Raw genomic sequence first — 57,671 nt, forward strand, 5'->3', positions numbered from 1 at the left:
TGGCAAGGCCACGGTTTTCCCGGCGGTATCAGTCGTGTTGCGAGAGGGAGCTTATGGGGTGTATCCTAATCCAGTGGTGAATGATCAGCAGTTTCGTCTGAGTCTGGATGAGCCCGAGACGGCCCTGGTGAATTTCTACGGGGTAGATGGTCGTTCGATGCCGGTTCAGAAGTTGGGCGTTGAGTCGGGCAATCTGTTGCTGAAAGTAACGGGCAAGCTCTCGAGTGGGGTGTACATTCTGACGGTAGACGAGCGTGGCCAAACCCGCAAGCATCGCTTGGTGGTTGAATAGGATCTAATCCACTCCTGATTTCACAACATTTAATTCCTTGACAGATGAACACAAAGTCTAACCATATATTGCCAAGTTCGCCTAAAAAGGCGTACCAAAGCCCACGCGTGAAGTCGCTGGGTAATGTCCAGAAACTGACACTGAAGACAGGGTCGAACACGGACACATTTGGCGGCCACTTATAAATACTGGCGAAGTCACTTTATGCTAGCGTAGCTTGCCAACAGGCAAGCTACGCTTTTTTATTCCCTGTCCCTTACCAGCGAACTGACTGAAACGTCCACCCCGGTTGCACTTTCTGCATTTCGATTTCATCATCCCGCTTCGTTAAACCACAATCCAGGTAATTTTGATGTAGTTTTGCCAGCGTGACCCGATCTAATTCAACTCCCAGTCCAGGTTCAGAAGGAACCAGTACAGAACCCTCTTCAAACTTGAAGCGGCCAGCTGTGATGACTTCATCAGACTGCCAGGGGTAGTGGGTATCCAATGCATAAGGTACTTCCGGAAGAGCCGCTCCCAGATGCACCATAGCCGCTAGCGAAATACCCAAGTGACTGTTGGAGTGCATCGACAATCCTCGTTTGAAAGTAGCGCAGATACCTGCCAGCGTTATGGATGAACGTAGCCCCCCCCAAAAATGATGATCACTCAGAATAATATCCTCCGAGCCAAGGGCAATACTACCAGGAATATCGTCAAATGACGTGGTACACATATTAGTAGCCAGGGGCGTCTTCACAGCCTGCCGTACCTTTGCCATGTTTTCCTGTCCTCGGACAGGGTCCTCCAGATATTCGAGGATAGACTCCATCTTTTTGCCATACTTTATAGCTGTTTCAACCGTCCACAGCGCATTAGGATCAACACGAAGTGGTACATCAGGGCCGAATGCGTCATATAAAGCAACCATTGCGTCAACTTCCTGCTGTGGTTCGAACACTCCGCCCTTCAACTTAATTGACTGAAAGCCAAACTCGGCGCACATTGCCTTCGCCTGTGCTACAATGCCTACGGGATCTAAAGCCGCGGCCTGGCGGGCAGCAGCCCAACCCACTGCATTTGGGTCAGAATTGAAGCCTAGCTCCCCTCCTGCCCCTTCATATTTATAGAATAGATAAGCCGCAAAAGGTACACGATCACGCAGTTTACCACCCAGTAAATCGACAACTGGGCGATTAGTCACTTTACCGATAATGTCCATACAGGCCACTTCAATAGCGCTGAAAATGTGAACGAGCTTTCGCTGATCCCAGGGAGCCTCCCCCCGTTGCGAGGCTGTTTCTGTCCCAAATCGGTTGACGAGTACTTGCCTAATTTCATTGAGTTGAAAGACGTCCTTTCCAATAAGCAACTCTCTGGAATCATGGAGGGCAGCATCGATAGCGCTGTTACCAGGAATTTCGCTAATACCTGAAATGCCATCGTCAGTAACTAACTCGACAATGGTGCGAAGTGCATAAGGCGCGTGCAAACCAGCCGCATTTAACAGGGGTGGATCGACAATGGCAATGGGCGTAATACTGATTTCTTTAATTCGAGGACCCGGTTTGTTGCGCATAGAGTATAGTATATCAACTTAATTTAGATCATGTTACAACCTGTTCTGCCTTATACTAATGGAAACAATTGAGCAGCAACCAGTATGATAACCAGACCGGTTAAGCCCATGACCACAAGCAATGGTGAAATGGTTTTTAACGCTTCCTGCTCAGTTAAGTTGCTCAACTTGCAAATAATCCAAAAACCTGCGTCATTCATCCAGGGAACCAATTTTGAACCACAGCCAATTGCCAATCCCAGATATAAGGGATGAAACGCCAGATTAGCATTTCCCGCCATTCCTGATAGAATTCCCGAAGCCGTAATCAAGGCTACCGTAGCAGATCCCTGGGCCGTACGAACAACAGAGGCAATGAGAAACGCCAGTGGAATTAACGCCATCTGATAATCTTTGGTCATGTCGGCAATTTTCGCGCTAATGCCCGTCTGTTGCAGCATACCACCAAACGCTCCGCCTGCTGCGGTTATTAATATAATACCTCCTCCGCTCATGAGAGCTGCCTGCACAAAAGGCGTTAGCCCTTCTTTGCTGCCTCGTTTTTGCCAGGTTAGTATCAATAAGGCGACAATACCTCCCATAATTATAGCGATGTTCTTATCACCAAAGAATTTGATCAAGCTCAGTAGTTTCACTAAAAAAGGTGACTGACTGAGAGGTACGCCCGGCGTCGCCAGGGCATTGAGAGCAGTATCAGCGCAAATAAACACAAGCGGTAGTAACACTGGCAGTAATGACACCCCTAGCGAAGGCAGGTGCCGGTCTTCTTTAGCCGCGACCAATTTGAGATCTTCCAGTCGGGCATCCAGCGAGTCCCTCAACGGTATAGGCCATTTACGGTTAGCCCAAAGGGCAAAAAAATAGCCTGCCGTAATTGTAAAAAGGCCTACGATGGTTCCTCCAATCATCATCATCCCAATTGGAATCTTCATTTCGCCGACCAGAAATAAGGGCCCTGGCGCAGGAGGAACCAGTGAGTTGGCCATAGCAGCGCCGGCCATAATGCAAAGTACCAGTAACAGATAATTTTTACCGATTCGCAGCGTCATGGCTTTGGCCAGGGGCATCATCAGAAAAATAACTGTATCAAAAAACACGGGTATCCCCAGAAAAAAGCTACTAACCAAAAAGGCAATAGGTGCCTTCTCAATACCAGTTAGCCGCAGCATAGATCGGATAATTCGTTCAGCGGCTCCACTCTCGAGCATGCTTTTCCCAATAATGGCAGCCATAGCAATCAGGATGCCTATTTTGCCACAGGTGTTCCCAAATTCGGTGGCAATCCGTTCGCCAATGCCTTTTTTGGCTAATGCTAATGCTGCTGCTGGTGCAGTTCCCTTCGACAAAGCAAATTGTTCGATAGCCGAAGCTGGTGTCAGTAAAGCCACAGCGAATGCACCTAGCAAAAGCGCCAGAAACGGATGTAGTTTCAATCCAATGATTCCCCCCACAACGATTAATACACCTACGGCTAAAATAAAAAGCGGGTCAGTCATTTGAGAGAGGATACGGTTGAGGTTTATAGTTGTGGGTTGGCGTTTTATTGAGTGATTCGGTTGTACCCATGGGTGCAGCCGAATCACTCAATAAAACCATAAACTCATTTATATGCGGCTCTGAAACCAGACAGCTTCTGCGCCAGATTGCGAGCGCCATCGGCAACAAAGGTGGCGTCGGCTCCGCAGGCAATTAGACGAATTCCCAGGTCGTGATAGGTTTGGTAATCATTGGGGTTAAAAAACAGAATGCCCGTTGATTTACCAGCTTTCTGTGCTGCGTTGACTGTTTCTTGCAGTGCTTCCTTAAACCGAGGATGATCGAACTGCCCAAATATGCCTAACTCCATCGACAGATCGGCTGGGCCGATGAACAGCACATCAACGCCATCAATAGCTGCCACGGCATCCAGATGATTTAGCACCTCCACGGTTTCAATTTGTACTACGCCCAAAATGGTCTCTCTGGCTTCTTCATAGTACTGGGTAAAATTCTGGGCAAAACCAGTAGCACGAACCATCTTAGCGACTCCACGATTGCCGTAAGGGGGATAATGCAAGCCGTTGACTACTTTTTGAGCCTCTTCTGGGTTGCTGATTTTAGGACACATAACTCCTTCAGCACCCATATCCAACACGCGATGAATACGCTGGCCTTCAGCACTTTCTACCCGCACAATGGCACCTGCTCCTGTATGCTCAAGTGCCTGTAACTGACCTAGTACATCACTTTCAGAACCAGCTCCGTGTTCAAGATCGATCAATACCCAGTCGAATCCAGCCTGACCAACAATTTCAGCAGTTAGTGAACTGCCCAGATTTAACCAACACCCGTTGAGTGTCTCGCCCTGCTTAAGTCGTTGCTTCAGGTTTTTCATGTACGATAAAGGAGAGAATAGGGTGGCTTTACTTCTTAGCGTACCAGATTTGGGATGAGACCGCCCGGATAAGTCAATTTGGCTCAAATTCACCTTACTTACCAATCAAGCGTACTATGAATAACCTGAAAAGAGAACTCAACTCTGTAACTCGGCGGGACTTTATAACCTATGCCGGCTCGTCGATGGTAGCTTTGGGAACGGCAGGATTTACCCCTGGTTCGAGCGAGTCCATCAACCAGAAGCAGTCATTTGCCAAAATCCGGATCAGGAATGTCAACGCTAATTTTGAGCGAGAGCCACTGAATCCATATCGGTTTAAAGGAAGTGCAATTACTGATAGTTGGCAAGCCATTGCCTGGCTTGAATCTGAATCAGGTATTCATAAAATAGGACTGGGAACTCAAGGCGTTCTCTGGTCAGATTCAACCGTCTTCGCGGCCCATTCTGAAAGTGCGGGAAATGCCCTTATGTATGCCATGAGTGAATATGCGCTCCAATTGCTAAAAGGAACTTCCTTCACGAATCCGGTCGAATTAGTTGATACGCTCCTGCCCGAGGTACTGGCTTACGGAAAAAAAATAACGGGCAACCCAGACCTCCGAAAAACCTTTGCCCTGAATTCTCTCGTGTGTGTCGATAACGCAGCCTGGCTCTTATACGCCCAGGAGAACAACATGGCTAACTTCGACCAGATGATTCCCGGTGCTTATAAACCGGGCTTGTCATACCATCATAATCAGGTGGCCTGTATTCCATCGTTTAGCGTGGGAACAACAGCGGAAACGATTAAGAAAGCTGCCGACGAAGGGTATTTTATCCTGAAATTGAAAACCGGTTCGGCAGGTACGCAACAGGAAATGATTGAGAAAGACATCGCTTTTCTATCGGCTGTTCATAAAGCAATTGGGCATTACGAAACCCCTTATACGAAGAGTGGCAAAATACCTTATTACTTCGACGCCAACGGCCGGTATGAAAAGAAAGAAACATTACTTCGTTTTCTGGATCATGCCCGAAAGATTGGCGCTTTCGACCAGATTGCCGTGATCGAAGAGCCTTTTGCCGAAAATAACGAGGTTTTTGTAGGCGACATGGGTGTCCGCGTTGCGGCTGATGAAAGTGCGCATACGGTGGAGGATGCAGCTCGGCGAATTGAGCAGGGATATTCAGCTATTGCCGTGAAGGCCATCGCCAAAACCTTAAGCATGACGATGAAAATTACTCAATTGGCCTTCGAAAAAAAGATCCCCTGCTTCTGCGCCGACCTGACTGTCAATCCTATTCTGGTCGACTGGAACAAATGTGTTGCCGCTCGTCTACCTTCCTTTCCAGGTATGACCGTGGGTTTACAGGAAACTAACGGGCGTCAATATTTTAAGAACTGGGATACACTCATGAGTTACCACCCCAAAGCAGGTGCCTCCTGGACCCAACCCCAGAAAGGCGTGTACCTCACCGATCAATCCTTTTATGAGCAAAGTGGCGGCATTTTTGCACCATCAACGCATTATGAAAAGCTCTTCAGTTAATCATCTCCCTTTAGTTTTGATGATTTTCTGCAAACACTTCCCCCATTTTATTGGTAGTTACTGTATATGCCTCTCTTCGTCATCGTCCGACACGGACAATCTCAGTGGAATTTAGAAAATCGCTTTACGGGTACTACTGACACGCCCCTTACCGACCTTGGGCGACATGAGGCTCGTGAAGCAGGTGCGCTATTAAAGGCTCATCAGCCTCCAAACTTCGGGATCGGTTTTACATCCGTATTGCAGCGCGCTATTGAAACAATGGCAATTATCCTGGACGAGATTGGTCAGACCAATCTGCCTATTGAACGTAGTGAAGCCTTAAATGAGCGCATGTATGGCGACTTACAGGGCATGAATAAGCTCGAAGCCGAAGCACAATTCGGAGCTGAGCAGGTGTTTCGGTGGCGACGTGGTTATGAAGACCAGCCTCCCAATGGGGAGCGATTATCGGATACGCATGCACGAGTAGTCCCGTATTTTAAAACAACGATTTTACCACATCTCCAGGCCGGACAAGCGGTACTTGTGGTTGCTCATGGAAACAGTCTGCGAGCGTTACTTATGGAGTTAGAGCACATCAGCCCCGCCGACATTGAAAAGATTGAACTGGCCACAGGCATTCCCCGTCAGTACGAATACGACCAAACAACGGGCGAGTTTCACTTGCTACCGAAGTAATAAAGAATGGCCCGCCAATGAACTAGACGGGTCACCAATCATTTTACAGCAATAACTTCTACTTCAATCAGCACATCATCGCGAACGGTTTGTGTGACGTTTTTCATTTCAACGATTTTTGGTGCTGTTGTAAAGTAAGACGCCTGAACAGATGTCAATAGTTGGGTAGCATTCTCACCCACCAGTGTGGTTCCTGTTCCATCTTTAACCGCATATTTTATCTGCGTTACATCCTTTAGACTCATACTCACTGTAGCCAGCGAAGTCTTTATATTTTCAAGTATCTGCTTGGTCTGGGCACTCAGATCACCAGGGCCTACCAAATCACCGTTGGCATTAAATGGGCGCTCCCCACATACATACACGGTCTGGCCTGGAATGCCTGTATCCACTTTGTATAGATAACCACTTGGTACTTTGGCCGGAGCCGGTGGCTGAGCCTGACTACACGACGCCAGAGCAAGCCAGAACAGAAAATTACGAAGGTATTTCATTAGTTTATTGGATAAAGTCGTCTAGTAACGTGCTATAAAATCGCTCATTCAGGTATGGGATAATCAGTATGGACAAGCCCATTAATACGCCGGCTAGCCAGCCGTTCGCAGGTAGTTGCTGGCCTGATCGTCCTCACCATTCGTGTAACCGTTCCCCGGTATTGAATCGGCATCAGTCTGGTCGATAGTCATAATCTGAGCCTGATTCGTGAAGACTCCATTGCTAGTTGCCTGAACGACGAATGTCAGACTAACCGATTGACCGACTGGTATCTGACTAATCGTACCCTTAACAACCGATCCATTTACCGTCATTCCAGATGACGAACTCACGAACTGCAAACCCGACGGCAATAAATTGTTTAGCACTACATTGGTAGCTGCCAAACCTCCCTGATTCGTCACGATGAGTGTAATACTAACGGGTTGTCCTACTTTTATTGACTGGCTGCTGGCTTGCATTAGTAAGCTTAAATCAACTTTCGTGGGGTCAGGTGTTGGCTGACTCGACTGAACCGATGGCAACGGCCCCTGCTTCGGGTTAGGAGATACGTATATCGTAGATGACGATTCAGTGGTTCGTAAATCGATCTGGGCTTCATCTTTCTCCCCATTGGCTGTTCCGTTGTTCAGAGTCACGCCCATTATTGGGTTGGTAGAGTCTATTATTTCGGCAGCGGCAATATAGGTGCCCGGCGCAGTCAGACGGGCAACATACCGCCGACCCGTTGTTAAACCTGCGGTTATATTACTAATCGTACCACCGACTACATTACTGGATGCACTTAGATTATCTGTAGATGAAACAAACGATAAGTTAGGTGGAAGGCGGGTTTGAATAGATACGCTCCCCGCATCACAAACTCCTCTATTTTGCACGATGAACCATAAACTGAGTGTATCGTTAAGTGCTACTGTCCGTCGGGAAGTCTGTATCGCCAGGTCAAGGTCTGCCGAGGCAAGGCTGATCGTTTGAGAAGCAGCATTGGACAAACAGCCATAAACCGCATTCCGAGCCTGCACACTGTACACGCCGGGTGTACTGGCGACAACAGAAGGTGAGGTGGCACTCGTACTCCATCGATTCGGACCCGTATACGATGATGTTAGTTTTAGTCCAGTACTTCGACAGATCGTGAGCGTTCCATTATCGGACGTTATGGTTGGAGTCGTTGGCTGAACGTTGGCTGGCACAACGACCGCTGGTGGGAAGTACACTTTGTTTTGACCATTCAGTAATCGCGCCGTGTAGATGCCGTCACCAACAGTCAAACTATTGCTGGTGCTCCCCGTACTCCAGGTATATTGATAACCGTCTGGTTGGGTAAGTTTAAGCTGATTTGAAGTCGCACAGGCTATGGTGGCTACTGGCTGAGATTCTGCGCTATAGGGCGAAATTGTTGACAGATACGAGTCTGTAATGGCATTAGCCCAGGAATCACCCGCTTTATTCTGGCCCGAGGGCGAAAAATGAATCCCGTCGGGTCGGTCGGCCTGTGTATTTATATTATCCAGATCTGGTCCCTGAAAAGCGAAGTAACCCGGTGTATTGATGACCTGAAACTGGGCTGCCCGAACATTGTCGAAGCGGGCTCCAACGAAAGACGATAAAGCGACAATGCAGGCCAGGTTAGGCTTATTAAATTCAGCTCGTACCTTATCAATAACTTTGTAATAATACTTCGATGTAGAATCCGTTGGATTATCCCGATCATTTTCACCATGTTGTACCAATACGGCCCGCAATCCGGTGGTGGGTACGTAAAGATTCATCAGGTTACGCAGGTTAGCGTAAGGCATTCGCAGGTCATAGCGTACAAAGGAATGCTGAAAAGGTATATTGTAGGCTGCCCAATAGGTTTGTTGCATCGTCGTTCCGCCAAACCCAGCATTATAAAGCATTATCGGGACATTGATTCGTTGAACTAGTACATCGCCCATATGTCCCCACAGCCAGGGAATACTAGCAAAAGGAGAAAAACCACTGTTAATAAGCAACTGACTGAAGGCCAGCCCTGGCAGGTATCGGGTATCTGCCGTAGTCAGATATTGCTGAAAATTGCTACCGTTTTGATCGAGCGAAACGACAGTTACTCGATCATCATTGGCCCCATTAATAGAGGGACATTGGTTTACCCCATTTACGGTACAGCCCGATCCCTGCGCATTGGAATGCCCCATAATGGCAAACACCTCTCCTACCCCAAAACGATCTAATGAATCATTGACCACGATTGCTCCGCCACTACGGCCTCGTACCAGCAACTTATACCATCCTCCCTTTACGGGCAATGTACCCATAAACTGGCCATTGGTAGGATTTGTCTGCAAGGTAGTCCAGTCGGTGGTAGTACCCTGACCAGCTGAGCGAGCTACTGCACGAACCTCCACCGCATCCAGGGTTTGGCTATAGCTGCCGGCGATCTGCACAGTTGCCTGGTTGTTGTTGTCTCGCTGAAAAACCAATCGGCTGACGGGAAATGTAATTTTGATTTGAGCCTCTGCCTGACCTAACCCCAATAGCAAAGAGAAAAGCGTTACAAACACCACCACATTCGATTTCACATTCATCTTGTACACGCGTTTATCATTTACTAAAATTCAAGTTTACCGACACAATCCAAAGTATATTTATTTGAACAATTTTTCATTTATCAAGATAAAGACATGACTAGTTTACACTTATTCAGGGTTGTGAATAAGTATAATTAGCTCAGCAACAGGTGTGGGAGTAGCCAACTAGTAATTAATGGCCTTTCAAAAATAGAAGTAAACTACCGTTTACACAATTTTTATTTTACATATTTTCAATTACATACACTTAATTTCCACAAAAAGCAGAAAAAGTTCACATCAAAGAAAGGGATTGGAGGTAAAGCCAATACTGTTCTTAAGAAATGTAGGTAGCCTCTTAGCAGGCGAATTTTGCTTTTTTCGATACTTACAACAAAGCATCCTTGTTCTGACTCGTCCAATCGTTATACCGTTTTCGAAGTCAATTTTTGAATTTGTTTCGACGGCAGAATTCCAGTTAAATTTACCCCCGAAACCTCCCCTATAACCAACGTTTCTCTTCACCGTAGTTTAGCCATCAATTCGCTGACGATCGACCGGAGAAACAACGAATCAATTGACACCGACCCCATGAAAAAAACACTGTATTTGCTTTTTTTGGTAGTACTATCTATTAACGTATATGCTCAACCGGTAGCTACATTATCCGATCTGGTTGCGATGGTGAATCCCTTAATTGGAACAGATTCAAAGCCCAGTTTATCGAATGGAAATACCTACCCAGCTATCGCGTTGCCGTGGGGGATGAATTTCTGGATGCCGCAGACGGGTAAAATGGGTGACGGTTGGGCGTATACTTACGCGGCTGACAAGATTCGGGGGTTTAAACAAACGCATCAGCCATCGCCCTGGATGAACGACTACGGCCAGTTTTCGCTAATGCCCATAACCGGGAAACTCCGAATCGATGAAACCGAACGTGCCAGTTGGTACTCGCATAAATCGGAAATAGCAACTCCTTATTACTACAGCGTCTATCTGGCCGATCATGACATTACAACCGAACTGGCTCCTACCGAACGAGCGGCTACGTTTCGGTTTACTTTCCCCAAAACCGATCATTCGTTTGTCGTACTTGATGCCTTTGACAAAGGATCGTACGTAAAAATCATCCCGAAAGAGCGCAAGATTATTGGCTATACAACCCGAAACAATGGCGGTGTACCAGCCAATTTTAAAAACTATTTTGTCATTTATTTCGACAAGCCTTTCGCAACGGCGCAGGTCTGGCACGAGAAAACGATAACGACCGATTCGCTGGAAACTAAATCGGATCACGCTGGGGCCGTTGTCGGATTTAAAACAACCAAAGGTGAGCAGGTTCTTGCCAGAGTAGCCTCGTCATTTATTAGTGTTGAGCAGGCAGAACTGAATCTAAAAGAATTGGGCAACGATCCGCTCGATACGATTAAACAGAAAGCAAAGCTGGCCTGGAATAAAGAGCTCGGACGAATCCGAGTTGAAGGTGGCTCTGTGGCTCAAAAGCAAACGTTTTATTCCTGCCTGTATCGGTCGCTCCTATTCCCCCGGAAGTTTTATGAACTGGATGCTACGAAGAAAGTGGTGCATTACAGTCCTTATAATGGTCAGGTGATGCCCGGCTATCTATTCACAGACACTGGTTTCTGGGATACTTTCCGCTCGTTATTTCCCTTCCTGAACCTAATGTACCCATCGCTGAATGCACAGATTCAGGAAGGTTTAGTCAATGCGTATAAAGAAGGTGGTTGGTTGCCAGAATGGGCGAGTCCGGGTCTGCGCAACACCATGATCGGTTCCAATTCGGCGTCCATTATTGCCGATGCGTACCTGAAAGGGAGCCGTGGTTACGACATCAATACGTTATATGAAGCCATATTGAAAAATTCGGAACAGGAAGGCCCAATGGATGCGGTTGGCCGTCGGGGCGCCAGTTATTACAACACGTTAGGGTATGTGCCTTACGATGTTAAAATCAATGAAAATGCAGCCCGAACGCTGGAATACGCCTATGATGATTTCACAATTTATCAGTTGGCAAAAGCCCTGAAACGCCCTCAGGCCGAGATTGATCGGTTTGCCAAACGGAGTCAGAATTACCGGAACCTGTTCGATAAACAGACAGGTTTAATGCGCGGCAGAAATAAAGATGGATCTTTTCAGTCACCATTTAACCCGTTCAAATGGGGCGACGCTTTTACGGAGGGTAACAGCTGGCACTATACCTGGTCGGTCTTTCACGATGTGCAGGGTTTGATAAATCTGATGGGGGGCCGGCAACAGTTTGTTACGAAACTCGACTCCGTTTTCACCATTCCACCCGTGTACGACGAGACCTATTATGGCAGTGTCATTCACGAAATTCGGGAAATGCAGATTGCCAACATGGGCCAGTATGCGCATGGCAACCAGCCGATTCAGCATATGATTTACCTGTATAATTACGCTGGTGAGCCCTGGAAAGCCCAATACTGGCTCCGAGAAGTCATGAATCGGCTCTATCTGCCAACGGCCGATGGGTATTGTGGCGATGAAGACAATGGGCAGACATCAGCCTGGTATGTATTTACGGCTATGGGATTTTATCCCGTTTGTCCAGCAACAGACCAATATGTTATTGGCGCTCCCTTATTTAAAAAGATAACGGCGAAACTAGAAAACGGCAAAGAGCTGGTGATCAAGGCGCCAACCAACAGCGAACAGCATCGCTATATCAACGCAATGCGGCTGAACGGTAAGCCCTATACGAAAAATTGGCTTAGCCATCAGGCATTAGCGCAGGGAGCCGTTCTCGACTTCGATATGTCGGCGACGCCTAACCGACAACGAGGTATCAAGCCAGATGAATTTCCCTATTCATTTTCAACCGGGAATACGAAGTAAGCGAGTATAGATATCGATAGAATCCACAAAATCAGTTTAACGAAATGCAGCTAAATAAGGGAATTTCATAGCCCATTTCGTGTGTTCTCCAGGCATTATAAATAGTACAGTTCACCATTTTTAACTACTCAAATGAAAACAAGTATTGGCATTTCAGCCGAAAACAGAGAAGTAGTCGCGCATCAGCTGGCGAAGTTATTGGCCGATGAATTTGTGCTCTACACAAAAACCCTTAACGCACACTGGAATCTGGAGGGAATGGACTTTCATTCGGTTCACCTCTACTTTGAGGAATTGTACAATCAGTCGGCGGAGATCGTCGATAGTGTAGCGGAGCGTATCCGTCAGTTGGGTCACTACGCACCCGCTACTCTGAAAAATTTCCTGCAATTAACCCAGCTTACAGAACAGGAGGAAGAAGGCAATGATAGTCGGAGCTTAATCAAAAAACTGTTGAGCGACCACGAAAGCATTATTGAATCGATTCGTGGAAACATTAACGAGTTTGCCGATGCCCATAAGGATGCCGGAACGAGCGATTACATCACCGGGCTAATGGAAAAACATGAAAAAATTGCCTGGATGCTTCGGGCACACATTAAATAAACAGAATTGATACTAGGCCGTTCACGTAAAGAACGGCCTAGCTTATTTAAGATGTCATTGATTCTTTGTGCAATTGCTACCAACGATCAATGACAAGGCATAAACTAACTTTAAGTCAATGAAAGCCATTGTTTTAAGTAATTGGGGTGGCGTCGAGAACTTCGCTATTCAGGAAGTACCCACCCCAACAATTACGCCCGATGAAGTTCTGGTAAAAGTCAGCGCGTTTGGCGTAAATCCGGCCGATTTTAAAACGCGCACCGGCGTAGCTCCCTATGCTCAAAGTTATACGCATCCAATCATTCTGGGCTGGGATATGGCTGGCGAAGTTGTTGAAACGGGCAGCAACGTAACGACGTTTAACGTGGGCGATGCGGTCTATGGCATGGTTAATTTTCCCAAGCCGGGGAATACCTATGCCGAGTATGTTGCCGCTCCAGCTGATAATCTTGCCCATAAGCCAACCCAACTATCATTCGAAGAAGCGGCAGCCACTCCCTTAGCCGTACTGACAGCCTGGCAGGCATTGACCGAACATGGGCATCTTAAAGCGGGTGAGAAATTACTGGTTCAGGCCGCATCGGGCGGAGTTGGCCACCTGGCGGTTCAACTGGCAAAAGCCATTGGTGCTTATGTGATTGGCACTGCTTCGGGCAAAAACGAAGCATTTGTCCGATCGCTGGGTGTCGATGAATTTATTGATTACACAACAACTGATGTCGAAAAAGCAGTGAGTGATGTCGATCTTGTGTTCGATGCAGCTGGTGCCGATACCGTTTTCACTTCGGCAAAGGTTCTCAAACCCAATGGTCATCTGATCTCAATAGCGTATGGCGCTATGGATAAAGTTCTGGCTATCCGACCCGATATCAAGGCAGAACGGACGCAGGTGCATACCAGTGGCCGTGATCTTGAAACGATCAACCAGATCATTGCCGACGGAAAGCTGAAAATTACAGTTAACCAGGTGCTCCCCGCTGACCAAATCGCCGATGCGCATCAACAATTAGAAAGCCGCCGAACAACGGGGAAGATTGTCCTGACGTTTTAGGTTTATCACTCACCAACGCGGCTTCTTCTATAGTCAATCCTGCCATCCATCCGGTTTGTAAGGCGTTTTGCTATCGCTGGGGGCGCAGATTGCCTTAGGTGGGCGAAGCGGAAGAGCAGCAATACAAAACACAGCATTATCGGGTTCAGGTGTAGGTGGTCGACCATTGAGTGCCTGGAACAAACCTGGAAATGTACCCGTAGCATCTTTGCGATCGATCCAGTAGCGTTCTGCAAAAATTGCCGAAGCCGTAAAATACCCGGCTACTTTTTCGCTGGCATTCGCTACGTTATGAACATTTCCGACGAGGGCTGCCGGGGGGGTGTCGGTGATGCCCCCGGTATTTTGTGTCTGTTGCTGAAATAACAGGAAGAATCGGTAGGCATCGGCCGTTAAGGATAGCTGCCGAATCTCAACTAAACAGCCCTCCGGCTGATAAAAAGGAATTTGAGCAACCCGTCGTTTCTCAATAGAGCCACCATTACTAAATTTATCATCGAACACATTGATCTCGTGACTATAAAGGATTTCCCAGCATTGAGTCCGGCAGTTATAATCGTAGACAAAATAGAGGTTCTGGCCGCCATAATTATACTGGGGCATTGATATCTCTGGTGGTGAGTAACAATCTTCATACAGCTGATTATTACCTACATAACAATTCGTACCTACGCCTTTTCCTATAATAGTGTACTGAGCATATTCGCCCTGAACGCAGCTTTTGCACCAATCCTGTTTCTCCCACAACTTCCAATCCCAGCGATAATAGTTATGCTGATCAACAGGATCTTTAAAGTCAATCAACAGGTCATGAGCAGCCGGGTAAATTCCATTTATTTTGGTCGATAAGCTCGTTAAATTGAATTGGGACTTTATGTTGTCAATAGGCGGTACAGCCTGCATAATCTGTTGAGTCGATACATAGCGGGTGCCATCACTGAGCGTAAATCGCAATTGATAGGCATGACCGACCTGTCCCTTAAAATCGCTGGGTAACTGATAAGTGCCATTTATCGTTTCGTGACAGGCAATCACCTGCGCTGAATCAACCACTACCTCAACGAGTGCTTTTGTAATGGGTATGCTACCAAATCGCCCGGTGATCCGGTCAGCTTTGGAACGGTTGAGCAGAATTGCCTGTGGTTCTGCCAGATTGTTGATTGTGCCATCGACCACAATAACATCCACTGTCCCGAAAAGGTAAAGGTCTTCGGGATCAACACAGGCCAATGGAACCACGGCTAGTATGACCAGCAGAGACAACAGGTAAATTTTATAAAAATAGGTAGGCATAAGGAGGTTGTTTCTATTAACTTAATTCCGCCAGCCATCGGGTTTTAAGGGCGTTTTAGTATCACTGGGTACACACAAAGCCGAAGGAGGTCGACTGCCTCCGCCCACTATTGCAAAGCCAATTGAATACTCCACCGATGTTTGCGGCTCTGGCTTAGGCAATCGACGATTCAGGGCAAAAAACAACTCCTTATCCCCCGGTACAATCTTCCCTTCGTCATCAACTCCACCTAGCGGAATTCCAGACGCATCTTTCTTATCGAGCCAGTACCGAATGGACGAAACCGCTCCAGCCGTAAAATAACCAACTACTTTTTCCTGTGCATTGGCCACATTATGCACATTACCAACCAGAGCCGCCGGGGGTGTATCGGCCAAGCCTCCCGTATTCTGAGTTTGTTGTTGAAAGAGTGTAAGAAATCGATACGCATCCGATGTAAGTGATGCCTGCCGGATTTCGATCAAAGCCGGATTGTGGGTATAAAAAGGAACCTGCCCAATATTTCTGCTCAGAATTTGCCCCCCATTCACATACTGATCGTTGAACAGATTGAGGGCATAGCTGTGAATAATTTCCCAGCACTGTGTTCGGCAGGGATAGTCCAGCACGAAATAGGAAGGGCTGCTGAAGGTTCCGGTAGATAGAACGGATGAGGGCACATCAAAGCAATCCTCCAGTAAATCAGGCTCAGCCCGGTATACGAGGGGCGCTGGATAACTGCTCACGAGCGTCAGTTTGTTGGTCATATAATACCCCTGGGTACAGCTTTTACACCAATCCTGCATTTCATACAAGTTCCAGTCCCAACGGTAATAATTACGCTGGGCAACTGGGTCCTGCATATCAATTAGCAAGTCGTAGCCTTTCGTAAATCCACCCAACAGATTAGGTGGCAAACTCGTAAGATTGAACTGAGCCGATACCTTGGCAATGGGAGGCACAGCAGGCATAATCTGCTGAGTCGATACATACGTACCACCATTCTCAAGGGTAAACCGCAGTTGATACGCATGGCCAACCTGGCCTTTAAAATCGCTGGGTAGCTGATAACTCCCATCCACGGTTTCGTGGCAGTTTATCACCTCGGCAGAATCGACAACCACCTGAACGCTGATTTTAGTCAGAGGTAGCACACCAAAACGCCCGGTGAGTGGGTCGGCTCGGGAACGGTTGAGCCGGATGATCTGAGGTTCAGCCAAATTGGTGATGGTACCATCGATCACAATGACATCGACCGTTCCCCGAAGGAGAAGCTCTTCGGGATCAACGCAGGCTACAGCCACAACTGCAAGCAGAAGCACTAGCAACCACGAAAATGGGCGTATCAGTAAAAAAAGTTGACCATAATGAGCCCATTATGAAATAGTTTATTGCAATAGCTGTTGAATCGCTTCACCTACTTTCCCCGACGAAGGCCGATCTGCATTGACGTTGACCAGATTACCAGTCTGATCAATAAGCATGTACCGGGGAATGCTACCGAGTTGATAAGCCTTTCCGAACGACTCGAATTGTTCGCCGGGGGGTTGATTCATGTGCACGCCTTTAAAATCGGGATCGCCTGCCAGCATTTTCTTCCAGGCCTCCTGATTACGATCAATCGATACATATAGAAAGGCAACCTGATTGTTGTCGGCAAAACGAGCCTGCAACTGTTTGGCCTGAGGAAACTCTTCCCGGCAGGGAACACACCAGGTAGCCCAGACATCGACGTAAACAACTTTCCCTTTCAAATCCGTCAGCAACAGGGGTTTCCCTTCGGGGCTTAGGCCAGAAAAATTAGGCGCGGCTTTTCCAGGAGCCAGAGCCAACCAACTGTCGTACTTTTCCTGAATAACCGATGCATACGCCTGATAACCCGGCTCTTTTTTAATGGCTTCAACGAGTGAATCCGTAGCGGACGTAATACCCCATTGCTTCAGCGAATCATATATATTTTTAGCTCGCAGGAACGTCCGAATAGAAGCCGGATAGCTCCTGAGGCTAATTTGCTGATCTGCCAATTGAGGTAATTGATCCTGTATACTCATGCGCTCGTCTTTGGATTTACCTGCAAACAAAGGCGCGTACAAACCCAATTGCTCATACATAGCTAATAGGAACCCATACTCATACGTATTAGCCTCCAGCAGGCTGGAATCAAAAGGCAGCTCGCTAACCACATTTTTCAATGTCGGTGGCACATTTGCAGGAAGCTCATCCGAGCCAAATCGAGACATGCAATAATTCAGCTTGTAGGTCAGCAGTTGCACAGCATTCCTTTGCATCAACAAATGGCGGACTGGTTTGAGTGCGACAGTACCCGCCGAGTACAGCGCCAGTTTATCATAGGCTTTCTGCACAGAATCCAGCCGGTTGACAAATTCATCAGGTTCTAACTGGAGGAGATGTTTGCCACCCTTTGTCTCATAGTTGTGCCAGATCGACGACGTTTGTGCCAGGAACGTAGCAGCCTCAGCCCCTTTACCCGAAAAAATAAAGGGAGACCTTTCCTGATTAACGACGCTTATCCGAAGATTATCACCCGGACTAAGCAGCAATGTTCCTAGCTTCTCCCCTATCTGTATATTGGCAAATTGTACCTTGTTTACTGGAATATCCAGCACAGCATTTCCGCTGGCATCAAGTTTGGCGTTGCCCAACTCAACCGGTTCCAGCGTAAATACATTTGGCGTAGATAGCGTTACGGGTTGGCCGTTTCCATCCTTCATGTGAATGGAGATATGAACCCCATCCGCTAGGAACGGAGTCCGATTGGCCATTAAAAACAGGCTGCTCGTTAGTAAAATCAGCAATACGTTAATGCTCATATTGATATGTTCAAGGATATAGAACGGCATGATTCTCAAAATGGTCGAACAGTTGCCCTAGTCACGCCAACCGTCGGGTTTATACGGTGTTTTGGTATCGCTGGGCACACAGATGGCCGTTGGGGGACGTGGAGGAGCGTTAAACAACTGGAGGACTGGCGCTCCCGGAAGGGAAGGCTCGGGTTGTGGCTGGCGCAGATTCAGGGCATAAAATAACTCGGCACCGGGTATGCTGGAATATCCTCCTGTATTGCCTAATGATAGGCCAAAAGCATCTTTACGGTCGAGCCAATAGCGCTTGGTAGCGACGGCTGAGACCGAAAAATAACCCACTACTGCTTCGTGATTGTTAGCCAGGTTATGAACATTCCCAGCCAGAGCCGACGGGGGTGTATCAGCCAGGCTGCCGGTATTCTGAGTCTGTTGCTGAAACAATTTAAAGTACCGGTAGGCATCGGGCGTTAGTGAGCTTTGTCGAATTTCAACCAAGCCAGGATTGTGGTCATAAAAAGGGATCTGCGCTACTTTTTTGTTAATTAGTAAACCGCCATTCGTATACTGATCATCAAAAAGGTTGAGGTCGTGACTATAAATAATCTCCCAGCACTGGGTTCGGCAACTATAATCATACGTATAGCCAGGTACCGGGTTCCTTTTGGAAGGAACAGGCGGTGCTAATTCGTAGTAACAGTCTTCCAGCAGTTGAGTATTCCCCGATATATAAACATAGAAATAATTGGGGGGATCAGGAGTAAAGTATAATACGGCCGTAATATCTCCATAGATCGCATATACCCCCTGATAGCAGGAGCGGCACCACTCCTGCTTTTCCCAGAGCTTCCAGTCCCAGCGGTAATAATTGCGTATTTGGTCAGGATCTCTGAAATCAACGAAAAAGTCGTGCCCCGCCGTAAAAGACGCATTCAAGGGTGGAAAAATACTTTTCGAATTAAACTGAGCAGCAACCTTGTCAATGGCTGGTACAGTCTGAATTACCTGCTGATTAGACGCATACTGTGTGCCATCACTGAGCGTAAACCGGAGTTGATACGCATGACCAATCTGCCCTTTAAAATCGCTGGGCAGTTGATAGCTTCCATCAATGGTTTCATGGCAAGGCACAATCTGCGATGAGTCAATTATTACTTCTACGATGGCTTTGGTAATGGGCCGGGTGCCAAAACGACCGGTTAGGGGATCTGATTTGGAGCGGTTGAGTCGGATAATTTGTTCTTCAGCCAGGTTTGTAATTGTCCCATCCACCACAATAATATCCACCGTACCGCGCAGGATAAGATCCTCGGGATCAACGCAGGAAACCAGCGTGCCAACCAGTAAGAACCAGCCCAGCAACAAAGGAAACAGGCGGAATGATGGGAAACGGATAGTCATAACAACGTTTGCATTACGTTCATTTAGTTAGGCCAGCCTTCTGGCGTATAAGGCGTTCGCTGATCGAGCGGAGCACAGATTGCTGTTGGCGGCCGAAGGGTCCCATCAAGGAATATCCGAATCTCATTCGGAGGCCCAGGCTCCTGAATGGGCTGGCGACCATTCAGGGCAAAAAACAACACTTCGCCTTCCACACCCGAATAACCTGCCGGATCTTTACCAAATGGGTAGCCCTCAGTGTCTTTTCGATCAATGTAGAGGGGTTTTCTGGAAACAGCTGATGCCGTAAAATAACCAACTACTTTTTCCTGCGCATTCGCTACATTATGGACATTGCCAATCAAAGCCGTTGGTGGCGTATCGGCTAAGCCGCCGGTATTTTGGGTCTGGTCCTGGAATAGCTTAAAATAGCGATAAGCATCCTTCGTGAGTGATAGTTGACGAATGTCTACTAAACAGGGACTGTGCTGATAAAACGGAATCTCGGCTACTTTAAGACCCGTTATCGGACCACCATTGGTATACTGATCGTCGAAAACTGTGATGGTATAATTATGCAGGATTTCCCAGCACTGCGTTCGGCAGGCATAATCAAATTTAAAATCAGCATCAGGAACACCAATTCTTGGGGCGGGATAAAAGCAGTCTTCAAAAGATTCAGTACCTGATTTATAAAATCCACCCGGCGGGAATACCTCAATTGGATTGAAAACAGAGTAAAAGCCTTTCACACACGTTCGACACCACTTTTGGGGCTCGTATAACGTCCAGTCCCACCGGTAATAGTTATGCTGTTCGGCAGGATCGCTAAACTCAATAAAAACATCATGGCCAGCCCGGAAGAAGCCGCCTAAGGGGGGCAATAGGCTTTGGAGATTAAACCGGGCAGATGCTTTATCAATGGGCGGTACGGCCTGAATCACCTGTTGGGTCGATATATAACGCGTGCCGTCGCTGAGCGTAAACCGGAGTTGATACGCATGGCCAATCTGGCCTTTAAAATCGCTGGGTAGCTGGTAGCTGCCATCGACAGTCTCATGACAAGAAATAGCTTCGGCGGAATCAATCACCACCACGACAGTTGCTTTTGTAATGGGTAACGTACCAAAACGGCCCGTCAGCCGGTCAGCTCGCGAGCGGTTAAGCCGAATAATCTGAGGCTCAGCCAGGTTGGTAATCGTGCCATCCACGACAATAATATCTATTGTGCCGTGCAGGATAAGATCCTCTGGATCAACGCAGGCCAGCGGCACTATAGCCAGCAGAAGCCAGCTTAGCACCACAAAAAACTGTCGGAACAATGAAACGGTATGAGTCATAACGCGTGTTTTTAGTGTATCTCAATCCTGCCAGCCAATCGGCTTAACCGGAGTTTGACTTTCGTTTGATTCACACACCGCCGTGTAAGGCTTGGTATGTGCTGAATAATCATTAATTGAAACGTTGGGCGAAAAAAATGAAGGCTCAGGATTGGGCTGTCGGAGATTCAGTGCATAAAATAATTCAGCGCCGGGTAAGCCTGAAGAGCCTTTAGGATCAGTGGCGCCTAACGGTAGACCCGTAGCGTCTTTTCGATTTAGCCAGTAGCGTATCGTGGTTACAGCCGAAGCCGTGAAATACCCTACAACCCCACTTCCTTTACCCGCTGTGATCTGGACATTACCCGCCAAAGTCGTTGGGGGTAAATCAGCCACTCCACCGGATTTCTGTGTCTGCTCGGCAAGTTGATTAAAGTATCGATAAGCTGCCGGGTTAAGCGCAGCCTGGCGGATTTCGACTAAACAAGGGGCATGCTGATAATAGGGTATCTGAGCAACCTTCTGCCCAGTCAATAAGGCTCCATTCGTATAAGTATCAGCAAAGACATTTAGATTATTGCTAACGAAAATATCCCAACACTGCGTTCGACATTGATAATCGTACACAAAATACTTGTCCAGGCCTGGAGTGCCGGGGGGAGGATAAAAGCAGTTTTCAAATAAGGAGTCACCAGCTTCAAAATAGCGAAGACCGTTGGCCGTATATTTTGTCAGAACATTATGTACCGAATAGATTCCCATTGAACAAGAGCGACACCACTCTTGGCGTTCCCATAATTTCCAGTCCCACCGGTAATAATTCTGTTGATTGGCAGGGTCCTGGGTGTCTAAATAAAAGTCATGGGCCGCTCTAAAATTACCATCTAACGCTTCTCTGGTTGAAAGACTTGTCGGATTAAACCGAGCATATACCCTGCTTATTGGCGGAGCAGCCAACATGGTTTGTGGAGTAGATTGGTAGCTTGTCCCATCCGTAAGCACGAAGCGTAACTGGTACGCATGACCAATCTGCCCTTTAAAATCAGAAGGTAATTGATAGCTACCATCCTCAGTCTCATGACAGGCAATTACAACCGTCGAATCCATCACGACTTCCACCGTTGCTTTAGTAATAGGCATGGTACCAAAGCGCCCAGTAAGAGGATCGGCTTTTGATCGATTGAGTTTAATAAGTTGCGGCTCAGCCAGATTGGTAATCGTACCATCAACCACGAGAATATCATTGGTACCACTCTGCACAATATCTTCGGGATCAACGCACGCCAGTGGGAACAGAACCAAGAGGGTCCAGCCCAGCAGAGGAAACAGACGAAACGATGAAAAGAAGGCACACATAAGCAAGCTATTTTGAGTGATTAATCCCGCCAACCTTCCGGTTTATAAGGCGTTCGACTGTCGCTGAATACACAGATGGCCGTTGGTGGACGAGATGGACCGCCATAAATAAGTACATACGGTGGCGGAAAAGTCGGTTCGGGATTAGGCTCGCGAAGATTAAGTGCATAGTATAGTTCTGCTCCAGGTAAGCCTGACGGACCTGCTGGATCGGTGGCCCCGAACGGTAGACCCGTCGCGTCTTTGCGATCTAACCAATAACGTAATGTCGATACAGCCGATGCGGTAAAATAGCCAGCGACAGATTCGGTCGTTAACCCAATTCGCTTTACGTTTCCAGCCAGAGCAGTCGGTGGCGAGTCAGTCAGGCCACCCGTCTTCTCGGTTTGATCCTGAAACAGCTTAAAATAGCGATAGGCGTCGATTGTCAAGGAAGTCTGGCGTAGTTCGACCAGGCAAGGTTCATGGGTATAGTAGGGAATCTGGGCTACTTTACGAGACTGGATTAATCCGCCATTGCTGTATTGATCGTCGAAGACATTTATTTCATAGTTATGTAGAATCTCCCAACACTGGGTTCGACAGGCATAATCATACACGTAGAGAGGCTTAGTAACAACTACCGGTTGGCCAAATTCATAGGCTAGCATTGGCACTGGCACAAAACAATCCTCATACAGGGAATCACCCGAGACGTAGTACTGACCGTACGGACCATGTGTATATACATGAGGGAGTATGTTATTGACTGCGTAGGCCCCCTGATGGCAGCTTCGGCACCAGTCCTGCTTCTCATACAAATTCCAACCCCAGCGGTAGTAGTTATGCTGGTCAGCCGGGTCCTGGAAGTCGATAGCTAAGTCATGACCCGCTCGATAATAGCCACCCAAGGCCGTGGCCTGAGAAAGACTATTGAGATTGAACTTAGAGCTCACTTGGTTGATGGAGGGAGCAGCTTGCATAATCTGTTGAGAGGACACATAGCGAGAGCCATCCGAAAGAATAAAGCGCAACTGGTACGCATGACCAATCTGGCCTTTGAAATCGGATGGTAATTGGTAAGATCCATCTATAGTCTCATGGCAGGGGATAATCTGGGATGAATCAACGATAACCTCAACAGTTGCTTTGGTAATAGGGATCGTACCAAAGCGACCCGTGAGCCGGTCGGCCTGCGAGCGATTGAGCTGGATGATCTGGGCTTCGGCTAAGTTGGTAATCGTGCCATCCACGACAATAATATCTACCGTGCCCTGTAGGAGAATGTCCTCTGGATCAACGCACGCCAGTGGCCCTGTAGCCAGCAGGAGCCAACCCAGCAACACAAAAAACAGACGTAGTTGTGAAACGATGTGAATCATAACGAGCGTGTTTACATTTGCTCAATCTTGCCAGCCCGTCGGCTTGACTGGCGTTCGACTCTCACTGGAAACACACACGGCCAATGGCGGACGATAACGAGCAGGCTGGACGCCATATTCCAGAACAGGATCTCTTCCATTGAGCGCCTGAAATAAACCGGGAGCAAAGCCAGTCGCATCGCTCCGGGTTAACCAGTACCGAACCGCAGAAACACCCGATGCACTGAAGTAGCCAACCACGGGCTCATTCTTCTTTGCCAGGTTATAGATATTACCTACCAACAGGGCGGGTTGCGCCCCAGCCACACCGCCCGTCTTTTGGGTTTGATCGTTTAACCGTTTGAAATATGTATAAGCCTGTTTCGTCAATGAAGTCTGGCGAATCTCGACCAGGCAGTGTTCTTTCGAATACAAGGGTACTTGAGCCACGCGCAAGGCTTTCACCATATTCCCATTGCTGTACTGATCGTCGAATAGGGTGAGGTCATTGTCATAAAGAATCTCCCAGCACTGAGTTCGGCAATTGTAATCAAAGTGAGGGTAGGTAAACCGATCCTTAACGCAATCGTCAATTAGTTTCCCCTGCTCATCAGCGATCTGATAGATATCCCCTTTACAGCTTCGGCACCACTCCTGATGCTCCCAATCTTTCCAGTCCCACCGATAATAATTGATTTGGTCAGGAGGGTCAGTGAAGTCAATATAAAAATCATGGGCAGCCGTATACACACCATTTAACCGTTGGGTCGAACTGAGGCTGGTCGCGTTAAACTGGGCACGAACCTGCGTAATTGGGGCAACGGGTTGCAGAATCTCAGTCGTTGATTCATACTGTGTATCATCGCTTAAGGTGAACCGGAGTTGATAGGCATGACCAACCTGCCCTTTAAAATCGCTGGGTAATTGATAAGTGCCGTCCACGGTTTCCGGGCATGAAATAATGGCAGAAGAGTCAACCACCACCTCTACAGTTGCTTTAGTAATGGGTACAGAACCCGATCGTCCTGTAAGTCGATCAGCCTGAGAGCGACTGAGTCGAATAACTTGCTGTTCAGCCACATCCGTAATGGTGCCGTCTACAATGATCACATTGAGCGAACTGTTTATGGTTGATTCGGCGGGATCAACACAGGCAACCAATATGGATAGCAGTAGCCAGCCAGCCAACCAGAAAACCAGACGAAGTGGTGAAACGAAGACATTCATAACGAGGGCGTTTTGTTCACTTAATCCCGCCAGCCTTCGGGTCTATTTGGCGTTCGACTGTCGCTTGGTACACATAAAGCGGTGGGTGGACGTAGGCCCCCGCCTAAAATGGTGAAGTTCAAATAGGATTCAACTGTTGGCAATGCCCGGTGGAAGGCAAAAAATAATTGCTGATCACCAGGTACAGGTAACGTCACTTTTAGTCCGGGATGATAATACACGCCCCCATAAGCGATACCCGTAGCGTCTTTTTTATCCAGCCAATAACGGACCGACGAAATAGCACCTGCGGTAAAATAGCCGACTATCTTTTCTTGCGGGTTGGCCGTGTTGTGAACATTTCCCGATAAGGCTGCCGGAAGGCCATCAGCCAGACCACCTGTGTTCTGGGTCTGCTCTTGTAATAAACTAAAATAGTGGTACGCATCCGCCGTCAGGCTGCTTTGCCGAACCTCGACCAGAGCGGGATTCTCCGTGTAATATGGTATTTGTCCTACGTTACGACTCGTAATTGCCCCTCCATTGCTGTACGTATCCGAAAATACACTAATTGTCGTGCTAGGAATAATGTCCCAGCATTGCGTTCGGCAAACGTAGGAATTGATCAAAAAAATAGGGAGCGGAGTGTAGTTGCCGCCAAAAAGAGCTGGGGATGGGGCATCAAAGCAATTCTCTGCAAGCTCGGGCTGAGTTTGATAAATAAGGATATTGGGATAACTGCTAACCAGCCTGAGTTGATTGGTCATGTAATATCCCTGGTTACAACTCTGACACCAGTCCTGCTTTTCGTAGAGGCTCCAGTCCCAACGGTAATAATTGCGTTGATTGGCGGGGTCCTGAACGTCCAGGAGCACATCGTACCCAGACCGAAACTCTTCGAGCACGCCAGTATTAGCCGGTAAACTGGTAAGGCTGAATAGAAGGGTAACTTTGTCAATCGGCGGCACGGGTTGCATAAGTTGCTGAGTAGACAGATATTGAGTTCCGTCACTGAGCGTAAAATGGAGTTGATACGTATGCCCCACTTGTCCCCGAAAGTCAGAGGGCAGTTGATACCTCCCATCAGTCGTCTCATGACAGGCAATAACCTGTGTCGAATCAACAATAACCTCCACGGCTGCTTTCGTAATCGCCTTGAATCCAGACCGCCCCGTTACTGAATCAGTTTGGGAACGATTAAGCTGGATAATTTGGGGTTCGGGTAAATTACTGATCATGCCATCCACAACAATGATGTTTGTGTGTTGAGGAAGATTTATATCAAGGCGATCAACACAAGTAATTAAAAGTAGGCTACTCAGAAAAATAAACACCCGAATGATAAGTGGACGCATACCATTGAGCAATTACTTGAACTCAAAGTTGTAGGTCAAACTTGGTATGGGTGCGCCAAAAATGCTGAGTCGGTAGGGGTTAGTAGCTTGTCCTTCTGTCCGGTAAAAAATCGAGTACACATTCTTGCGACCGTAAATGTTGTACACCGTAAAGGTCCAGTGTCCCTGCCAACGCCGATTCTTCATACTCGGACTGTAGATGTTCCAGGCAAAATCCAGTCGGTGATAATCGGGTAGACGGTACTGATTCCGCTCATCGTAATAAGGATACGTCCGACCCTGGTAGCGAATGAATCCCTCGGGCGCGGTATAAGGACGACCCGAGCTATACGCGAAGTTAAACGAAAAGCTATGGTGACGACCCTGGTTGATCGTCAGGCTCATGTTCAAACTGTGTGGCCGATCATAGTTGGCTCGGTACCAGTCTCCACCATTAATCTGTTGCTGAAAATCAACGCCCTGATTAACCTGATTCAGTGTTCGGGCAAAGGTGTAATTGACCCAGCCCGTTAGCTCTCCTTTTTTCTTAGATACCATCACTTCCAGGCCATAGGCTTTGCTTCGACCCGGTAGCAATTGGGTTTCTGGATACGGTTGGAGCAGGAAATCGGCCCCCGGTTTATAGTCCAGAATATGCTGCGTACTTCGCCAGTAAGCCTCCGCCGATAACTCAAAAATGTTATTCTTCGAGTTCTGAAAATACCCCACCGAAAACAACTGGCTCACCTGCGGCTGAATATGCGCATCAGACGTTTTCCAGCGCGATGTAGGCAAAGGCGTAGTTGTATTGGTGATCACCTGTAAATATTGCCGCATCAGGTTGTAGCCAATCTTGATGGAGGAATTGGGCGTCAGAGCATACCGCAAACCTAATCGAGGTTCAAAACCGCCATACTGTTTGGTCACCTGTCCGGCCCCATACACCGTGGAATCCACGACAGTGGTGGCATCGGCTACTTCGCCGTTCGCATATCGGCGCACGACAGATGGCCCCAGATTCAGGAAGTGCGAATAACGCAAACCCGCCGATACCGCCAGTTTTTCCGACAAACTGATCTCATCCTCAGCATGAATTCCTAGTTCCAGCGCATTTTCAATCGGGGTTTTCTGGTAGTTCACCGCCAGACTGTTGCCAGGAATCAGCTCGCCGGGGTTAAGCCGATAATGGGTACCGCTGATGCCGACTTCAATCTTCTGGTTTTCTAGCTGGTAGTTTAGGTTTGACTTGATCTGTCGTTGCAGCAGCGACTGTTTCAGTACTACTTTGTTGTTCGTACTGTCTTCGGTCGACAGAATTCGGGGAATGTACTGAGCTACCAGAGCTGTCGTTTGCAGGTTTGTCCGGTCATTGAACGCATGAAACCAGCGCACCATGCCGTTGGCCGTTTGTTGGGCGTATTGGGTATTCACCGCGTTGACGTTGGCCAGACTTCCTAATAAATTCGTCTGAAACAGATCCTGGCTATAATAGCCCATCGCCGTCACGGTATTCTTGTCGTTTACCCGCCAGAACATCTTGGCGGTTCCATCACCGAACTTAGCCCGAATATTATCAAATCGGGGCGAGACGGCTCGTAGCAAGAAGTCATTAAATGCACCCCGTCCTGATACGAGCAGCGCCAGTTTCCCCTTAATGATCGGCGTTTCGACCGTTAGCCGATTGGCCACCAAACTCACTCCACCTGTCATCTGAAACTTATTGAGATCAGGATTACGCAGGCTGATGTCCAGAACCGATGCCGCTCGTCCGCCATAGCGAGCCGGTACGTTCCCTTTATATAAATCCAGCCCACTCACCGCATCGGGCGGAAAGACTGAAAAGAGGCCGAACATGTGAGTCGGATTAAAAATAGGTGTATCGTCGAGCAAGATCAGGTTTTGATCCGTAGTCCCCCCCCGAATGTTGACCCCATTGGCGGCTTCGCCCACGCTGGTTACACCGGGAAGCATTTGCAGGCTCCGCAGAATATCGACTTCGCCCAGGGCAGCCGGCATCTTTTTAAGGGTAGCGATATTAATCTGACTAACGCCCAACAGCGGCTGGCGAACGTTTCGGTCATAGCCTTTGCTGGTAACGACAACCTCTTCTAACTGGCTGGATACAGAGGGCAGTCGAACGTTGAAGACGGTGTTCTCATGCAGGCTAATGGTGGTGCGATAGGGCACAAATCCAAGGCTTCGTACCACCAGAACGTGCTGTCCTATACGGGCTTTGATGGAGAAGTGGCCCTGTGCATCGGTATAAGTACCTGTAGCTGCTTTTTCATAATCAAGCACCACAGCCGCCCGTACAATGGGTTGTTGACTGGCCGAGTCACGAACGGTGCCGGAAAGCGTATATAAAATTTGAGCATGGATGGCAGGCACTACCAAAGCCAACAATAAAACCGTCAGTAGTAATCGATTCATGAAAAGAAAGGTAAAGGTGTTGGATTGTTTCCTTTAGCATAGCGACTAATATGTCCGTTTTCATCCTAGACGCACTAAAGGCAGGAAACGCTGTTAATCAGCTGATTTTGTTTTAAGGTTCGTTCTTCACGTATCGCCTTTTTACAAACAATGAATTAGCTAACCAACAGGTATTAATTATAAAGGTTATCGGAACTTTTATATACTTATGGTAACGTACAACGGGTTTATTCATCGCTCAACTTTTTTAGACGAATCCTCCCCTATAATCGACTAAAGGAGCGCTGGTAACGACCAAACTGACCACTTTTTACAGTAAGCTATTGGCATGAGGAGTTGGTATAATCATCGGGAAGTTACCGGCATTCGTTCGTTACGAGCGCTGCGTCTTCGTCGTTCCATGTATCCCTTTCGTCGCTTCCAGAAACGGCCTTATCTACTTTAGTTGATGCTTCAGAGAATCAAAGTTTATTTATAGGCGTATTGTTTCATCCCTGCTGCTGGTTACTTGTTTCCGACATTCATTCTATAGATCAGCCATTAAACTATCTTTGCCTATTTAACGGCTGAATTCCAACCAACTAGCGGTATAGGGGGTCATCAGACGGAATACTAGTTTACTGATATGAAAAAGTTACTTCTACTTCTTCTGACAACCCTAACGATCAACCTTTCTTTTGGGCAGAAGACAGAATCAATCCTTGCCTTAAACTCCGGTTTGTTCTCTTTTCAGGGTTATTCGGCAGAGAAAACCTCTCAAATAAATCTAGCCTCTAATGGCACCACAGGTTATACAAACAATCCTTTTGGGGCAAAAAATGGCCTTTCGTACGGTGTATCCTACCAGATTCAACGCATCTCCAGAGGCAATTTCATCGTCGGTATTGGTGTAGGCTATGAAAACCTAAGAAGTAAGACCACCATTACAGGTGTTAATGGGTATGATAAGACGGGTACTTTTCAGGATGCAGCTTCCGGGCAAACCTATCTGTCAAACAACCAACTCAATGCGTTTCCTTATGTAGGGTACCGGGTGGGAATTCGTCAGGTTTCAGTAGATCTGACCGGTGGCCTTGATGTCGGCTATCTGTTAAGTTCAAAAGAAAGTGGCAAGGCAACCGGGATTAACGGTACTACGTATACGACATCACTAGACAGAACAGGCATAAAAACGGACATTAGACCCAGGGGCCAAATCTCTGTATTTTACAGACGAGTAGGCGCTTATACGTCCTATTCGTACGGATTAAGCAACTACAAAAGTGGCTGGGTCGGCGGACGCAATGAATGCAATTCTTCGGTAATTCGCTTTGGAGTGCTCTACAAAATCAAAGGGAAGTAACTGTCCACAATCATGTATCGAAACCTCTATCTACTTCTTCCAGTAAGCTTATTGGCTCTATTCAGTTGTAATTCCCAACCTGACCAGATAACCATCACGCCCTTTCCTTCGACAAAGAACACCGGAAAGTCGAGTCGATCTATGCCCGATTCGATTGCCAGCTACCAACCTGTATTTGGGGCGGCCGGTACGGCCCGTCAATTTCCGTTTGGTCAATTGAATCAGACGAACACAACGCTTCGCTTAAAGAAGGTGACTCTCAACGGTAAATTATGGATTACTTACCAGTATGATGACCAAAACCGTCTCATTGAACGCACCAATTACTACACAGATGGTCAACACATTTACGTTCAGCTCTCCTATAGTTATACGAGCAATGGATTAGTACAGGTCGCTTCTAAACTGAATAAAGAAGCCCCATTTACAGAAGGCTCTCCTAAAAATAATGACCTACTCCCTAGCCGAACAATTGCCTACAGTCCCATTGACAAAGGGATAGCTGGACTGACAAAAACGACAAATACAGTATTTATAGATTGGTACCAAAAAGCTGGAGTCGCCCAATCTCATTTGGGATTTAGTCCAACGGGGGCTTATATCTGGTCTGGGACCATTGACGACCAGGGAAAACGAACAGACGGCATCACGTACCGTCGAAACGAAGTCGGAAATATCCTCTGGGCTCGTTCTGTAGCGCCACTCGATTATTGGGCAGTTGATTACTTCGCTTACGATATGAAACCGAATCCTTTCCGAACAACGGGCGACTCTGAAATGGTCGATATGAGCGATTTGTTATCCTTCAACACGACAAACCCAAATAATGTAGTCACTCGGCAAACGATCAATCAACCGGGTGCTGTCGATTCATGGCGCTACGAATACACATATCGACCCGACGGGTACCCTTCTCAAATGAAGTCGTATCGGGGTGGAGACTTTATCAATACAGTTGAGTACACGTATAATCAGTAATTGAAATGCGTCTTCAACTGTGTTTTATACGCCATATCTGGGAGATATGGCGTATAAAACACAGTTGAAGACGCATTTTTATCTATTCTGCCAACGTTATTTCGACAGCCCCAAAATTCCCTTTATCACCATATTTTTTCACTGTCTCTTCTTGCGTTAATTTGACCAAATTGTATTTCTTGTCAGAAAGTTTTATTGTTTCATTTAATGTCACGGGGGTTCCATTAATAACCAGATAGCTGATTTTATTTAGGAATGAAAATGTACCACTTCCAGTAAATTTATTTGAGTTGAAGTTAATCTTTACATCTCTTCCCTTAAAGTATAGTTCATTAGTAGCCGCCGACCAAAATAACTCTGAGGCATAAAACGTACCAGACGTTCCAGGAGAATCTATTCCGGCATTTGATTTAATCAATTCTATAGGTCCCGTCGTTTCCGCTATATTTCTTTCGGTGATTTTCTGGTTTTTAAGCTGAGTTGGTAGTTGATAGTTGCTCAATAAGCTTGTCGTATCAAAAGCCAGAGTCGAGCTTGTCAGGAGCAATGCGCCCAAGGTGTTTATAGTTTTCATAGTTTCACTATTGTTAGTTCGTTCACTTGATATGATGCCAGTATTGGAAATGGTGGCAGTTATCGGATCAATAGTTGAAAACTTTTTATCAGTATTCTTTTCTGAATTTAACTCAACGAGCTTACCTGGTACTACAGTAGAGCGCACTACCTCCACAGGCGATTTAATTTCCTTATATGAATTAAAACGTAAGAATAGAACAGCGGCCACGTTCATAACAATTGCTACAGCAGCAATGTCAATTTTCAAATAGGCTTCAGAAAAAATGGCAGATGGTTTAGATTTTAGAGTCGAGATTTCACTAAAATCAATGGTATGAAAAGGGAATAATTTTTGAGGTTGTATTTCAAAATAATTTAGTTGACGGGCAAACAAATGGTCTATCTTATAAAGCTTATCCGGAAGTAAAAACAGTAAAAATAATCTAGTCCTTTTTTTGTTCTCGTTTACTTTTTCGTTAAGAATTTGTCGAATCTTCTTTCGCGCCCTTGCTAAATGTGACTTTGACGTTCCCTCACTAATACCCAATTCGGCACCGATTTGTGCATGCGTAAAGTTGTCAAATACATATAGATTAAATACAAGTTTATGGTGCTCGGGCAACCGCTCAATTGCTTCTAAAAGCTCAGCCTTTGAGAAGGTATTTTCTTCATTGACTTGATTTTCATCCTGGTAGTCAATTGAAGTTGTATCATAGGCAATCCTGTCTTCCTGGTGCTTTTGTTTTTTTTGCTCCCGGAGGTATTGCAAGGCTACATTTATGACAATACGCCTTAACCAAGCGTCAAAAGAGCCTTTGTTTTCAAAGCTTGACGATTTATCAATAGCTACCAGAAAAGCATCATGCGCTAAGTCTTCTGCAATCTGCCTATTATACGTGTATCGATAGCAAACGCCAATTAGTTTAGCTATGTTTTGCTTATACGTAGCTTCCCAAAAACTCTTCGTTACACCATTCATAGTAACTATGATGCTTTTTTCTCAAATGGTGGCAGTTATTGATCGATTATATTGTCGCATCCGGTGAAAAGAAGTCCCTTAAGGTAAGGATTAATCCATTTATCAGCATCGTTGCCGTCATCAAAATGCTGCTCAACTGCCGTCCAGATCTGGACAAGTTACCGTCCGTTTTCGGACGACAATAATCCAAAAGGAAGTGCGAAATGGGCATTTTTCGGCCCATAGAGCCTATTTTGGTTGTTGGCCTTTCATTTGCTATGCAAAGAGGAAAGATAGATTTTACTTTACGATGAAGTACTAGCAACTTATGAAAGGTACCCAATTAGGCGAGTTCGAAGAGATCGTTCTGCTGACAATCGCGCTACTCTACGATGATGCTTATGGTGTAGCTGTTGTGGAAGCACTAAGCGAGCGTTTGGAGCGACCAATGAGTTTAGGCGTTGTTCACCGAACCATGCAGCGGTTAGAGGAAAAAGGGTTAGTCCGTTCCCGTTTCAGCGAGCCAATCGCTGAACGGGGTGGGCGAAGCAAACGCTTGTTTACGATAACCCTCGCAGGTGAACAATCCTTACAGGAAGCACGACGCATCCGGAATGAGTTGTGGGAGGCAATTCCGAAAACCGCTTTTGATCACCTGACATGAATCGAAAAAATAAATCTTACCAAGATAGACAGTCGGAGCCGCCACGCTGGGCCGAGCGACTGCTGGCACGAATTACGGCTCCTCATATCCGGGAAGAGACATTGGGTGACCTGTATGAACTATTTCAGAAGAGAGCCCAGCGATACGGATATACCCAAGCCCGACTGTTGTATGTGCTGGAAATGCTGTTGCTGCTGCATCCCCGACTTTGGCGTAAACAAGATCAATCCATCCATTTATACCCTGAACCCACTAGTTATTTACAACCAAACCCAACGGCTATGCTCAGTAATTATGTTAAGATCGCTTTGAGAAAACTGAATCGGCACAAATCCTATACGCTGATCAATGTGGTGAGTCTGAGTCTGGGCATTGCCTGCGCCATTCTGATCTTTACATTAGTGAAATACCACTTGAGTTTTGATACGTTCCATGCGAATCAAGATCGAATCTATCGTATTTATACAGAGCTTCATACAGAAAAGGTGACCTATAGTACAGGCGTTCCCAATCCGATGGGGGAAGCCTTCAAGCGTGGATATAATGTCGCGGAAGAAGTCGGGCGAATCGGATTTTTGAAAGATCGCGTGGTGGCCGTGTCGCCGGAGAAAAAATTTAAGGAAGATGTTGCGTTTGCCGATCCGGATTTTCTACGTATTTTCAATTTCCCGCTCATAGAAGGTAGTTCGCAAACGGCCTTGCAGGATCGCAATACAGCCCTTATCACGGATCGAATCGCAAAAAAATATTTTGGCGATAAAGACCCCATCGGTCAGCTTTTGCATATCGATAATTCCTTGGTCGTAAAGATTACAGGTGTTCTTCAGAACTTACCGGCTACCACAGATTTTCGCACGGAAATCTATCTTCCTTTCAGCAATTTGCAGGATCACAGTCCCTGGATGGTCGAAAAAGATTGGTGGTTGGGTTTCAATAAAGAGATGCAATGTTTTATCCGGCTCAAACCGAATGTATCTGCGGCTGTTGTCGATTCCAGGATTCTCCCGGCGATTTCCGATAAATACTATGACAAAGAGAATGCGAAGCATTTTCGATTCAAATTACAGCCGCTCTCCGATGTTCATTTTAACCCTAGCCTGCGCGGATACACCGAGAAAAAAAATCTCTGGACGTTTGCTCTAATCGGCTTTTTCCTGATCGTTACGGCCTGCGTTAATTTTATTAATCTGGCGACGGCACAGGCACTTGGGCGCTCCCGGGAAATTGGCGTTCGGAAAGCATTGGGCAGCCAGCGGGGAGCGCTTTTCTGGCAGTTTATTACCGAAACAGCCCTTATTGCCGGAATAGCGCTGGTCATCGCCCTAGGGTTAGCCTATCTGGCTATACCGTTTGTCAATCGATGGTTTGACATAGAATTGATCCTCAATCCATTTACGGACACGTATTTACTAACCTTTTTACTCGGCCTGCTGCTGATTGTAATTTTCTGTTCAGGAGCTTATCCCGGTCTGATTCTGGCTCGTTTTCAGCCCGTGCTGGCGCTGAAAGGAAAACTCTCCCAACGGTCGATAGGCGGCTTTTCATTACGAAAGGGGTTGGTTGTTACGCAGTTTGCCATCTCACAATTGCTCATTATTGGTACGCTGATCATTACCAACCAGTTACGTTATTCGCAACTGGCCGACATGGGTTTTCGAAAAGACGCGATCGTCATTCTACCGATACCTGATAATCAAAAGTCAAAAATAAATACATTGGGAGCGCAGCTTTCGGAACTGGCTGGAGTCGAAAACGTGACATTTTTTGATAGTCCTCCTGCAACCGAATTCCTGGCAAGCACGGGCATTCGCTTTGACTCACGTCCGAAAAATGAAAGTTTCAACATTTCTTATAAAACCGGAGATTATCAGTTCGTCCCTACGTTCAAAATACCCATTCTGGCCGGTCGCAACCTAAATCCGTCAGATACGGTCCGGGAGTACTTACTCAACGAAACCGCCGTAAAATCTCTTGGCTTAGCTTCCCTACACGATGTGATTGGCAAACCGGCAACGATCAATGGGAAATTGGGAACCATCGTTGGTGTCATGAAGGACTTCCACTTTAAGTCGTTCCGTACTGCTATTGAGCCTCTCTGCCTCACGACCCGAAGTGAGATTTATAATAGTTGCGGGATAAAAGTAAATCCGGCTAATCTGGAGGTCACCTTGGCTGGTTTTGAAAAAGCATGGACTGCCATGTATCCGTCTTCCGTTTATACATATCGTTTTCTGGATGAAGAAATTGACCGGCTCTATAAGCTGGATAACATGCTTCTTCGTCTCATTCAGGCGTTTGCTGCAATTGCCATTTTTGTGAGTTGTCTGGGCCTGTACGGATTGGTATCGTTCATGGCGACTCAGAAAACGAAGGAAATCGGTGTACGCAAAGTATTGGGAGCGAGTACGTCCGGCATTCTTTGGCTGTTCGGCAAAGAATTCTCTCGCTTGCTGTTGGTTGCGTTTATGTTGGCAGCTCCGCTGGCCTGGTGGATTATGGACAGGTGGCTGACTAATTTTGTGTATCGAATTGAGCTCGGCGCCGGCATTTTTATCCTGGCGATTCTGATCACCTTTCTTGTTGCCTTATTGACTGTCGGTTTCCAAAGTATGAAAGCCGCCCTGATGAATCCGATAAAGACCTTACGAACAGAATAGCCAATACGTAGATTTGCTACTCAAAAGCGCCGTATCATACCAACGTTTTTGAGTAGCTTGTTTACGTTTCAGCAGCAACACCTTATTTATCAAAACTTTCTGGCTAAATTACCTTTTTTAGCTGGTATGCGTTTTCTTGTTTTTGCCTTAAGTGCCTTTCTTTCAGCGCTCTTGCTAACGGCCTGCGTAGACCCAATTGATCTGACGATTAACGGAACCGTAAATACCCTAGTTGTTGATGGTACAATTACGAACCTGCCTGAACCGCAAATCATTCGCCTGAATCGCTCAAAAGCCGACCCACTCACGGGCCGTTTTGGTAGCATCCCCATTACCAAAGCAACCGTTACCGTACTCGTTGATTCCACTCAACTAATTACCTGCCACGAAACCGAAGAGGGTAGTTATCAATTACCCAGTGATTTCAAAGGCCAAATCGGTCACAGCTACCAACTCCGTTTTACTCTCAGCGATGGAACGCACTACCAGTCGACTCCGCAAATTATGCCCGCTGTTCCTGCTATTGACCGGGTATCGTCTCAATATAACCCGGCAAGTTTGCCTGTTGAGCTACAACTAACGGGTGGCTATCGAGCCGGTCACGATGTATCTATTGACTGGCAAGACCCGGCCAGTGAGCACAATTATTATCGGTGGGAGTGGAAATTGTGGGAAAAGCAATCGTGGTGCCGAAGTTGCCAGCAAGGTGTTTACGCAGTCAATAGCATTCTCGACCATGTGTACAAAGACAAAACGTTTTACGTGTCGGGCAATGCACCGTATGAGAACTGTTTTGTACCAACCAATTATTTCGAGGCCGGGCAACCTCCCTTTACAACCGGATTATATGTTTATGATTACCCCTGTCGGACTGAATGCTGGGAGATTTTATACAGTTCTTCGCTCAATGTCTTCGATGATCAACTCAGCAATGGGGGGCTGATTGCCCGACGAAAAATTGCGGAGATTCCCTATTATGATAGTACCGCCTGCTTAGTGGAAATCCGGCAGTTATCCTTAACCAAAACGGCCTATTCGTATTTCAAACGCTTTCAGGACCAGACACAAAACACGAATGGACTAGTCGACCCGATTCCGTCTGCACCAGTGGGTAATATTCAGAATATGGGAAATAATCAGGATCATGTAGTAGGTTATTTTACGGCCTCTGCCGTGTCGGCTGTTCGGCACTGGATTGACCGGAAAGACGTGATCGGACTGCCATTTGGCCAAACCGATCCAGCCGGGGAATCTAAACTACCCGGTTCCGAACTATTTTATTCGCTCAATCTGCGGCAGCCCATTCCCGAGCCAATTTATCCCTATCCTAACATCCGGATTCTGGGCGGCCCTCCACGACCGGTAACCGCTATCTGCGTCCCCAGCAACAGTCGAACACCATTTAAGCCCGACGGCTGGCAGGAGTAGACACGAATTAAGCGTGATTCGTCAGGTGCTACAAAACTTCTGATGGTTAAACCGTTTCCATGGCGGGTTGTATTCGTTGGTCTGCTAGTATTACTTGTTTTGCCTTAAAGCATATGAATAATACCCGGCCTAGCAGCTCATGACCTATGGAATTCAGATGGCTTGGGTCATCGGTAAGATAAAACTCGCCTGTTGGCCGGATAAATAGATGAGTATCCAAAACGGTCATTCCGCATCGTTTACCCTCATTTATCACGATGGCACGCCCCTGTCTACGCAACCATTGGCTGATCGACTCACGGTGTGGTGTTGGTGTTAACAAAATAACCTTTTGGTTATGCATCTGCAATTGGTTCAGTAAAGCCGCCAACTCATGTTGTACATAAAGCAACTGCTTCACCAGACCAGCCTGGTTACCTAAACTCAGCAATAATCGTTTCAAAACGTTTTTTGTTTGCTTGACTAAACCAGCCGGTGTGCTGTCGAGCGGTAACGGTGACTGACTTCGTAATGCTTCCAGTTCCACGGTTTTTAATCCAGTTCCTGCATATTTCGGTACTTTCCGGGTTGGCATTTTAAACAGTTTCCAGAATGTGGGTGGATGCTGGAGATAGTAATGAGCGGGCTGAATGATTATTAAATCAAATTGAGATAGATCCAGATGCATTAGCGTCTCGCGAATATCAGCTAACGGGAGAAAAACGTAACTAGTTACCTGAGGATGAAGTCCAAGCTCTTCAAGTTGATAGACAAATTGATCAATAAAACTATTTTCCTTATTTGTAAGTCCGTAGCCATAGATCTGACAACCACCAATCACAAGAATATTCACTGCACTATGTATCTTAAGTATAAAAAATATCAACTTAAGTTTAAGACGGTTGCATCAGGCAGATGTTGCAAATAGTATATCAAAAAATCAATTAAAGACACATAAAAACAAATGAATGTGCTTTTTAAGTGTCTGAATCTATTATAAGGATTTGGTAGGCCAAAGGGGAGTTGTAATTTTGACCGGATTGCTATGGATCAATACAGAAAAACTCATGAAGCGGTAAACACCGAAGGTTTTTTGACATATTCCCGAAAATAATGTTCTTTTTTGCACATAAACAGAAGTCGATCACTTTATACTTAACAACAGTTTAGGACATAACAAGCATGACAACGGCCCTCGACTCCCCTACTCAGCAACGTGTTGATAAATGGCTTAGCGGCAATTACGATGCCGCCACGAAAGAATCGATCCAGCACCTGATTGATTCTGGTAATATTACCGAGCTGACTGACTCGTTCTATCGCGATCTTGAATTTGGTACAGGTGGCCTGCGCGGCATTCTGGGCGTGGGTTCCAACCGGATGAATCGATATACCGTTGGTGCAGCTACCCAAGGGCTTTCTAATTATATAAATGCAGCTTTCCCTGGCGAAGACATTAGTGTGGCCATTGCCCACGACAGTCGCCGGATGAGTCCTGAATTTGCCCGCTTAGTAGCTGATATTTTTTCGGCAAATGGCATTAAGGTGTATCTGTTCAGCAGCCTACGTCCTACACCAGAATTATCGTTTGCCATTCGGCAGTTGGGTTGCCAGAGCGGCATTGTTGTGACGGCCTCGCACAACCCTCCCGAATATAATGGCTACAAAGTGTACTGGAATGATGGTGGTCAGGTAGTAGCCCCCCATGACAAAGCCATTATTGAAGAGGTAAACAAGATTACGTCCGTAGATGACATTAAGTTTGAGGGAATTCCTGAACGAATCCATCTAATCGACGAAGAAATCGACGCGCCTTATGTGGAACGTGTCAAGTCGAATGCTGTGAACCCGGATGTGATTAAGCGCCAGGCCAATCTGAACATCGTTTACACACCTATTCACGGAACGGGCATCACGCTGGTACCACGTGTGTTGGATGCGTTAGGCTTCAACAATGTGCATATTGTTAAGGAGCAGGCTACACCCGACGGCAATTTCCCGACGGTGAAATCGCCGAATCCTGAAGAGCGGGCGGCCATGCAGTTGGCCCTCGATTTAGCTAATTCGCTGGATGCCGATCTTATTATGGCTACCGATCCCGATGCCGACCGAGTAGGAGCCGGTGCCCGCAACCATCATGGTGAATTCGAGTTGCTGAACGGCAACCAGATGGCTAGCCTGATCATTTACTACCTGCTGAATGCCTGGAAAGATGCAGGCAAACTGACCGGCAAAGAGTTCGTGGCCAAGACTATCGTGACCACCGATCTTATCGATCAGATGTGCAAAAATTATGGCGTAACCTGCCACAATACGCTTACGGGCTTCAAATACATTGCTGAAGTTATTCGTGAACTGGAAGGCAAAGAGAAATTTATTGGTGGTGGCGAAGAGAGTTACGGTTACCTCATCGGCGATTTTGTGCGCGATAAAGATGCCATTGCCTCCTGCGCCATTATTGCCGAACTGACCGCCTATGCTAAAGATCAGGGCAAGAGCCTCTTCGATATGCTCATGGCTATGTACCAGGAAAACGGTTTCTATTATGAATCGCTGGTATCATTAACGAAAAAGGGAAAATCAGGCGCCGAAGAAATTCAGCAGATGATGGCCGACTTCCGGGCCAATCCACCCAAGTCCATTGCTGGTTCGCCAGTAGTTCGGATTGACGATTACAAAGCGTTGACTCGACTGGATGCAAAGGCGGGCACAACTTCAGCAATTGAAGCGGGCAAAATGGGAATCGAAGCATCGAACGTACTCCAATTCTTCACAGAAGATGGCACTAAAGTTTCGGCACGGCCATCGGGTACAGAACCGAAGATCAAATTTTACGTCAGCGTTCGTGAGCCCCTGGAAAGCAAAGAAGCATTTGATGATACCTATGCTCAGCTAAAGGCAAAAGTGCAGCGGGTAATTGATGAATTGCAGTTGACCTAGCACAATTATATCCTTATTTCAATTACCAGGCCCGCTTGTGAAAACAAGCGGGCTTTTTTATGGCCATTATTTTATTGATAAGGTTAAAAAAAGATTAATTAGAAATCATGAGTAAATACCTTTAAGCATTAATACCTACGCATTACTATTACTTAATTCTAACAATTCTAATCAAACTGTATGATGATGAACGCTTTACAGCAAGCGTACCGCACAGTGCCGCTATTTCTATTTAGCTGGCTCCTGTGCGTGGGGGCATTTGCCCAGGATCGCAAAATTACTGGCCGTATTACCGACGGAAACGACAATAGTGGGCTGCCCGGTGCCAACGTTGTTGTGAAAGGCACGCAAACGGGTGTGGTTACGGATGCTAATGGCCAATTTTCACTAAATGTAGTCCAGGGCCGCGATGTGCTGACAATCTCAGCTATTGGCTATACTTCGCAGGACATTACCATTGGGAGCCGCACGGCAATCAACATCGCCTTAGCTCCCGACATTAAAACGCTGAGCGAAGTCGTTGTAACGGGTTATGGTGCTCAGGCTAAACGTGACATTACAGGAGCCGTAGCTACAGTCGATACAAAACAGCTGTTATCGGTGCCAGCTACGAACGTTGGACAGGCCCTACAAGGTCGTGTGGCAGGTGTGCAGGTCGGGAATGAGAATGCCCCAGGTGGTGGCGTGATGGTTCGTATTCGGGGTTTCGGCACCATCAATGACAACTCTCCTCTTTATGTCATTGATGGTGTACCAACGAAAGGCAATCTCAACACACTGAATCTCAATGACGTTGAGAGCATGCAAATCCTGAAAGATGCCTCAGCTGCGTCAATATATGGTTCACGTGCCGGCAATGGTGTGGTCATTATTACAACGAAAAAAGGGAAAGCAGGTAAGGCTAAATTCACCTACGACACCTACTACGGTTCGCAACGGCATGGTAAGTTGCTGGACATGCTCAATACGCAGGAATATGCACAGCTAACCTGGGAATCACGGATAAACTCTGGGGCAGTAGGTGCCAATGGTAATCCTGTTCATTCGCAGTTTGGGAACGGCCCAACACCGGTTATACCCGACTATATTCTGCCCAGTGGTGCATCGGCTAGTGACCCACGCGTGGCTCAAAATCCAGATGGCACGTATGTTAATTATAACAATGACATCAACTCGCCTAAGTTTTTGCTGATTACAAAAGCCAATAAAATAGGAACGAACTGGATGGAGGAGATTTTCAGGACTGCACCAATTCAAAATCACCAGTTAGGGGTATCGGGCGGTAACGAAAATGGTCGTTACGCCATGTCGCTGAACTATTTCAATCAGGACGGTATCATGCGTTATACCGGCTATAAACGCTACTCGTTGCGGGCAAACACAGAGTTCAATGTGACGAAACGAGTTCGTGTCGGCCAGAATTTTCAGGTAGCCTATGGCGAACGGATTGGTCAGCCAAGTGGCAATAACACAGAGAGTAACCCAATTTCTTTTGCTTATCGGATTCAGCCTATTATTCCGGTATATGACGTAGCAGGGAATTTTGCGGGTACCCGCGGGGGTGATCTCGACAACGCTTTCAATCCGATGGCCGATCTGGTCCGCAACAAGGACAACACCCAGAAAGAAATGCGGCTATTTGGCAATGCTTATGCTGAAGTCGACATCCTTCCCAACCTGACGGCCCGCACAAGCTTCGGTATTGACTATAACCTGTTCAACTACCGCAACTACTCCATTCGGAACATCGAAGCATCGGAAGCACGGGGTTCGAACAGCCTCCAGACAACTAATAACTATGAATGGACCTGGACTTGGTATAACACCCTGACATACAACATGAACCTGGGAGATCGACATCGCTTCAACGTAATTGTTGGTACAGAATCGATCAAAAACTATTTTGAGACATTCGATGCGAGTCGCACAAACTTTGCCGTAGATGATATCGAAAACCGGTACCTCAGCGCCGGTACGGGCGTTCAGACCAATAATGGCGGTGCGTCGAACTGGCGTTTGGCCTCGGAGTTCGCTAAACTCAACTATGTACTAGACGACAAATACCTGATTGACCTAACCGTTCGGCGTGACCGCTCGTCGCGTTTTGCTCCAGAGTTCCGCTCGGCGGTATTCCCGGCTGCCAGTGTGGGCTGGCGAGTTTCTAAAGAGAATTTCTTTAAGCCGCTCACGTTCGTTAATGATCTGAAATTCCGGGCAGGTCTAGGCCAGACCGGGAATCAGGAAATTGGTAACTACAACTCCTACACGCAGTTCAGCACAAACCCAGCTACGTCGTTCTACGATATTAATGGTACTCGTACATCGGCTGTGCCGGGTTACGAGTTAACCCAGTTTGGTAATGCGAAAGCGAAATGGGAAACCACAACCAGCCTCAACATTGGTTTTGACGCCCTCCTGCTCAAAAATAAACTGAGCATCGGATTCGACTGGTATACCCGTACCACTTCCGACATGCTCTTCCCGGTACAGGCACCGCTCACACAAGGAGTAGCAACGGTTCCTTTCCAAAACATTGGTTCAATGCGCAACCGAGGTGTTGACCTGATGATCAACTACGGCGATAAAATTGGCAATAGTGGCCTGAGCTACAACGTAGGCGCAAACTTTAGTACCTATCGGAACGTGGTTACCAAAACTAACGGCGATCCAAGCACACAGTACTTCGGCATCAACGACGAACGTATTCAGAACTTCGTTGTGACACAGCAGAATTACCCGCTTGCCTCCTTCTTTGGGTATACAATCGACGGAATTTTCCAGTCGAACGAAGAAGCCAAAGCCGCTCCGGTACAATTCGGGAGCGCTGCGACAGAGAACATAGCAGGTCGCTTTAAATTCCGTGATATAAACGGCGATGGAGTTATCAATACCAAAGATCTGAGTATCATTGGTAGTCCTCACCCAAAGTTTACCTATGGTTTAAACCTGAACCTGAACTACAAAAACTTTGGGTTGACGCTATTTGGGCAAGGTGTTGATGGCAATCAGATCTTCAACTACACAAAGTACTGGACCGATTTCCCAACCTTTGGTGGCAACCGGAGCACGCGTATGCTGTACCAGTCGTGGCGTCCCGGCAAAACCGATGCTATTCTACCTCAGCTTCGGTCGAGCGATCAGGTTAGTATCCAGCCATCAACCTATTACCTTGAAAGCGGATCGTACTTCCGGATGAAAAACATCCAGCTAACCTATCAACTGCCACAGGTGCTACTCTCAAAATTGAAGATGGGCGCAACGTCTGTTTACATACAGGGGCAGAACCTGTTTACGGTTACAAAGTATTCGGGTATGGACCCTGAAGTTAATCTACGCGCTTACTCCTCGGGTAACGACCGTCAGATTGGTGTTGATGGCGGCTCCTATCCAATAGCTAAAACGATCTTAGTAGGTTTAAATCTGAGCTTTTAATGTAAGCTATATGATGTCTGATACAGAATGTATTCTTTGAGATCATATATCCTACCGCACGGGCGGCCCCGATTATACATAAAAACATTCCATGAAAACACTAACATTAGTTATAACCGCACTTTGTCTGGCAGTAGCAACCTCCTGCTCCGACAAATTCCTGGATGTGCAACCTAAAGCTGCGCTGGCAGTTAGCGTATTACAGAACAAAACAGGCGTTAACGCCTTATTAATTGGAGCCTACGCGCTTCTGGATGGTTGGGCAACTGCCGAAGGGGCTTACCGTTCCTACAACGTCGGAGCTGACAATTGGGTGTATGGAAGTGTAGCCAGTGATGATGCCTACAAAGGAACCATTGCGGGTGACCAACCGCCAATTTCGCTTATCGAACAGGGCAATATTACGTCTGACAATATCTACTTCCGGGGTAAATGGCGCGGTATGTACGACGGCATTGCTCGTAGTAATGACGTGTTGCAGGCTGTAGCCGTTGCGAAAGACATGACCGATGCGGAGAAAGCAGAGGTCATAGCCGAAGCCCGTTTCCTGCGAGGCCATTTCCATTTTGAGCTGAAGAAGATGTTTAATATGGTGCCTTATATCGACGAGAAGATCTACAATCCGAACGATCTCGAAAGCACGAAAGTCCCGAATAACGTAGACATTTGGCCAAACGTCTTGGCGGATATCAAAGCCGCTTATGATGTACTTCCTGCTAAACAGACGCAGGTGGGACGACCAACTAAGTGGGCAGCGGCAGCTACACTAGCCAAAGCTTATCTATTCCAGAAGAAATATGCCGAAGCCAAACCCCTGCTCGAAGCGATTGTAGCAAGTGGTCAGTATAAGCTAATGGACAGATACCACGACAACTTCAAGGCGGTAACAAACAACAATGCCGAATCAATTTTTGAGGTTCAGTATTCAGTAAACGACGGCGCACCAAACGGTGAAAATGGTAACATTGGGTCAACTCTGAACTATCCGTATGGTGGCGGTGGCGTAACAACTTGCTGCGGTTTCTTCCAGCCTTCACAGAACCTGGTAAATGCCTTCAAAACGGATGCGAATGGCTTGCCTCTCATCGATACCTTTAATGATGCAGACGTAACCAGCGATCAGGGCATTGAAGCAACGGCTCCATTTACACCTTACGCCGGCCCAGTTGACCCACGCTTAGACTGGACAGTAGGCCGTCGGGGAATTCCCTATTTAGACTGGGGTGTACATACCGGAAAGCCTTATGTTCGGGATCAAGCCTATGGTGGACCTTTTTCGCCCAAAAAGCATGTCATGTATAAGTCGGATGTGGGCACAAACACCTTTGCAGGCAACAATCGTCTGAATGCCAACAATTATCGCATAATTCGTTATGACCATGTACTGCTTTGGTTAGCCGAAATTGAGACGGAAATTGGTGATCTCAACAAAGCGCGTGGGTATGTCAACCAGGTTCGTCGGCGGGCAGCCAATCCAGATGGTTTCGTAAAAAATACAGATGGAACAGCCGCAGCCAATTATGTAATCAAAGAATATTCGACCGACTGGACCGATCAGGCTACAGCTCGAAAGGCTGTGCAGTTCGAAAGCCGGCTGGAGTTTGGTATGGAAGGCCATCGTCGGTTTGACCTCGTGCGCTGGGGCATCGCCGACCAAACGTTGAATACGTATTATCCTGCAGAAGCAAAAAAACGCTCGTACCTGAATGGGGTTAAGTTTATCAAAGGGCAGCACGAATATTTCCCCATCCCAATACAGGAGATTTTCAACAGTAAAAAAGATGGCAAAGAAACCCTGACACAGAATCCAGGATATAACTGATTTACGAATTATACGGAGGCAAATGCCCTTGTAAACTCGTAAATCATAGTTTCTCAATAACGTGGTCAATAGACAACTTTTGCTTGTCTATTGACCACGTTATTGTTTGCCCAAATCAAGCTGTTCACTTCGTTTGCGTGAAGTGAGCGGCTTAAAAATCTGTATCTTTGCAGGCTAATACTGATACAAGCCTATGACGCTGAATTTTGACCACATCGACGAACTTGATACAGTAGCTCACCAGCTACTCGCTGAAGGACGACAACGGCCGGTGTGGTTAATTGACGGAGAGATGGGCGCGGGCAAAACCACACTCGTTAAAGCCCTTTGTCGAGCTTTAGGGGTTGTCAGTACGGTACACAGTCCAACGTTTTCAATTGTCAATGAATACACGACCCACGAAGGGCATTCCGTGTATCATTTCGATTGCTACCGGCTCCGAAACGAAGCGGAAGCACTGGATATCGGTATTGAGGAATATTTTGCTTCGGGCGATTATTGTTTTATCGAATGGCCCGAGCGAATTATGTCTCTTTGGCCTGCCATGTATTATCAGCTTCAACTATCGGCAGACATTGATGGGCACCGAATGATTGAAGCAGAAATAATTTAATGTTTCAAGTTTAACGTTTCAACCGGGCCGCTAATGCGGTTTCAGGTTTTCAGACGGTTATTTTACTGAAACATGGAACCGCACCGGCGGCCCGGTTGAAACATTGAACGCTGAACAACGAAAAATGACTGGATTTGAGGAATTGGCCAAGCAAACGGCCCTGTATCCGAAAGAAGCTCCGCTGGCGGTAAAAACCAGCCGGAACGGCCTGCTTATTGGGTTACCCAAAGAAGTATCGCTTCAGGAAAATCGCATCGCGCTAACTCCCGAAGCCGTGGCTATTCTGGTTCGAAATGGCCACAATGTGATTGTGGAGACAAACGCGGGCGAGAAAGCCAAATTTCCCGATCATGAATATAGCGAGGCCGGTGCACAGATTGCTCAATCGCCCAAAGAAGTCTACGAGGCCAATCTCATTCTAAAAATTGAGCCACTTGTCGAGGATGAATTCGACCATATTCAATCGGGTAGCACGGTCATTTCGGCGCTGAATCTGCCGTCTCATGACAAGGCTTACTTCGAGAAAATGCTGAGTAAGAATTTGACCGCTTTTGGCTACGAATATATTGAAGATCAGAGCGGTGGCTTACCCGTTATTCGGTCAATGAGCGAGATTGCCGGTAGTACCGTTATGCTCATTGCGGGCGAATACCTAAGCAATGCCGATAATGGTCGGGGTATTATTCTGGGTGGTATAACGGGCGTTCCACCAACAAAAGTCGTCATGCTCGGAGCCGGAACCGTAACCGAATACGCGATCCGCATGGCGCTTGGTATGGGTGCCGATGTAAAGGTATTCGATAAGCACCTGTACAAATTACAGCGACTCAAATATGCCGTTGGGCAACACGTGTACACCTCCATTATCGATACCGATACCATGGCGGAAGCCATTCAACGGGCCGATGTTGTGATTGGTGCGATGCGGGCCGAAGATGGTCTTAGTCCGGTGGTTGTCACTGAAGAGATGATCAGCCGAATGAAACCAGAATCGGTCATTATCGACGTATCGATTGATCAGGGTGGCAATTTCGAGACGTCACGCATGACGACCCACAAACAGCCCACATACAAGCATATGGGCGTTATACACTACTGCGTTCCAAATATTGCCGCTCGCGTTGCTTATACGGCCAGTATGGCGCTCAGCAACATCTTTCTACCATTCCTACTCGAAACAGGAACCACTGGTGGTATTGAGCAGATGATGTACGCGAACCGTTGGTTTATGAAAGGTGTTTATACACATAAGGGAACGCTCACCAATGCCTATATCGCCCGCAAGTTCAACCTGCGGTTCAAGGATCTGGACCTTTTGCTGGCTGCCCGATTTTAACATAGTTAGCAAGTTGGTACGTTGTAAGTTGGTAAGTACTGACGCATTTATATTGCTTTCGCGTCAACACTTACCAACTTGCAACTTATCTACTACGTCATGATTAACCATAGCAACGAAAATACCCTACTTGACGACGCTAATTCCTACGATGTCAATAAACAATTGATGGGAACAATTTCGTCGGATTTTGTGAAGGTTGCCGATCAACTTAAAGAAGCGTCGTATCAGATTCGCAAACGCGGCTTTTCAGAGTACCCGGTTTTTGTCGCTTCCCGTCGCGATGTACCCGTGGGACAGCTTCTTATTGGCGCTACGGAACTGGAGAATCAATGGAATTATAAGGCCTCTTTTCTGGATGAGTTTATACAACGCGAACTCATCGGCGAGGACTCAATCGATTTGTGGAAAGAAAACTATAAAAAGCCCGATGAATATTGCTGTTTATTCGTCGTACACGGTGATTTCGCTGGCTTTGTGTACATTCCATATCCTGAAGATTAATCAGGATTTTCCCATGTTTTACCAAGCCGAATCAACCCGATTCGGCTTGTCTTTTTTCAAGGCGCTAATAATACTTTTTCGGGAAATAGCTTTTCTAAAAATAAGCCCCTTAAATTCCATTTTACTGGGTTACTTCCAGTTAGAAAATACACCTGATAATCTAGCCTAAAAGGGCATCAAAACCAATAGAAAGCCACTAACTGTCCCACCGTCTGAGGATTATGTTTTTTTTTGTCATATTAAGTAAATCTTGACAAAAATGGATAGGAAAAGATGAATTATTTTTGTATTTTTACAATCTGTATAGACACATAAAAGCAGGCTATTTTTCAGGCCCGCACCAACAAATTTCAGACTCGCTCCTATTCTGATATGACCAACGAAATAATTGAAGCAGACGCCCCCGTTGAAACTGCGTTAGGCAACTATGGTGCCGATAACATTCAGGTGTTAGAGGGTCTGGAAGCCGTTCGCAAACGTCCATCCATGTACATTGGTGACGTAGGTACACGTGGCCTGCACCACCTGATCTGGGAAGTCGTCGATAACTCTATTGACGAAGCTCTGGCGGGTTATTGCGACAAGATTACGGTAACAATCAATCCAGATAATTCCATTACGGTACAGGACAACGGTCGGGGTATTCCAACCGGTATCAATACCAAGATGGGCGTTTCGGCTCTGCAAATGGCGATGACCATGTTGCATGCTGGTGGTAAATTTGACAAAGACACCTATAAAGTATCGGGTGGTCTTCACGGCGTTGGCGTATCCTGCGTAAACGCCCTTTCGACCGATCTACGCGTAGAAGTTCATCGGGAAGGCAAAATCTTTGAGCAGGAGTACAAAATAGGTATTCCTCTCTATGATGTACGTGTCATTGGCGATGCTAATGATACAGGTACACGGACACATTTCAAGCCGGATGGAAGTATTTTCACCGATACGATTTATAAATATGATACGATAGCAGGTCGTCTGCGTGAGTTAGCGTATTTGAACAAGGGCATCCATATTTTCCTGAACGACCTGCGTGAGTTGGATGAAGCTGGAGAACCAGTGCGACATGATGATTTCTTTTCGCAAGGAGGTCTGGTTGAATTTGTCGAGTATCTCGATCAAACACGGCCTGCTCTTGATGGAATGAAACCTATTTACATGGAGAGCACCAAAGGCTCTACGCCTGTACAGGTTGCGCTGGTATACAATTATGAGGCTGGCGAAAATGTCCTGTCGTATGTCAATAATATCAATACTCACGAAGGTGGTACTCACGTACAAGGCTTTCGCTCAGCATTAACACGGGTATTGAAAAATTATGCCGATAAGAACCCCGGCGTACTACCTAAGAACTCAGGTAAGGTAGCGTTCAGTGGTGAAGATTTCCGTAAGGGCCTAACGGCGGTAATTTCAGTAAAAGTGGCTGAGCCTCAGTTTGAAGGACAGACCAAAACCAAATTAGGCAATCAGGATGTGGTAAGTGCTGTGAGCCAGGCAATGGCTGACCTACTCGAAACCTGGCTGGAGGAAAACCCAAAAACTGCCCAGGGTATCGTTAAAAAAGTGCTTGTGTCAGCTCAGGCGCGGATTGCAGCCGATCTGGCTTATAAACGCATTATGACCGAGCGCAAGGATTTCATGGGCGGCATGGGATTGCCCGGAAAACTAGCAGACTGCTCCGATACTGACCCGGAAAAATGTGAACTTTATCTCGTTGAGGGTGATTCGGCTGGCGGAACAGCCAAGCAAGGGCGCAACCGGGCATTTCAGGCTATTTTACCCTTGCGTGGTAAGATTCTGAACGTAGAAAAAGCCATGGAGCACAAGATCTACGAGAATGAAGAAATTAAAAATATCTGGACAGCGTTGGGCATTCGGTTGGAGAAAAAAGACGATGAAACGGTGATGAATCTGGACAAGCTCCGGTATCACAAAATCATTATCATGACCGATGCCGATGTAGATGGTAGCCACATCCGGACACTGATTCTGACGTTGTTCTACCGCAATATGAAAGCGCTCATCGATAACGGTTATATATACATTGCTCAACCTCCTCTCTATCTGGTAAAAAAAGGGAAAGAGGAACGTTATTGCTGGACAGAAACTCAGCGCGAAGCAGCAGTGAAGGAATTAGCGGGTAGCGGTAAAGAAGAAAATGTAGGTGTACAGCGCTACAAAGGACTTGGAGAAATGAACGCCGAACAACTTTGGAGTACAACTATGAACCCCGATACTCGAAGCCTGAAAGTCGTAACGGTTGAGTCGGCGGCCGATGCCGATCACGTTTTTTCAACGCTCATGGGCGATGAGGTAGCCCCCCGGCGCGAATTCATCGAACGAAATGCGAAATATGCCCGAGTGGATGTTTAACCGAATGATAACATAAAGCGGGCTTTTTAGTCCGCTTTTTTGTTGTAATTCAAAGTTTGAAATGAGTATGCGTTATTCCCTAAATTCAAACCGAACTATATTGGGCAACTTAGTTTCCCGGTTTACCCACCGCCAGGCAAGCTCTCCTGCTCAGGTAACTGATAAAATGGCAAAGGTTAGTGAAAAAGTAAGCAGCGTTATCGATCAGAGCGATTACCTCAGTCGTGATTTAAGCTGGCTCAAATTCAATGAGCGTGTTCTGGATCAGGCTCGTAGCCCGCATCGGACGCTTATGGAACGGCTGAAGTTCCTGGCAATTTCAGCGTCAAACCTCGACGAGTTTTTTATGATTCGCGTCGGGAGTTTGTACAACTATCTGGATTACCACAAACAGCGGGTCGACTACTCCGGGCTTCGTGAAGTGCCTTTTCGGAAGGCGTTATTTACCGCAGCACATCAGCTTTGCCAGGACCAGCAAACTGTTTTTACAGAGCAATTGCTGCCACTGTTCATCGAAAATGGTCTTCAATTAGTTACGTACGACGATTTAAGCGCAAATGAGCGAATCGAAGCAACTGACTATTTCGATAAGGCAATTTACCCGACCCTGACACCTATGCTGTATGATTACACGCATACATTTCCGGTGCTGTTGGCAAAGGTTCTGATTTTTGGCGTAGTCACGCAAAGTCCTGATGGGATTGATTTGCAAAATCAGCGATCAGATGATGAAGATGATCGTCAACGCCTGTCGTTTGTACAGATACCAGCCAATCTGCCGCGCTTTTTATCGTTTGAGCGTGAGGATACCATCTTGTTTTTGCCTATTGAAGAAATCGTGCGGCAGAATATTAAAAAACTCTACCGCAATGTCGAAATTCTGTCAGTTAATCTGTTCCGCATTACGCGTAACGGCGATTTTACACTCGACGAAAACGATGATGATGAAGTCGATTTCATTGATGAAGTTCGGCAGAAAATTAAGAACCGGCGCTTGGGTCGTGTTACACGGGTTGAGGTAGAGACCTATGTTAATAGCGCGTCCAGAACAAACTCACCCTGGATGCTCAATCTTCTCAAAAAGCGCTGGGAAATTGATGATCTGAACATTTTCGAATCGAATAATCTGCTAGATTTTTCTGCATTCTGGCAAATAATTGGTAATCCAGAGTTTAAAGACGACATGCCCCGTCAGCACGTACCGGTACCTCCATTGGGTCTCGCTCGTGATAAAACGGACGATATTTTCGAGATCATAAAGCAGCGTGATCTACTATTACACCATCCGTACAATAATTTTGAGCCCGTACTGCAACTGCTCGAACAATCGGCAGAAGATCCAAATGTACTGGCTATCAAAATCACAGTATACAGGTTAGCAAAACGCTCCCGCATTACAGAAGCTCTGTTGAAAGCGGCTGAAAATGGGAAGCACGTATCGGTCTTATTTGAAGTAAAAGCACGTTTCGACGAAGAAAATAACATTCGTGAAGCGCAGCGGTTGCAGAAAGCTGGCTGCTTTGTAATTTATGGTATAAGCCGATTTAAAACGCATACAAAACTTTTGTTAGTTGTGCGTAGTGAAGGTAGCCGGGTGGTACGCTATGCACATATGGCCACGGGCAATTATAATGAGGATACCTCAAAACTCTACACCGATATTGGTCTGTTAACGACGAACGAGACCTACACGCACGATATCTCCGAGTTTTTCAATGTCATTACGGGTCATTCACTCCCAAACGAATACCAGTACCTGATTACAGCCCCGCGCGATATGCGCGATCAGTTAGTACGATTAATCCGACTGGAAGCAGAAAACGCCAAACGTGACTTGCCAAGTGGTATTTGTATTAAGGTCAATTCATTGGAAGACAAGCTTGTTATTGACGAGTTATATAAAGCTTCTCAGGCTGGCGTACCTATTCGACTCATTGTACGAAGTATCTGTTGCCTGCGTCCCCACCGGGATGGCTTGAGCGAGCTTATAACTGTTCGGTCTATTGTGGGTGATTTCCTGGAGCACACGCGCATTTATTATTTCCATAACAACGGCGACCCAAAAGTATATAGCGGCAGCGCTGATGTAATGGTCCGCAGTTTTGACCGACGAATTGAATCGTTGTTTTATTTAGCAGACCCACGCGTAAAGCAACAGGCCATTCTGATTCTGAAATATAACCTGCTCGACAACGTAAATGCCTATGAACTAAAGGAAGATGGTGATTTTAAGAAATGTGACGTACCTGATGGTAGTGAGCCATTCAATATACACCAGCGTTTTTTCGATGTGACTGAAAAAGAAGTGGTGGAAGCTCGTTTGTTCGATCCCGAAATTAAGCTAGCTGAAGTCGCCAAAATTGAAGAAGAATATCAGGAAGGAGCCGAACGAGCTATTGCTGATATTTGATGATTTGCCGAATTTAGCCAATAAACCAAGTCATTAAGTCTTACGATTAAATATACCTATTATGCCAATAAGTATATTTAATTATTTATTTCGTACATTTGCCTCCTCAATAGTAATACGGCATGGAATCAATACGGGTGCATTTACCGGAAGATTTACGAATGAACGATGATGAGTTCACTCGTTTTTGTCAGGATAATCCGGACCTGAAGTTTGAGCGCCGAAAAAACGGTGATATTGTTTTTATGGCTAATACAGGAGGAGAAACGGGTAATAACAATTTTGAACTAGCAGCTCGGTTTGCCGTATGGAACTGGCAAGCCCAATTTGGTAAATTTTTTGATTCATCAACGGCTTTTCGACTTTCTGATACATCCATAATGTCGCCCGATGTTTCTGCTATAGCACAAAACCGCTGGGATGAATTAACTCCAGAACAACGCCGTAAAATTTTACCCTTATATCCTGATTTCATCCTTGAGTTACGCTCCCAGTCCGACCGTCTGAAAGATTGCTTTGAAAAAATGGACGATTGGATGGCCAATGGATGTCGGCTAGGATGGCTTATTGATCTGACAAATCACACCACTTATATTTATCGCTCCAACCAGAAACCACAGGAGATCGTTGGACTAGGTCAACTATCAGGTGAAGAAGTACTTCCAGGCTTTATACTAGATCTGGCAACGATTAGCTAAGAGAAAGGAAACGAGTATTCAGGTAATCAGAACGGGCTGAAGGGCGTATAAATATCGTCAATTCAGCCCGTTTCCTGTTTTTCTATGGTTCTAAGCGGTTATTCCTACCCTTCTTTTTGTATCTTAGCTCACCTAACTGTAACTGTGATTTTATTGGATGGAGCGCTTTACTGGCATAATTGGCATCATTTTAATTCTAGGCATCGCTTATGCCCTCTCTGATAACCGAAAAGCTATTAATTATCGTACTGTTGGCGTAGGGTTAGCGCTTCAATTTGGATTAGCCTTATTTGTTCTAAAAACCGATGTCGGCCAACTCCTTTTTCAACGACTTGGTTATTATGTTGACCGCCTTCTACAAAAGGCCAGCATAGGTGCCGAATTCGTCTTTTCGTCACTCGTTAAAACAGACGTTTTAGCCAAAGCTTTTGGTCCTGGTAACGATTTCATATTCTTCTTCAAGATTATTCCAACGATTATTTTCGTGGCGGTTCTGGTCAATATTTTCTACCATTTGGGCATTATGCAGCGCGTGGTAGCAATTATGGCCCGTGCTATGAAATGGCTTATGGGTGTCAGTGGGGCCGAAGCGCTCTCCAACGTAGCTAGTACGTTTGTTGGTCAGGTTGAAGCTCAAATTATGATCAAGCCCTATTTGAATGGCATGACTAATTCCGAACTGCTGGCCAGCATGACCGGTTCGTTTGCCTGCATAGCAGGTGGTGTGTTAGCGGTTTATATTTCGTTAGGGGTTCCCGCTCCGTATCTATTAGCAGCTAGTATCATGGCCGCGCCGGGCGCATTGGTCATCAGCAAAATTGTCATGCCCGAAACCCAGATTTCCGAAACTCGTGGAACGGTAAAGGTTGAAATCAAAAAAATATACGCTAACCTGCTCGATGCCATTGCTGCGGGTGCCAGCGAGGGTCTGAAAGTTGGCTTCAATGTCGTTGCTATGTTAATTGGCTTTATTGCCCTGATTGCCCTGATTGACAGCCTCTTTTTTCGCTTTGGATTTTATATTTTGGGTATCGACTACTTAAGTCTGAACTTTTTGTTAGGTAAATTCTTCTCAATCTTTGCCTGGGCAATGGGCGTTCCGGCTAAGGATATTCAAGCTGCAGGATCACTAATGGGTACCAAGATGGTCGTTAATGAATTTGTTGCGTACCTGGAATTGGTAAAACTTAAACCCACACTCGATCCTAAAACAATTGCCATTGTGAGCTTTGCGCTGTGCGGCTTTGCCAATTTTAGTTCCATTGCTATTCAGGTTGGTGGCATTGGAGAGCTGGCTCCCAAACGCCGTAGCGATCTTGCCAAGCTAGGCTTTAAAGCACTCATTTGTGGCACGCTGGCAAGTTACATGTCGGCTACACTGGCAGGATTGCTGCTCTGACAGTAGAAGACTAACTTATAATTTTTAGCCCGGCTCTGATTCGTCAGTAGCTGGGCTTTTTTGTTAGTTCCTGTTTTTTCTTTACATTATTCAATCATACCTTCAGCTTCTAACGTTTTATTGGTACATATTTACCTTATAGCGAACACACGCCCTAAACCACTCTCAGGATGATCCAGACAAAACTAATCCCGCGTACTGCCGAGGCTTATGAGCCACCCATGCTTATAAAAACACTATTAGCCCAATCCCTCAGATACGAACCGCAACGCGAAATTGTCTATCGAGATTTATTCCGTATAAACTACGTTCAGTTCAATCAGCGTGTACGTCAATTAGCCAATGTACTGGCAGAGGTAGGCGTTAAACCTGGCGATACAGTTGCTGTGCTGGACTGGGATAGTCATCGATATCTCGAATGTTTTTTTGGTGTAACGAGTGTTGGCGCCATTTTGCATACGGTTAATATTCGGCTGTCGCCTGCGCAGATTCTATATACGATGAATCACGCAGAAGACAAGGTGGTGCTCATTCACGAAGACTTTTTGCCGCTTCTGACCGCAGTAAAAGATCAATTGACAACCGTCGAAACATACATACTGTTGAGTGATAAGGTTTATACGAATACGATCGATACGCAACCAGGGGTCGAAATTCCTGTCGGTTTCTCAGGTGAATATGAGGCATTACTCAAAGCAGCATCCCCAGAGTATGAGTTTCCTGATTTTGACGAAAATACCTGGGCAACGAGCTTTTATACCACTGGCACAACGGGTAATCCCAAGGGTGTGTATTTCTCTCATCGCCAGTTATTTCTGCATACTATGGGTCTGTTAACGTATCTAATCGGCTATGAGGCTCTGCCGTTCAAGTCGAGAACAGACGTTTATATGCCTATTACACCTATGTTTCATGTTCATGCTTGGGGCTTCCCATTTTTAGCCACCCTGATGTCGGCAAAACAAGTGTATCCAGGTAAGTATGAACCCGAAATGCTTTGCAAATTAATTGTGACAGAAGGGGTTACACTTTCTCATTGCGTACCCACAATTCTAAATATGTTGGTTAACAGCCCAGCCGCGCAGAAATTCCGCGATAATTTGAGTCGCTGGAGTGTATTAATCGGTGGTTCAGCGCTCACCAAAGGCCTGGCTAAAGCAGCCCTGGATTTGGGTATCAATATCTCGGCGGGGTATGGCATGTCAGAAACTGCCCCTATTCTTTCTGTCGTGTATTTAAATGAGGAAGAACGCGCCTTATCTCTTGATGATCAGATTGATTTTCGCGTTCGGGCTGGTCGAATTGCACCGTTCGTTGAAGCAAGGCTAATGAATGAAGATGGTCAGTTTGTATCGCATGATGGGCAATCACTAGGCGAAATTGTGGTACGCACGCCCTGGACAACTCAAGGATACTATAATGATCCAGAACGGGGCGCAGATCTCTGGCGAGGTGGTTGGCTGCACACAGGTGACGTGGCCAGCATCACACCCGACAATTGGATCATGGTCGCTGATCGGACCAAAGATGTAATTAAAACCGGTGGCGAATGGGTATCGTCGCTAGATATGGAAAACGTATTATCGCAGGTGGAAGGTGTGGCCGAATCAGCTGTTATTGGATTACCCGACGATCGCTGGGGTGAGCGGCCTCATGCGCTCATTGTGCAAAAACCAGGCTATAATTTAACTGCCGAAGGTATCAAGAATGGGTTAAAAGCAAAGGTAGATCAGGGTGAGCTTCACAAGTGGTATGTTCCTGACCGGATTCTATTTGTATCGGAAATCCCTAAAACCAGTGTTGGCAAAATTGACAAAAAGCGCATTCGAAGCGAGATGAAGGATCAGATTCTCTCATAAAGGCGCCAATAAGCTGCATTGGCAGACCAGTCGCTACAATATATGACACGAATTGGCTTATTATCAGATACACATAGCTATCTGGACCCGCAGATTTTTACCCACTTCGACGCATGCGATGAAATCTGGCATGCGGGTGATGTTGGCGCGTTAGCAGTCGCAGAACAATTAAACAGTTTCAAACCCTTGCGAATTGTGTCTGGCAATATTGATCGCGAAACCAGTGATCTGCCAGCTAACCAGCGCTTTGAGCTTGACGGATTAAGCATCTGGATGACACATATTGGCGGCTCACCACCTAAATATAATCCTACTGTTAGACCGCAGTTACAAGTAAATACGCCTGATATTTTTGTTTGTGGACATTCGCATATCCTCAAAGTCACCCGCGACTTAAATCTGAAGAATATGCTTTTTATTAATCCAGGAGCTGCTGGTAAAACGGGCTTTCATATCATGCGAACTGCAGTCCGATTTTCACTCGATGCAGGTCGGATTCTGGATATGCAAGTGATTGAATTAGGCAAAAAGTAAACCAATAAAAAAGGGCTTTCTGTGCAGAAAGCCCTTTTTTATTGGTTTATAAAACTTATATCGGCAGCGATTCAGGCTCTGTTTCAGCAGGCTTGGCTTCCTTACCGATCTCTTCTTTAACTTCTTCAGCTACACCTTTGTTTTTGTAGGCCTGATAAACGGTTTCGCGCTCAAAAGGACGCTTCCCGATCAAACGAACCAAATCATTTTGGTACAGGATTTCTTTCGCAAGCAACTCTTTGGCAATAATCTCTAAGGCGTCGCGGTGATCACTTAGCAAATCTTTAGTGCGATTATAAGCGATGTCGACTATCTTACGAACTTCTTCGTCAATATGCTTGGCCGTCTCTTCTGAATATGGCTTGTTGAAAGCATAGTCCGATTGTTTCGAATCGTAGAATGACACATTACCAATTTTGTCGTTCATGCCATACATAGTCACCATACTGTAAGCTAGTTTGGTGATTCGCTCCAAGTCGCTCAACGCACCGGTCGATACTTTACCGAAAATGAGATCTTCAGCAGCCCGACCACCCAATGCCATACACATCTCGTCCATGAGTTGCTCGGTACGATATAGATACTGCTCACGTGGCAAATATTGTGCGTAACCAAGAGCTGCTACTCCACGAGGAACAATCGTCACTTTCACGAGTGGATCAGCATGTTCGAGGAACCAGCCCGCCACAGCGTGACCAGCTTC

42 protein-coding genes (1 of these 42 running past the window's edge) are annotated in these 57,671 nt (G+C 46.5%); 24 read left to right on the forward strand and 18 right to left on the reverse strand.

Translation table 11 applies throughout. The features are described 5' to 3' along the window. A partial coding sequence (locus GO755_RS37170; protein ID WP_157590510.1) for a T9SS type A sorting domain-containing protein occupies positions 1 to 292 on the forward strand: 292 nt, incomplete at its 5' end. Between the two features lie 44 nt (positions 293 to 336). Beyond that, entirely contained in the window at positions 337 to 477 is a 141-nt protein-coding gene (locus tag GO755_RS41105) for a hypothetical protein (RefSeq protein ID WP_198175048.1), read from the forward strand. Between the two features lie 71 nt (positions 478 to 548). On the opposite strand, the gene GO755_RS37175 is transcribed toward GO755_RS41105, so the two are convergent. The 3 genes from GO755_RS37175 to GO755_RS37185 all read right to left on the reverse strand — a co-directional run bounded on the left by GO755_RS37175 (position 549) and on the right by GO755_RS37185 (position 4,227). Further along, entirely contained in the window at positions 549 to 1,853 is a 1,305-nt protein-coding gene (locus GO755_RS37175) for an enolase C-terminal domain-like protein (RefSeq protein WP_157590511.1), read from the reverse strand. Between the two features lie 50 nt (positions 1,854 to 1,903). Beyond that, positions 1,904 to 3,349, reverse strand: a complete 1,446-nt coding sequence (locus tag GO755_RS37180) for a GntP family permease (protein WP_157590512.1) — start codon at positions 3,347 to 3,349, stop codon at positions 1,904 to 1,906. Positions 3,350 to 3,453: 104 nt separating this feature from the next. Continuing rightward, entirely contained in the window at positions 3,454 to 4,227 is a 774-nt protein-coding gene (locus tag GO755_RS37185; protein ID WP_157590513.1) for an HpcH/HpaI aldolase family protein, read from the reverse strand. Between the two features lie 116 nt (positions 4,228 to 4,343). Between GO755_RS37185 and GO755_RS37190 the strand changes: the two genes are divergently transcribed. Further along, positions 4,344 to 5,759: an enolase C-terminal domain-like protein gene (locus GO755_RS37190; protein ID WP_157590514.1), complete on the forward strand. Its 1,416-nt coding sequence runs from the start codon at positions 4,344 to 4,346 to the stop codon at positions 5,757 to 5,759. 66 nt (positions 5,760 to 5,825) lie between these two features. Next, a complete protein-coding gene (locus tag GO755_RS37195) occupies positions 5,826 to 6,440 on the forward strand; it encodes a 2,3-bisphosphoglycerate-dependent phosphoglycerate mutase (protein WP_157590515.1) in 615 nt (204 codons plus the stop codon). A gap of 38 nt (positions 6,441 to 6,478) precedes the next feature. Here GO755_RS37195 and GO755_RS37200 read toward each other — a convergent pair whose 3' ends face one another. Beyond that, positions 6,479 to 6,934 (reverse strand): RidA family protein, encoded by a 456-nt coding sequence (locus GO755_RS37200; protein WP_157590516.1) that lies wholly within the window; start codon positions 6,932 to 6,934, stop codon positions 6,479 to 6,481. Positions 6,935 to 7,027: 93 nt separating this feature from the next. Next, positions 7,028 to 9,505: a sialate O-acetylesterase gene (locus GO755_RS37205; protein ID WP_157590517.1), complete on the reverse strand. Its 2,478-nt coding sequence runs from the start codon at positions 9,503 to 9,505 to the stop codon at positions 7,028 to 7,030. Positions 9,506 to 10,078: 573 nt separating this feature from the next. On the opposite strand from GO755_RS37205, the gene GO755_RS37210 reads away from it, so the two are divergent. From GO755_RS37210 to GO755_RS37220, 3 genes are all read left to right on the forward strand, one after another. Then, positions 10,079 to 12,370 carry a GH92 family glycosyl hydrolase gene (locus GO755_RS37210; RefSeq protein WP_157590518.1) on the forward strand — a complete coding sequence of 764 codons (2,292 nt, stop codon included), beginning with the start codon at positions 10,079 to 10,081 and terminating at the stop codon, positions 12,368 to 12,370. Positions 12,371 to 12,502: 132 nt separating this feature from the next. Further along, entirely contained in the window at positions 12,503 to 12,976 is a 474-nt protein-coding gene (locus tag GO755_RS37215) for a Dps family protein (RefSeq protein ID WP_157590519.1), read from the forward strand. 118 nt (positions 12,977 to 13,094) lie between these two features. Next, positions 13,095 to 14,027 carry an NADP-dependent oxidoreductase gene (locus tag GO755_RS37220; RefSeq protein ID WP_157590520.1) on the forward strand — a complete coding sequence of 311 codons (933 nt, stop codon included), beginning with the start codon at positions 13,095 to 13,097 and terminating at the stop codon, positions 14,025 to 14,027. Between the two features lie 33 nt (positions 14,028 to 14,060). Here the strand turns inward: GO755_RS37220 and GO755_RS37225 are convergent, their stop codons facing one another. From GO755_RS37225 to GO755_RS37270, 10 genes are all read right to left on the reverse strand, one after another. Continuing rightward, entirely contained in the window at positions 14,061 to 15,320 is a 1,260-nt protein-coding gene (locus GO755_RS37225; RefSeq protein WP_157590521.1) for a DUF4249 domain-containing protein, read from the reverse strand. Between the two features lie 21 nt (positions 15,321 to 15,341). Continuing rightward, a complete protein-coding gene (locus GO755_RS37230) occupies positions 15,342 to 16,622 on the reverse strand; it encodes a DUF4249 domain-containing protein (RefSeq protein ID WP_317166035.1) in 1,281 nt (426 codons plus the stop codon). A 66-nt stretch (positions 16,623 to 16,688) separates the two neighbouring features. After that, entirely contained in the window at positions 16,689 to 18,161 is a 1,473-nt protein-coding gene (locus GO755_RS37235) for a TlpA family protein disulfide reductase (RefSeq protein ID WP_157590523.1), read from the reverse strand. A 27-nt stretch (positions 18,162 to 18,188) separates the two neighbouring features. Continuing rightward, positions 18,189 to 19,523, reverse strand: a complete 1,335-nt coding sequence (locus GO755_RS37240; RefSeq protein WP_157590524.1) for a DUF4249 domain-containing protein — start codon at positions 19,521 to 19,523, stop codon at positions 18,189 to 18,191. Between the two features lie 23 nt (positions 19,524 to 19,546). Further along, positions 19,547 to 20,842, reverse strand: coding sequence for a DUF4249 domain-containing protein (locus GO755_RS37245; RefSeq protein WP_157590525.1), 1,296 nt, complete (start codon positions 20,840 to 20,842; stop codon positions 19,547 to 19,549). Positions 20,843 to 20,863: 21 nt separating this feature from the next. Further along, positions 20,864 to 22,177 (reverse strand): DUF4249 domain-containing protein, encoded by a 1,314-nt coding sequence (locus GO755_RS37250; protein WP_157590526.1) that lies wholly within the window; start codon positions 22,175 to 22,177, stop codon positions 20,864 to 20,866. Positions 22,178 to 22,197: 20 nt separating this feature from the next. Further along, positions 22,198 to 23,538 (reverse strand): DUF4249 domain-containing protein, encoded by a 1,341-nt coding sequence (locus GO755_RS37255; RefSeq protein ID WP_157590527.1) that lies wholly within the window; start codon positions 23,536 to 23,538, stop codon positions 22,198 to 22,200. 21 nt (positions 23,539 to 23,559) lie between these two features. Beyond that, positions 23,560 to 24,744: a DUF4249 domain-containing protein gene (locus GO755_RS37260; protein ID WP_157590528.1), complete on the reverse strand. Its 1,185-nt coding sequence runs from the start codon at positions 24,742 to 24,744 to the stop codon at positions 23,560 to 23,562. Between the two features lie 20 nt (positions 24,745 to 24,764). Continuing rightward, positions 24,765 to 26,078 carry a DUF4249 domain-containing protein gene (locus GO755_RS37265; protein ID WP_157590529.1) on the reverse strand — a complete coding sequence of 438 codons (1,314 nt, stop codon included), beginning with the start codon at positions 26,076 to 26,078 and terminating at the stop codon, positions 24,765 to 24,767. Positions 26,079 to 26,090: 12 nt separating this feature from the next. Beyond that, on the reverse strand, positions 26,091 to 28,487 hold the full coding sequence (locus tag GO755_RS37270; RefSeq protein WP_157590530.1) for a TonB-dependent receptor: 2,397 nt from the start codon (positions 28,485 to 28,487) through the stop codon (positions 26,091 to 26,093). A 625-nt stretch (positions 28,488 to 29,112) separates the two neighbouring features. Between GO755_RS37270 and GO755_RS37275 the strand changes: the two genes are divergently transcribed. Continuing rightward, positions 29,113 to 29,829 carry an outer membrane beta-barrel protein gene (locus GO755_RS37275; protein WP_157590531.1) on the forward strand — a complete coding sequence of 239 codons (717 nt, stop codon included), beginning with the start codon at positions 29,113 to 29,115 and terminating at the stop codon, positions 29,827 to 29,829. Between the two features lie 12 nt (positions 29,830 to 29,841). Beyond that, the gene (locus GO755_RS37280) at positions 29,842 to 30,807 is read left to right on the forward strand and encodes a hypothetical protein (RefSeq protein ID WP_157590532.1); all 966 of its coding nucleotides are present in this window, start codon (positions 29,842 to 29,844) and stop codon (positions 30,805 to 30,807) included. A gap of 82 nt (positions 30,808 to 30,889) precedes the next feature. Here GO755_RS37280 and GO755_RS37285 read toward each other — a convergent pair whose 3' ends face one another. Continuing rightward, positions 30,890 to 32,341, reverse strand: coding sequence for an RNA polymerase sigma factor (locus GO755_RS37285; RefSeq protein ID WP_157590533.1), 1,452 nt, complete (start codon positions 32,339 to 32,341; stop codon positions 30,890 to 30,892). A gap of 307 nt (positions 32,342 to 32,648) precedes the next feature. Here GO755_RS37285 and GO755_RS37290 point away from each other — a divergent pair, with 307 nt between their 5' ends. From GO755_RS37290 to GO755_RS37300, 3 genes are all read left to right on the forward strand, one after another. Next, a complete protein-coding gene (locus GO755_RS37290) occupies positions 32,649 to 32,984 on the forward strand; it encodes a PadR family transcriptional regulator (RefSeq protein ID WP_157590534.1) in 336 nt (111 codons plus the stop codon). After that, positions 32,981 to 35,641: an ABC transporter permease gene (locus GO755_RS37295; RefSeq protein ID WP_227687253.1), complete on the forward strand. Its 2,661-nt coding sequence runs from the start codon at positions 32,981 to 32,983 to the stop codon at positions 35,639 to 35,641. Before GO755_RS37290 ends, GO755_RS37295 begins: the two co-directional genes overlap by 4 nt. Before the next feature lie 126 nt (positions 35,642 to 35,767). Beyond that, positions 35,768 to 37,069, forward strand: coding sequence for a DUF4249 domain-containing protein (locus GO755_RS37300; protein WP_157590535.1), 1,302 nt, complete (start codon positions 35,768 to 35,770; stop codon positions 37,067 to 37,069). A 46-nt stretch (positions 37,070 to 37,115) separates the two neighbouring features. Here GO755_RS37300 and GO755_RS37305 read toward each other — a convergent pair whose 3' ends face one another. Next, positions 37,116 to 37,901 carry an SGNH/GDSL hydrolase family protein gene (locus tag GO755_RS37305; RefSeq protein ID WP_157590536.1) on the reverse strand — a complete coding sequence of 262 codons (786 nt, stop codon included), beginning with the start codon at positions 37,899 to 37,901 and terminating at the stop codon, positions 37,116 to 37,118. 329 nt (positions 37,902 to 38,230) lie between these two features. On the opposite strand from GO755_RS37305, the gene GO755_RS37310 reads away from it, so the two are divergent. From GO755_RS37310 to GO755_RS37365, 12 genes are all read left to right on the forward strand, one after another. Continuing rightward, the gene (locus GO755_RS37310; RefSeq protein WP_157590537.1) at positions 38,231 to 39,988 is read left to right on the forward strand and encodes a phospho-sugar mutase; all 1,758 of its coding nucleotides are present in this window, start codon (positions 38,231 to 38,233) and stop codon (positions 39,986 to 39,988) included. Positions 39,989 to 40,171: 183 nt separating this feature from the next. Then, on the forward strand, positions 40,172 to 43,420 hold the full coding sequence (locus GO755_RS37315) for a SusC/RagA family TonB-linked outer membrane protein (protein WP_157590592.1): 3,249 nt from the start codon (positions 40,172 to 40,174) through the stop codon (positions 43,418 to 43,420). A 91-nt stretch (positions 43,421 to 43,511) separates the two neighbouring features. Beyond that, positions 43,512 to 45,242, forward strand: a complete 1,731-nt coding sequence (locus GO755_RS37320; protein ID WP_157590538.1) for a RagB/SusD family nutrient uptake outer membrane protein — start codon at positions 43,512 to 43,514, stop codon at positions 45,240 to 45,242. Positions 45,243 to 45,435: 193 nt separating this feature from the next. Beyond that, on the forward strand, positions 45,436 to 45,855 hold the full coding sequence (gene tsaE / locus GO755_RS37325; RefSeq protein WP_157590539.1) for a tRNA (adenosine(37)-N6)-threonylcarbamoyltransferase complex ATPase subunit type 1 TsaE: 420 nt from the start codon (positions 45,436 to 45,438) through the stop codon (positions 45,853 to 45,855). A 124-nt stretch (positions 45,856 to 45,979) separates the two neighbouring features. Next, positions 45,980 to 47,191 (forward strand): alanine dehydrogenase, encoded by a 1,212-nt coding sequence (locus GO755_RS37330; protein WP_157590540.1) that lies wholly within the window; start codon positions 45,980 to 45,982, stop codon positions 47,189 to 47,191. A gap of 99 nt (positions 47,192 to 47,290) precedes the next feature. Beyond that, complete coding sequence (locus tag GO755_RS37335; protein ID WP_157590541.1) at positions 47,291 to 47,695, forward strand: hypothetical protein; 405 nt, start codon at positions 47,291 to 47,293, stop codon at positions 47,693 to 47,695. 372 nt (positions 47,696 to 48,067) lie between these two features. Further along, on the forward strand, positions 48,068 to 50,068 hold the full coding sequence (gene gyrB, locus GO755_RS37340) for a DNA topoisomerase (ATP-hydrolyzing) subunit B (protein ID WP_157590542.1): 2,001 nt from the start codon (positions 48,068 to 48,070) through the stop codon (positions 50,066 to 50,068). A 166-nt stretch (positions 50,069 to 50,234) separates the two neighbouring features. Then, on the forward strand, positions 50,235 to 52,478 hold the full coding sequence (gene ppk1 / locus GO755_RS37345) for a polyphosphate kinase 1 (RefSeq protein WP_262887043.1): 2,244 nt from the start codon (positions 50,235 to 50,237) through the stop codon (positions 52,476 to 52,478). Between the two features lie 122 nt (positions 52,479 to 52,600). Then, positions 52,601 to 53,176, forward strand: coding sequence for a Uma2 family endonuclease (locus GO755_RS37350; protein ID WP_157590544.1), 576 nt, complete (start codon positions 52,601 to 52,603; stop codon positions 53,174 to 53,176). 157 nt (positions 53,177 to 53,333) lie between these two features. Further along, positions 53,334 to 54,575, forward strand: a complete 1,242-nt coding sequence (locus GO755_RS37355; protein WP_157590545.1) for a NupC/NupG family nucleoside CNT transporter — start codon at positions 53,334 to 53,336, stop codon at positions 54,573 to 54,575. A gap of 170 nt (positions 54,576 to 54,745) precedes the next feature. Then, positions 54,746 to 56,434 (forward strand): fatty acid--CoA ligase, encoded by a 1,689-nt coding sequence (locus GO755_RS37360; protein WP_157590546.1) that lies wholly within the window; start codon positions 54,746 to 54,748, stop codon positions 56,432 to 56,434. Between the two features lie 42 nt (positions 56,435 to 56,476). Continuing rightward, positions 56,477 to 56,968 carry a metallophosphoesterase family protein gene (locus GO755_RS37365; RefSeq protein ID WP_157590547.1) on the forward strand — a complete coding sequence of 164 codons (492 nt, stop codon included), beginning with the start codon at positions 56,477 to 56,479 and terminating at the stop codon, positions 56,966 to 56,968. Between the two features lie 55 nt (positions 56,969 to 57,023). On the opposite strand, the gene ftsH is transcribed toward GO755_RS37365, so the two are convergent. Beyond that, on the reverse strand, positions 57,024 to 57,671 hold the 3' end of the coding sequence (gene ftsH, locus GO755_RS37370; protein WP_157590548.1) for an ATP-dependent zinc metalloprotease FtsH. 1,383 nt of this gene lie beyond the right edge of the window; only the last 648 of its 2,031 coding nucleotides appear in the window; the start codon falls outside the window, past its right edge — the gene reads right to left on this strand; it ends in the stop codon at positions 57,024 to 57,026.

Origin of the sequence: Spirosoma arboris (assembly GCF_009754945.1) — a bacterium.
Taxonomy (GTDB): domain Bacteria; phylum Bacteroidota; class Bacteroidia; order Cytophagales; family Spirosomataceae; genus Spirosoma; species Spirosoma arboris.

Bases quoted from the DNA above. Each gene is read 5' to 3' on its own strand.
- GO755_RS41105 (WP_198175048.1), top strand. From the start codon at position 337: ATGAACACAAAGTCTAACCATATATTGCCAAGTTCGCCTAAAAAGGCG.
- GO755_RS37175 (WP_157590511.1), bottom strand. From the start codon at position 1,853: ATGCGCAACAAACCGGGTCCTCGAATTAAAGAAATCAGTATTACGCCC.
- GO755_RS37180 (WP_157590512.1), bottom strand. From the start codon at position 3,349: ATGACTGACCCGCTTTTTATTTTAGCCGTAGGTGTATTAATCGTTGTG.
- GO755_RS37185 (WP_157590513.1), bottom strand. From the start codon at position 4,227: ATGAAAAACCTGAAGCAACGACTTAAGCAGGGCGAGACACTCAACGGG.
- GO755_RS37190 (WP_157590514.1), top strand. From the start codon at position 4,344: ATGAATAACCTGAAAAGAGAACTCAACTCTGTAACTCGGCGGGACTTT.
- GO755_RS37195 (WP_157590515.1), top strand. From the start codon at position 5,826: ATGCCTCTCTTCGTCATCGTCCGACACGGACAATCTCAGTGGAATTTA.
- GO755_RS37200 (WP_157590516.1), bottom strand. From the start codon at position 6,934: ATGAAATACCTTCGTAATTTTCTGTTCTGGCTTGCTCTGGCGTCGTGT.
- GO755_RS37205 (WP_157590517.1), bottom strand. From the start codon at position 9,505: ATGAATGTGAAATCGAATGTGGTGGTGTTTGTAACGCTTTTCTCTTTG.
- GO755_RS37210 (WP_157590518.1), top strand. From the start codon at position 10,079: ATGAAAAAAACACTGTATTTGCTTTTTTTGGTAGTACTATCTATTAAC.
- GO755_RS37215 (WP_157590519.1), top strand. From the start codon at position 12,503: ATGAAAACAAGTATTGGCATTTCAGCCGAAAACAGAGAAGTAGTCGCG.
- GO755_RS37220 (WP_157590520.1), top strand. From the start codon at position 13,095: ATGAAAGCCATTGTTTTAAGTAATTGGGGTGGCGTCGAGAACTTCGCT.
- GO755_RS37225 (WP_157590521.1), bottom strand. From the start codon at position 15,320: ATGCCTACCTATTTTTATAAAATTTACCTGTTGTCTCTGCTGGTCATA.
- GO755_RS37235 (WP_157590523.1), bottom strand. From the start codon at position 18,161: ATGCCGTTCTATATCCTTGAACATATCAATATGAGCATTAACGTATTG.
- GO755_RS37240 (WP_157590524.1), bottom strand. From the start codon at position 19,523: ATGACTATCCGTTTCCCATCATTCCGCCTGTTTCCTTTGTTGCTGGGC.
- GO755_RS37245 (WP_157590525.1), bottom strand. From the start codon at position 20,842: ATGACTCATACCGTTTCATTGTTCCGACAGTTTTTTGTGGTGCTAAGC.
- GO755_RS37250 (WP_157590526.1), bottom strand. From the start codon at position 22,177: ATGTGTGCCTTCTTTTCATCGTTTCGTCTGTTTCCTCTGCTGGGCTGG.
- GO755_RS37255 (WP_157590527.1), bottom strand. From the start codon at position 23,538: ATGATTCACATCGTTTCACAACTACGTCTGTTTTTTGTGTTGCTGGGT.
- GO755_RS37260 (WP_157590528.1), bottom strand. From the start codon at position 24,744: ATGAATGTCTTCGTTTCACCACTTCGTCTGGTTTTCTGGTTGGCTGGC.
- GO755_RS37265 (WP_157590529.1), bottom strand. From the start codon at position 26,078: ATGCGTCCACTTATCATTCGGGTGTTTATTTTTCTGAGTAGCCTACTT.
- GO755_RS37270 (WP_157590530.1), bottom strand. From the start codon at position 28,487: ATGAATCGATTACTACTGACGGTTTTATTGTTGGCTTTGGTAGTGCCT.
- GO755_RS37275 (WP_157590531.1), top strand. From the start codon at position 29,113: ATGAAAAAGTTACTTCTACTTCTTCTGACAACCCTAACGATCAACCTT.
- GO755_RS37280 (WP_157590532.1), top strand. From the start codon at position 29,842: ATGTATCGAAACCTCTATCTACTTCTTCCAGTAAGCTTATTGGCTCTA.
- GO755_RS37285 (WP_157590533.1), bottom strand. From the start codon at position 32,341: ATGAATGGTGTAACGAAGAGTTTTTGGGAAGCTACGTATAAGCAAAAC.
- GO755_RS37290 (WP_157590534.1), top strand. From the start codon at position 32,649: ATGAAAGGTACCCAATTAGGCGAGTTCGAAGAGATCGTTCTGCTGACA.
- GO755_RS37295 (WP_227687253.1), top strand. From the start codon at position 32,981: ATGAATCGAAAAAATAAATCTTACCAAGATAGACAGTCGGAGCCGCCA.
- GO755_RS37300 (WP_157590535.1), top strand. From the start codon at position 35,768: ATGCGTTTTCTTGTTTTTGCCTTAAGTGCCTTTCTTTCAGCGCTCTTG.
- GO755_RS37310 (WP_157590537.1), top strand. From the start codon at position 38,231: ATGACAACGGCCCTCGACTCCCCTACTCAGCAACGTGTTGATAAATGG.
- GO755_RS37315 (WP_157590592.1), top strand. From the start codon at position 40,172: ATGATGAACGCTTTACAGCAAGCGTACCGCACAGTGCCGCTATTTCTA.
- GO755_RS37320 (WP_157590538.1), top strand. From the start codon at position 43,512: ATGAAAACACTAACATTAGTTATAACCGCACTTTGTCTGGCAGTAGCA.
- tsaE (WP_157590539.1), top strand. From the start codon at position 45,436: ATGACGCTGAATTTTGACCACATCGACGAACTTGATACAGTAGCTCAC.
- GO755_RS37330 (WP_157590540.1), top strand. From the start codon at position 45,980: ATGACTGGATTTGAGGAATTGGCCAAGCAAACGGCCCTGTATCCGAAA.
- GO755_RS37335 (WP_157590541.1), top strand. From the start codon at position 47,291: ATGATTAACCATAGCAACGAAAATACCCTACTTGACGACGCTAATTCC.
- gyrB (WP_157590542.1), top strand. From the start codon at position 48,068: ATGACCAACGAAATAATTGAAGCAGACGCCCCCGTTGAAACTGCGTTA.
- ppk1 (WP_262887043.1), top strand. From the start codon at position 50,235: ATGGCAAAGGTTAGTGAAAAAGTAAGCAGCGTTATCGATCAGAGCGAT.
- GO755_RS37350 (WP_157590544.1), top strand. From the start codon at position 52,601: ATGGAATCAATACGGGTGCATTTACCGGAAGATTTACGAATGAACGAT.
- GO755_RS37355 (WP_157590545.1), top strand. From the start codon at position 53,334: ATGGAGCGCTTTACTGGCATAATTGGCATCATTTTAATTCTAGGCATC.
- GO755_RS37360 (WP_157590546.1), top strand. From the start codon at position 54,746: ATGATCCAGACAAAACTAATCCCGCGTACTGCCGAGGCTTATGAGCCA.
- GO755_RS37365 (WP_157590547.1), top strand. From the start codon at position 56,477: ATGACACGAATTGGCTTATTATCAGATACACATAGCTATCTGGACCCG.